This window comes from Vibrio sp. EA2, from assembly GCF_033042495.1.
Classification (GTDB): Bacteria; Pseudomonadota; Gammaproteobacteria; order Enterobacterales; family Vibrionaceae; genus Vibrio.
In genome coordinates this window covers 230,687-288,357 of record NZ_JAWLID010000002.1, presented here as the reverse complement: position 1 = coordinate 288,357, position 57,671 = coordinate 230,687, and the positions used below count along the sequence as shown (strand labels likewise).

Sequence of the window (57,671 nt, the reverse complement as noted above, 5' to 3'; positions counted from 1 at the left end):
ACAGCAGAAGAGATAGAACAAGGTTATGTGCTCGCCTGTTCATCAACCATTGAAGACGATCTTGAAGTGCAAATTGGTTAATTCTCCAAATACAAAAAAGCGCCAGATACCGGCGCTTTTAAGTCTCGATGATTACTTCTAGCTAAACAGCAACACTTTCAGTGCCGCTTCGCTGTCCACGTCCGTAAACTCTGGTGGGTTATCCAGACGCTCGCGAAACGTTAGTTGTGGCGCTTCCTCTTGCATGCTTTCTATCAAGAACTCACTGGTCACAGATGGTGAGTTCACACACGCCATAACTTGACCGCCTTCTGCCAACAAATCAGGCAATCGACGCAGAATCTTTTTGTAGTCTTTAGTCAGTGCAAAGCTGCCTTTCTGGAATGAAGGTGGATCGATAATGATCATATCGTACGGGCCAGATTTCTTAATTTTGCCCCAAGACTTAAAGATATCATGGCCCATAAAGCTGACTTGGTTTGTGTTGTGACCATTCAGCTTATGGTTCTCGCGCCCTTTAGCCAGCGACGCTTTCGCCATGTCTACGTTGACGACTTTATCTGCGCCACCCTCAACGGCGGCAACAGAAAAGCCACAAGTGTAGGCAAATAAGTTAAGCACGTTTTTATGCTTGGCATTTTCGCGTACCCAATCGCGGCCATAACGCATGTCCAAAAACAGACCAAAGTTTTGGTTGCGGCCAATATCCAACTGGTATTTCAGACCATTTTCTTCGACGACAGGACGCGCATCTAACTCACCAATCAGTACTTCAGAAGGTGCGCCATCGGCATAACGATGCTGAAGCACCATGGTACGACCTTGTTTATTCGCCCAAAGCTCTGATTCAGCTAACGCATCGAGACCACTTTTCAGTTCAGCGAGAAACACGTCGTCGACTTGTTTAAACAAATTGATGATTAACTGACCTTGTAACCAGTCACAAGTGATTTGCTCTAGACCTTCAAAGCGACGGCCACGACCGTGAAACAGTCGACGAATTTCATCCGGAGCTTGTGCCAGCTCGGTTTCTAGATGCTGAAAAAACAGCGGAAGTTGTGATGCTTGCATCGAGTTCTCTTTTTAATCTTTCAAACTTTTATTTGATGGTTGGCCAGTTTAGTTCCCAGGGAGAAAGCCAGCTATCCAGGCCTTGAGAGACAATTTCACTGTGCCATTTGCTGCCAAGGACTGCATAATCTCTCGGATCGCAAACAAAGCGATATCGCTCATCTTGATATTGGAAACAGAGCGAAAAGGCGTGCAGATAACCGCGATCCGCCTCGCTACCTGCATTGTAAATAGGGTCACCAACAATGCCTGAGCCAACCGATTTTAGCGCCACGCGGATTTGATGCGTTTTACCCGTGTGTGGCTTACACAAAAATAAACGCTCTCCCGGCTCTGCGGCAAGGGAGAAAAATTGAGTAATGGCTGGGTTATGCTTGCTATTTACCAGCTTCCATGACGAACGACGTGAGCGTTCCATATCGCCAATGACCAAACCCTGTTTCTTTTTCGGTTTTTTAGCGCCAATTGCCAGATAAAACTTTTCCACCTGGCGATCAGCAAAGGCTTGAGATAACACGCTGGCCGCTTTGGCATTGCGTCCGAGGAGCAAAATACCCGACGTCATTTTATCCAGTCGATGGACGAGATAAAGCTGCTCATCGCCACTCTGCTTGGCCACTTCTTGTAGCAGCATTGTGTCACCATCGTCTTTGTGAACAGAAACATTGGGATGCTTATTGATGATCAGAAAGTCTGGATGGGTATATAGAATATCGAACATAAAATCTGGCTCCGCGTTTGGAGCGAGAAGTATACCGATTCTGACTAATTAGGCGAGCGTAAACTGCCCCAATGTTTTCCAGTTATCATTGTTTTGCTTGCTTTGTTGCCTCTCTGAATGGATGACATCTCATTCAACAAGCCAACATGACTGGCATAAAAAACGGGAGCCAACTGGGGCTCCCGTTTTAAAGATAAGACGCTGCTGTTTATAGCTTCTTCGAGAAGATCGCCGCCAGGCCGATAATCACGATACCAAGTACCATGATTTCACCTTTGCCGCTGTCAAATCCTGACTTAATACCCATGAAAGCAACAATAGCAATCGCAACTGGAATTACGAATTTCACTAGGTTGTACCAAAGCCCGAATAATGGGAAAGCCACTTTACCGTCATTGGTGATCTCTCTTTCAAGCTCATCACGATTAAGTCGCCAACCTGCAAAGATACACAGCAACATACCGCCAACAGCCATAAAGATTTTGTCAGTCAGTAGGTCGAAGATATCAAACGCACCGGTACCAAATAGTGTTGGCCCCATTCCACCCAGTGACAAAGAAGCGAAGACACACAATATCGCCATTACTGAGCTCGCTGAAAGCACAGCGGTTGGACGCTTCATACCTTGCTCATCAATAAGGTAAGAAACCACAACTTCAAGTAGTGAAACTGACGAGGTTAATGCAGCCGCAGTTAGACCCACAAAGAACATGATCGCAAATAAGAAACCGATGAGGCCACCCATTTCAGCAAACAGTTGTGGAACAACAACGAACACCAAACCTGGCCCTGCAGCTGGCTCGATACCGAAAGCAAACATCGCTGGGAACATAGCAATACCCGCAAGGATCGCTACACCAGTATCCATAGCTGTGATCATACCTGTGGTTTGTACCACGTTTTCTTTCTTCTTCAGGTAAGAACCGTAAGTAATCATACAACCCATACCCAAGCTTAGTGAGAAGAACGCCTGACCAAGTGCGGCAAGTACGACACTGCTGTCAACCTCGGAGAAGTCTGGCATGAACAAGAACTCAACCCCTGCCATTGCGCCCGGTAGCATCAGACCTTTTATTGATACGACAATCAAAATAAGGAATAGCAGTGGCATCAGAACCTTACCCGCCTTCTCGATACCGCCAGAAATACCTTTCATAACAATGAAAATATTCATGAACAGGTAAATCGCCATCCATATCAGAGGCTGTAAAGGATCAGAAATGAATCCACCGAAGCTGTCACCAATAGCTTCAGGTGTACTCAACAGGCCCCCGCCCACTTTAAAGATGTACGCCAAAGCCCAGCCGCCAACAACAGGGTAAAAACCCATAATCAGCAAACCACTCAGTACGCCCATCACACCAGTAAACGTCCAGCGGCGATCGGTTGATTTAAATGCACCAACCGCAGAGCGGCCAGTTTTACGACCAACCGCGAATTCGGTCAGCATCACACTAAAACCAATAAAAATGACAAAGATAAGGTAAATAGCAACAAATGCGCCACCGCCACCCTCTCCTGCCGTGTAAGGGAATTTCCATATATTACCTAAGCCAACAGCGGAACCCGCTGCGGCCATAACGAAGCCTAATTTAGACCCCCACGTATCACGTGGTGCTGTATTAGTTGTAGCCACGTTTTTTCTCCAAAATTAAATGTGTTGTGTTTGCATAGAGATAGGCGTCGAAAATGTGTGTTTATATTAAGTTATACACTTATAAAATTATTGTTAGACGCTCTATTCCCTCAGTAAACCAGTTCCCCGCTAAAATTAAAAGTCTCAACAAGTATATTTATCGCACAATTGCCGCATCACGCATGTTATATGCTGCTTTTTTATTCACCGATTAAAGATTAACCTTGCGATTCAGGCATGAATAACAGATTCCCCTGTTATGAACTCAATCACTCATATAAAATCACTTTAATTCTTAACAAGAAAGCTATTTCCCCAACACACTTTTATGCCTAATATCCTAAGTGGGCGGAATAAATTGAGCGTATATGGATAAGTTTTATCATTTTCTTACTCTTGCTGGCATTGGACTGTATTGGTTACTCGTCGCTGGTGTCACCATCCGTGTGGTTTTGAAACGCCGGGCTGTAAGTGTTTCGTTAGCCTGGCTAATGATCATTTATATTCTTCCGTTTCTTGGTGTCGCGTGTTATTTCCTTTTCGGCGAACTTAATTTAGGCCGTAAGCGAGCTGAACGTGCAAAAGTGATGTTTGCCCCTTTTGCCGAATGGTTCAACCAGCTAAATGATTGTCACGCGCACATGCCAGAAACCATGGGCCGTCATATCTATCGCATTGATGAACTGTGTAATAACCGCCTCGGGTTACCAGCACTCAGCGGTAACACGCTCTCATTACAGCAAAAGCCTGACGAAATTTTGCACTCGATTATCGAAGATATCGAAAATGCACAAACCAGTATTCGAATGGTGTTCTACATTTGGCACCCAGGAGGTTTGGCCGATTCCGTCGCTTCAGCGCTAATTCGAGCCTCCAAACGCGGCGTAGACGTAAAACTCTTGCTTGACTCCGCTGGCAGTCCACGATTTTTCAGAAGCCCTTGGTACAGGATGATGAAGGATGCTGGTATAGAAGTGATACAAGCCCTGGAAGTAAAAATGTGGCGTATTTTCTTGCGTCGTTTAGATCTTCGCCAACACAGAAAAATCATCGTTATTGATGACGAGATCGCCTATACCGGTTCGATGAACCTAGTGGATCCGGCTTACTTTAAGCAAAGTAGTGGGGTTGGTCGTTGGGTTGACATTATGGTTCGGATCACCGGCCCAACGGTGAATGTATTGAGCGCGATTCACTGCTGGGACTGGGAAGTTGAAACCGGCGAACGCCAATTTCCCAAACGACCGGAATGCAATATCGATAGCCATCAGTACCGACACCCGATACAAGTCGTTCCGTCAGGTCCGGGGATGCCTGAATATCTCATTTATCAGGTCCTAACATTAGCCATTAATCAGGCGAATCGTTCTGTGAGAATTACCACTCCGTATTTTGTCCCGAATACGGACTTACTGGAAACATTGAAAATGACCGCGCAGCGAGGCATCAATGTCGAACTTATCATTCCTCACAAAAATGACTCGGTAATGGTTCAATGGGCTTCTCGTGCCTTTTACAGTGAACTCCTCACCGCAGGCGTGAAGATTTATGAGTTTTATGGTGGATTGCTGCATACAAAGTCTGTGGTGATTGATGAACAGTTTTGTTTGGTTGGAACCGTAAACATGGACATGCGCAGTTTATGGCTGAACTTCGAGGTGACGCTGGCCGTCGATGATGAAGACTTCACCCAAGAGATGTCATGCCTGCAAGACAGTTACATCAAACAGTCTTTTCAGCTTGAAAAAAAGGTTTGGGATAAGCGAAGCCTATTCTCTCGCTTCTTAGAACGTGTGTTTTATTTGTTTAACCCTCTGCTGTAACCCTCTCTCACTGGTAAAGAAACGTCAATCCCGCCCCGACTTCTTTGGCGCGGGATTGTTTTATCTAGCTCCCCCTGAACCAGACATAAATGCGATAAACGAAACTGGATCGGCTTGGTATTCTCTTAGGCTATTAGGTGTTCCAAGTCGTTATGGCCCGATAATAGAGTTTTCCCTTGCAAACAACCCGTAGTCCATGTTTTAAATAACCAAAATCGTTTAATTTAAACAGGGAACTTATATGTCAGAGGGTAAAAAGACCAAACTGATTACCGCGGGCCGTGATAAAAAGTGGACTAACGGTGTCGTTAATCCACCCGTTCAACGCGCTTCAACCATCGTATTTGATAGTGTTGCAGAGAAAAACCAGGCAACCATGAACCGCGCTAACAAAACGCTGTTCTATGGACGCCGTGGTACTAATACACACTTTGCTTTTCAGGACGCCATGGTTGAAATTGAAGGCGGTGCAGGATGTGCTCTCTACCCTTGTGGCACAGCAGCCATTTCAAACACAATTCTGTCTTTTGTCGAGACTGGCGACCACATTCTCATGGTCGACACTTGTTATGAACCGACTCGTGATTTCTGTAACGTCATCATGAAAAAAATGGGGATCGAGACAACGTACTATGATCCTATGATTGGCGAAGGTATCCGCGATTTAATTCAACCTAACACTAAAGTACTTTTCCTGGAATCTCCTGGTTCAGTAACCATGGAAGTGCAAGATGTTCCGACGCTGGCGCGTATTGCCCATGAACACGATATCATTGTGATTCTCGACAACACCTGGGGTGCAGGTGTTAACTTCTCTCCATTTGACCACGGGGTTGATATTTCGGTACAGGCAGCAACCAAATACATCGTCGGTCACTCAGACGTGATGTTGGGGACGGCTGTGGCTTCAGAGAAGTACTGGCCTCAACTGAGAGAACAAAGCTACTTAATGGGCCAGTGTGTTTCTCCTGATGATGTATACCTTGGCTTACGCGGACTGCGTACTTTAGATGTTCGTCTTCGCCAGCATGCAGAGAGCAGCTTGAAAGTCGCTAAATGGTTACAAACTCGACCTGAAGTCGATCGAGTACTTCATCCAGGATTGGAAACGTCGCCAGGCCACGAATTTTTCAAGCGCGATTTTACCGGCGGGAATGGTCTGTTCTCATTCGTACTCAAAACATCCTGCCCGAAAGCGACAACCGCTTTGCTCGATGGCATGAAACACTTCAGCATGGGCTACTCTTGGGGTGGCTATGAGAGCCTGATCCTTGCCAATGAGCCAAAGAGCTTTAACAGCTTGCGCACTGTCGCACACCCACATTTTGAAGGTACTTTGATCCGTATTCACATTGGATTGGAAGACGTCGATGACTTGATTGCTGATCTGGAAGCAGGGTTAGCTCGCTACAATGCCCTGGTTCTTGAGAACGAAGCTTCACTGTCGAAATAAATACCTTTAAAAGCCCTCTTCCTGAGGGCTTTTTAGTCGTCTGGTTTAGTTAGCCTTAGCCGTTTTACACGGACACCCGACAACATGATCATCCACCATACCGACGGCTTGCATAAACGCATAGCAAATGGTTTCCCCAACAAACTTAAAGCCTTTTTTCTTGAGAAACTTACTCATCGCTTTTGATTGCTCGGTAGCAGCTGGCACTTCACTCATATCCTGCCATTGATTGATCACGGGTTTATGGTCAACAAACTGCCACAAAGCATCTGACAAACTGCCATACTTATCAATCAGTTGTTTCGCCGCTTTTGCGTTGCTGAACACCGAATTAATTTTCCCACGATGCTTCACAACATCATAATGTTCAACAATATATTCTGTGCGTTCTTCACCATGCTGTACCAAAGTATCTAAGTCGTAATGTTCAAATGCTTCTCTGTAGCCTTCTCGCTTCTTCAGTATGGTTATCCAGCTTAGCCCCGCTTGTGCACCTTCAAGCGTGATAAATTCGAACAGTACTCTGTCGTCATAAACGGGGACTCCCCACTCTGCATCATGATACTCACGCTCCAGTGGGTGATTCATCGCCCAAGCGCAGCTTTTGTGTTCTGTCATTCTAAGTCCTTATAAAAAACGCCCCTAGCTTAATAGAGTCTGTTGACCGGGCCAGAGGCGTTAACGATTTGTGCTTATTTTATTTCGGTACGGCTACTTTATGGAAAAGACGGTACAACACGGGTACAACGATTAAGGTTAAGACAGTCGCAAAACCCAGACCAAACATAATAGTAACGGCCATCGGTTTGAAGAAAATATCCGGTAGTAACGGAATCAAACCAAGAATAGTCGTGATTGCCGCCATACATACCGGACGTACCCGACTCACCGCCGCGTCGACAACAGCAACGTAGGCTTCTTTACCTGACTTCATCTCAAGTTCGATTTGATCGAGTAGAACGATACCGTTCTTCAACACCATTCCTGACAAACTTAGGAACCCGAGCAGCGCCATAAAACCAAATGGGGTATTCAATGCTAATAAGCCCGTTGTGACACCAATCAACGCAAGTGGCACGGTCAGCCAGACTATCAGTGGCTCTTTGACCGAATTGAACAGGAATACCGTAATCAAAAACATAAACAGGTACCCCATTGGCATTGTCGTAAACAACGATTCCTGAGCATCACCAGATGACTCGTATTCTCCGCCCCACTCAATAGAGTATCCCGGCGGCATCTCTATCGCTTCAATTTGTGGTTGTAGACGCTTTTGCAATGTTGAAGCCGTTTCTTCGCCCAATATATCCGGATCAGCCATCACTGTGAGCATACGTTTACGGTTTTTACGGACGATGATTGGATCTTCCCAACGCATGTCATACCCCATCGTGACTTGTTGTAGTGGTATGAACTCACTTTTCGCCGGACTCCAAATTTTCATGCCTTCAATGTTACGAATATCGATCCGTTCATCTTCAGGCAATCGAGCCACAATTGGCATCAACGTCGTACCATCTCGATACAGACCAATAGTCCTACCCGAGAACGACATGGAGAGATACTCATCAACATCTGACTTAGTGATACCGTAGCGGCGAGCTTGACTCTCGTTAAACTGTGGCTCAAGAACCTGTGTACGTTCTCGCCAATCATGTCGAATATTGGTCGCGCTAGGATCCGCGTACATAATATCCATTACTTGAGCGGCAAGCGTACGAAGAACGGTTGGATCAGAGCCAATAAGTCGCGCTTCTATTTTAGCACCGCCGCCTGGACCTAATTCAATTTGTTTAAGTTTGTAGTTTATCTCTGGATAGTTAGCTTTTAAATGCGCTCTGAAACCCGCCATCAATGGCTCTAGCGCCTCATAATTATCCATACGAGTCGTTATCTCACCATAAGCGGCATAACTCTTCTCTGGCGCATAGGTCAGCATGAAACGCTGCAGGCCTTTACCAGCCGTTGTCGTGATATGCTCCACGTTATCTTGCTGAGCTAACCAGTGCTCGAGTTCATTCAATTTATCATTGGTTGCTCTAATATCCGTGCCTTCCGGAAGCCAGACATCCAGCTGAAAAATCGGCGTGGTTGAAGATGGGAAAAACGATTGTTTTACAAACGTAAAGCCATAAACACTGGCCACAAGCCCTGCAATCAATACGACAACGGTGAACCAGGCGCGGCGCATACAGAACTCGAGAAACTTCTTATAGGCAACAAAAACAATCCCATTATACGGGTCGTTATCCTCACCTTCCGCTTGTTTTATCTTCTGGCCTTTGAAGAAAATATCCGCAAAAAATGGTGTCAAAGAAATCGCAGTAAACCAACTCAGCATCAAAGAGATAAGCAGTACGGTAAACAAAGTACCACAATACTCACCCGTGGAATCCTGCGAGAGCCCAATCGGCGCAAAGGCGGTTACCGCAATGATGGTCGCCCCAAGCAAAGGCCACTTAGTCTGGGTAACAATATCGGTTGCCGCTTGTAAGCGTGTTCTGCCTTTTTGCGTACCAATCAATATCCCTTCTACAACGACGATGGCATTATCCACCAGCATCCCTAACGCGATGACCAGTGCCCCTAAAGAAATACGCTGTAGATCAATCGCCAGGTATTTCATAAAGATAAAGGTACCAAGCACGGTTAAAAGCAGGATCAAACCTATCAGCAAGCCAGAGCGAAGCCCCATGAAGAACAGCAATACGATGATCACTATCCCAACTGCTTGTGCGAGACTAATAACAAACCCACTGACCGATTTATCCACCTCTTTCGGCTGACTGTAAATTTCTGAAATTTCTATTCCGACGGGCTGCTGATACTTTAACTCGGCAAGTCGGCGATCAAACACTTTTCCCACTTCAACAACGTTGACGCCTTCTGCAAACGATACGCCAACATTCAACGCTAAACTGCCATTGAAGTTAATGATGTTGGTTGGAACCTCAATGTAGCCACGTTTAATCTCCGCCACATCTTTAAGGAAAATCAGTCCCTGAGCACCTACCTCAGTGATCAATAAATCACCTAGCTCATCAACATTCTGGAACTGGCCGGTAGGCTGGATTCGGATGTACTCATCGCCAATTCTGATCGCACCAGCGTCTGAGATAACGTTTTGAGTTGAAAGAAGACCGAATACCGTATCAGGAGACAGACCCAGGCTGCTCAATTTTTTCATCGAAATTTCGATAAAGACCTGCTCTTGCTGCTGACCAGAGACGGAGACTTTGCTTACCCCTTCCACAAGCTCTAGTTCTCGCCGCAGGTAATCAACGTAATCCAGAAGCTCTTTGTAGCTGTAGCCATCCCCGGTTACCGCAAGCAAAATACCGTAGACATCACCAAAGTCATCAATGACCTGAGGCTCATTCACACCTGGCGGTAGTGTGCCCTTCAAGTCATTAACTTTACGGCGTAATTCATCCCAAATTTGTGGTAAGTCGTCCGGGCCGTAATTGTTTTTCATTGTGACAGTAATTTGAGACAGCCCTCGGCTTGAAATCGAGTTCACCTCATCCACATACGTCAACTGCTGAATCGCTTTTTCAAGCGGGTACGTTACCTCTTCTTCCACTTGTTGAGGCGTAGCGCCGGGATACGAGGTCACCACCATGGCGTCTTTAATGGTAAAAGCGGGGTCTTCCAGACGTCCTAATCCAAAAAATGCAGTGATCCCGCCGATCAAAAAGATCAGTGAAACCATCCAGCTGATCACACGATTTTTAATAAAGTACGCTGCGATACCTGTTACGTCTTCATCCGTTTGAGGCACTCTGCTTTGCTCGCTCATAAACCTGCCTCCTGCTCAACCACTTCTACTTTCATGCCTTCTCTGAGCCTCGCGACACCTGCGACGACAACTTGGTCGTTTAGCTCCAGTCCATCCAATACCTGTATGGACGCCTTGGAGGCTTTGCCTGTGCGGATCTGTTTTCGAGAAACGGTATTATCGTCATTGAGTACCCAAACAAACTTGTTTTGCCGGTCAAGAGCATCACCATCAGCGTTAAAAATCGCTTCAATGGGTACATTGAGTCCCACATCCAAATCCAAACCAACCTTTTCATCCTTTGATGTGACTTCAACGGCCATTCCATCAAGGATGTACTCATCTTTTGGCATTGGCAGTGACAGTGTCACCGTAAAGGTGCCAGTGGCTGGGTCAGGTTCAGTGGTAAATTCTTTTACGGTTCCAGTGTATTCATTACCGCTCGGAACCCGCACTACTGCCTGAATAGAGGTGAGCCTTTCTTCTGTTGGTGGTTGTTTTACATACAAACGATCTGGCAATTGAATCAAGACTTCAAAACGGTCCAAGCTATGGATATTGACAACGTGTTGACCAACCTGAACGTTTTCAAACTGGTCAATATTCACTCTCGAAATGATGCCATCTACCGGCGCTTTTAAGGTTGTGAATGACAAACGCAACTGAGCCAACTTCAACTCTGCCAGCGCAATTTGGCGTTGGGCGGCAATCTCATCAAACTGTGACTTCGCCAGTAAGCCTTTATCAACGAGAGGTCTTGAGCGGCGGTATTGGCTGTCTACCACAGAAAAACGCGCCGTGGCATTGTCCACATCCAATTGATAATCGGTAGGGTCTAACGTAGCGATGATGTCATCTTTTTTCACCATATCGCCCTCTTTCACCCTAACACTGCTGACTTCGCCAGCGACTCTGAAACTGAGATGGGAGCGATCTGCCGCATTCGCTACGGCAGGAAAGTACAGGTTATCGTCGACCTTACTGCCTTCTAGTGACACCACTTTTACGCGAGGTGTTTCAAGCGCTTTTTCAGGACCTTTATCACCGCAACCAGAGAGGAAGAGAGGCGAGCATAAAATAGCTAAGGCTATCATTCTTGTCATATTACAGCCCTCTTTCCTTAACCCAGGCTCTCACTTTGATGCCGGGTTCTATTACATTGACGCCAGAAATTACAATCACATCACCATCATCCAGGCCTTGTTGAACCTGATTTTTCTCATCCAATGTAATCGCAGTTTTGGTCACGATACCTTGCTCATCGACACGCCAGACGTAGCTTTTCCCTGATTCTTCAAACAGAGCGGATTCCGGTATCGTCGTAGTACCCGAGTTGAGTGAAGTCACCAGTACGTTGCCGGACATTCCCGGTAAGATCCCTACCCCTTCCGGTCTTTCCATCACCATAGTGACTTTATAACTGCCCGTTTTAGGGTCGGCTTCGGTATCAATTTCCTGAAAAGTTAAATCAAAGGAGCGCTCAGGAAAAGCATCAAATTCCATCTTTGCAGAGACGTTTGCTCCCGGGGTATAACGATTGAGCAGGTGACTAGGAAGTTGGAATATCACCTTCATTAACTGATTGGTTTGGATATTCATCACGCCCTCTTTCGCGGCAACGTATTCATGGTTTTCTGCCGGTAGATAAGAAATCGTGCCATCGTAAGGAGCGAGCAGTTTGGTATAACTTAGATTCGCTTTCGCCTGATCCCACTCTGCCCTGGCGGAATTATGATTGGCTTTGGCTTGATCAAAATCCTGTTCTGATACGACCTGGCTGACTCGAAGCTTTTTATATCGTCGGTATTGCACGTCGGCGAGCGCAAAATTTGCCCTCGCTTGTTGCTCTAGAAGCGTATATTCATCAGGGTTCAATGTTGCCAACACATCACCTTTACTGACCAGCTGGCCCTCATGAACGTCAATCGTCTGAAGCAAACCGGGGACACGAAAAGCGAGTACGGCTTTATCGCCGGAGTCAGTCGTTGCAGGGAAATAACGATCAAACTGTGAATTACCAACAGAGACGGTAAAAAGTTTTGCGGGTCGAGATTCTGGTTCTGGTACGGGAGGAAGCTCTTTACCACAACCCGACAAAGCGGCCGTAATGGCGATCGGAATGAGCAACTTTTTCATCATATTCATCCTATGAATACAGAGACTACATTTAAGTTAGATGAACAATGATCAAGCTGCCATGTAAGGCGGAGATAATATTGATTTAAATGAGGAATTTGTGAGCAAAAAGCAGGCTTGTCGCCTGCTCTTTAAAATTAAATCCTGGTTGCATAATCCTCAGAGCTTGTTGAACTCTCTGTTGACTCTGAATGTATCGGAAGTGACATACGCTTCCATGTTACGAATTTTGCCATCAATACGGTCAAAATCCCGTTCAAGCACACTCAAGAATTGCTCCGGACTTTGGCCCTTCTGCCACGGTTTGCTCTTTAGAGTATGATCCTGCTGAGCCTTGATATTTTCTGAATAAGTCATTGGCTGTTTTTCCAACATGAACGCCAAAGCGATATAGGCGAGAAGCACCAAAAACGTACCGCCTAGCAAACCTGCGGAAATAACCAAGATACGAATCAACCAGACTTCCACACCAAAGTAGTTGGAAAACCCGGCACACACGCCGGCAAGTTTTCCATTTGCAGGGTCACGGTACAATTCTCGATTATTCATACTTTCGTCTCCATGTTGGTGACTCTGCATCTAGTATGCGTTCTAGTGTATCCACGCGAGACTGCATCGATTCTGCTTTTTCAGACAGTGCCTGAAGGCGCTCCAGATCCTGGCTCGACAGAGCACTATCCGTTTTGCGTTTACTGCGATAGTGTAAGAAGAGCCATAGAGGAGCGACAAAGATCAGAAAGACAATTGCTGGTCCTGCAAATAAAAATGTCGACATAAATGGCTCCTCTCTTATTTATCTTGTTTATCTTGTGATGACATCTGTTCTTTCAGTTTTTCCAACTCTTTTTCAATTTCATCCTGCGCTTGAAGTTCTGCAAACTCCTGCTCTAACGACTTTGACTGGCCAGTACTGGAATAAAGATCAGCTTCCGCTTCCAACTCGTCAACTTTACGAGAGTATTGCTCAAACTTAGCCATGGCTTCATTAGTACGGCTAGTGTGAAGATGTTTTTGAACATCACGACGATTAGATGCCGTTTGATTGCGGATCGCTAGCGCTTGCTGTTTTGCTCGTGTTTCAGCAATTTTGTTTTCCAGCTTTCCAATTTCACCGGTTAGCTTATCAATGGTCTCTTCAACCAAAGTTTGCTCAGTGTGAAGGCCTTTTATCACCTGCTCGAGCTTTTGTTTCTCGATCAGGGCTGCACGCGCTAAATCTTCACGCTCTTTCACTAAAGCAAGGCTGGCTTTTTGACCCCATTCACTAATCTGATCTTCCAGCGCTTCGACTTTACGAGCCAACTCTTTTTTGTCTGCTATTGCTTTTGCTGAGTTAGTACGAACTTCTACCAGCGTGTCTTCCATTTCTTGAATGATGAGACGGATCATTTTCTCAGGATCTTCCGCCTTATCCAGCAATGCACTGATGTTTGAGTTAACGATATCTGCAAAACGAGAAAAAATACCCATAACGGAACTCCTCTTTTTTCCTATTAAAACTCGACAAGGTGGTGATTCTCCTTGTGTCTCCCTAAATACATAACAAGTTACGTGCCAACTTATACTTTATTTTAAATTCAATAGGTTATGCACTGTGTTGTTGTTATACACCATTGTGCTATGATGTTTTTCACCAACTGTTGGTGAATTTCACCAATTCCATATTGATTTCACACCTAGGCAGCTAAGTAAGAAGGAATCTATGAAGCAAAACCTGATTGGTGAATCGCCCGCTTTTCTCGCTGTATTAGATAAAGTATCACAACTTGCGCCAATTGAGCGTCCGGTTCTCATCATTGGTGAGCGCGGTACCGGTAAAGAGCTTATTGCACAGCGTTTACATTATTTATCAAGACGTTGGGACAAGCCATTACTGTCATTAAATTGTGCCACATTGAGCGAAGGTTTGATTGACTCTGAATTGTTTGGCCATGAATCCGGTTCGTTCACTGGATCAAAAGGCAAACATAAAGGTCGCTTTGAGCGAGCGGAAGGCGGCACTCTCTTTCTGGATGAACTGGCTACGGCCCCACTGTTAGTGCAGGAAAAGTTGTTGCGTGTCATCGAATATGGCGAATATGAACGGGTTGGTGGGCACACCGCCCTGAATGCAGATGTCAGGCTAGTCTGCGCGACTAATGCTGACTTGCCTCAACTTGCCGAACAAGGTGAATTCCGCGCCGATCTGCTCGACCGGCTCGCGTTTGATGTCATCATGCTACCGCCGCTTCGGGAGCGCAAAGAGGATATCCTCTCTTTAGCAGAGTACTACGCCATCAAGATGTGCCGTGAACTTCAGCTTGAGTATTTCGTCGGCTTCACCGCAGAAGCGGAACGCTCGCTACTTGAATACCCTTGGCCCGGTAATATTCGCGAACTGAAAAACGTCATCGAGCGCGCGATCTATCAACATGGGCTGAATGCTGCCCCAATTGACCAGCTCATCTTCAATCCATTTGAAACCGTCTGGAACAACGACTTAGGTCCATCATCAGAACAAGACTGCGCAGAACCCGAAGACAGTGAACAGAAATCGTCAGTGCAATTTCCACTAGACTACAAACAGTGGCAAGAAGAACAAGATATTAACTTGCTCAACCGTGCCCTGGAAGAAGCGAAATTCAATCAGCGTCAGGCAGCTGAATTACTCGGGCTAAGTTACCATCAATTACGTGGAATGGTTCGAAAGTACGGGTTGGTTGGACAGAGCTAAATTACCCATTTGGCTCACATTCGATGACCTTAACCGAGTGAGGACCTAAACATCTGAGCCAATTTAGGTCTACAGTGATTATTAGACTGTCTATTTTTATCTAACACACTGCGAGCAAAAGATTTTGTATTTGGAGCAAGTTCACAAAGGTGTTAAATTAGCGGGATCATTTTCGCTTGTTAACTCCGGATGAGTAACTTCAAATGAAACAAGCAAGATCCAATGAACATTTCATATTATGAATGCTTTTATAAGATTATCGCTGAGCCTTATTGGGATTAGCTTACTCACCGCCTGTAGCGATGAGATCGAACACAACGATATTCGCCAAACAGGATTTGTGTTTTGTGGACAAGGTAAGCCATCAACATTCAACCCACAACTGGTTGATAGTGGTATTACCGCCGAAGCGCTAAGCCCTCAGTTGTATGACACACTGCTTACGCTCGATCCGACCTCTCATAAGCCGGTGGCCAATATTGCAGAAAGCTGGTCAGTGAATAAGGATGGAACCGAGTACACGTTTAAGCTCAAGCATGGCGTTCAGTTTCAGACAACAGCTTGGTTTACTCCGAGCCGTACACTGAACTCGCAAGACGTGGTGTTTAGCTTCAAACGAATCATTGATGATAATCACCCTTTTCATCAAGTGGGTGGCGGTTTGTATCCATGGTTTGCCGGTCTGGATTTCAAGAACTTACTGCAAGATGTGATTGCTGTCGATGATGACACCGTCATGTTTAAGCTTTCAAAACCGAACTTTTCTTTCCTGGCTAATATTTCTACCAGCCACGCCATATTGTTATCGGCTGAGTATGGACAACAGCTCGCGGCTAAAGATCATAAAGAGCAGATTGACCAATTCCCGGTAGGCACTGGCCCATTTCAGCTGAAAGAGTATCAAGTGAATGATTTAATTCGCTTACAGCGTCACCCTAATTACTGGAACTCTCCTGCGGAAATGGAGCAAGTGGTGTTTGATATTTCCCATCGTGGAACGGGAACACTCGCAAAGCTGCTGAGAAATCAATGTGATGTGTTGTCTTCACCGATTTCGAGCCAGATTCCAGTCATACAGGAAAATGAAAATCTGGAGTTGAAAGCGACACCAGCAAACAACGTCTCTTTTATCGCCATTAACACTGGTAATCCGGCGCTCACAGATCCTCGGGTTCGTCAGGCGCTGAACCTTGCGATTAATCGACAGAACATCCTCGACTCGGTCTACTACGGAACAGGGACTCAAGCCTACACCTTGCTCCCACCGAATTCATGGGCCTATCAGAAGGACAGCGTCAAAATACGCTACGATCGAAATTATGCGCTCGCCCTGCTTCGTGAGGCAGGCTATCAAGAGGGCTTAGCGCTGACCATGTGGGTGCCGTTAGAACCACGTGCGTTTAACCCAAGTCCTCGTAAGACTGCGGAGCTTATCCAAGCGAACTTTGCTGATATTGGCGTTGAGCTCACCTTGCTGACTGATGATCGTTTTGAGCGCGTCGATTTAGATAACCTGGATAACCTTGATCTACTCCTCACGGGGTGGATTGGTGATACAGGGGACCCTGATAACTTCTTCCGTCCTCTATTGTCGTGTGAGTCTGATCGAGTCGGTTTGAACGTTTCCATGTGGTGTAACGATGATTTCGACTTTTTACTCGATTTGGCGATAGAAACACAACAGCCAAGATATCGTTTGAATCTCTATCGTCAGGCACAAAACATATTAAATGAACAATTTCCCGTGATTCCACTCGCGCATGGTGTGCAATTCCGTGTTCACGACAAATCGCTGACAGGCTTCAAATCAAGCCCTTTCAATGCCCAACCATTTGATAGAGTTGAGAGAGTTCACTGATGTTTCTGTATACCATTCGACGCTTTAACCTGTTTTTCATCACATTGATGATCCTCACTTTAGTCGGCTTCTCTCTGCTGCGTCTCGACCCGATGTCACATTGGGCACAAGTTGAGTTTTGGTCGGGTTGGCATAACTATCTTGTTAACCTGTCACAACTTGATTTCGGCTACACCAAGAGTGGCAATGCCATTTTCGATGAGTTAGCCATTGTGTTTCCGGCCACGTTAGAACTGTGTTTTTTTGCCTTTCTTGTTTCGCTGTTAATTGGGATCCCATTAGGAACCGTGGCGGGTATGAAGCAAGGAAAAGGGTTAGATACCAGCATTTCGTTTTTAGCTATGTCGGGGTATTCTGCGCCAATCTTTTGGGTAGCACTGCTACTTATCATGGTCTTTTCTCTGGAATATCAATTTTTCCCAGTCGCTGGTCGCTATGACCTGTTGTATGAAATCGACCACGTCACTGGTTTTGCGATTATCGATGCCTTTATGGCTAAAGGCGAGTATCGTGCTCATGCGTTAGAAAGTGTCATTGAGCATATGGTATTGCCTTGTTTAGTATTGGCTCTTGCACCAACCACCCAAGTCATTGGTTTAATGCGCTCGTCTGTTGCTGATGTGATGAGCCAAAATTATATTCGAGCCGCTAGAATTAAAGGTCTTTCTAACCGAGAGATCATCACTCAGCATGTGCTACGCAATGCGATTCCCCCGATCATCCCTAAAGTCGGCGTTCAGCTATCTAGCATGATCACCCTTGCGATCATTACCGAGTCTGTTTTCAACTGGCCGGGCATTGGTCGCTGGCTGCTGGACGCACTGGCGAATCAAGACTATGCCTCAATCCAGGCAGGGGTAATGGTACTTGCGACACTAGTTCTGACCGCCAATATCCTTTCGGATTTGATTGGTGCCACGATTAACCCTCTGGTGAGAAAGGAATGGTATGCTAACAAATAACGTTTATCAGGAAGAACACATTCCCACTCAGTTTGAACGATTCTGGCGCAGTTATCGCGCGAATGGGCTGGCAATGTTTGGCTTGTGGTGCCTTGTCTTCATCGTATTGATCACCCTATTTGCCCAGTTAATCGCACCGTTTGATCCACAGGCCCAATCTGGTGAGTTACTCGTGCCACCATCTTGGTCGCCGTCTGGTACGGTTGATTACTTTTTGGGAACGGACGATTTGGGACGCGATATCCTGTCACGTCTGATCATCGGCTCTCAGTTAACGTTCGGTGCAGCGGTTGGTATTACCGTTGTTGCGGCTGTCGTCGGCTGCCTGATTGGCGTATTGGCAGGGATGACTAAAGGCTTGCTTTCCAGTACCTTGAACCACCTACTCGACACAGTAATGTCAATTCCTTCGCTGCTATTAGCGATCATTTTTGTGGCATTTCTTGGCTTCGGAGAGTTCAATATATTACTGGCGATTTGCCTAGCGCTCATTCCGCGATTTATTCGCTCAGTGTACATCGCTGTACACACCGAGGTTGAAAAAGACTATATCATGGCGGCACGTCTGGATGGCGCTAATGATTTCTACCTACTGTGGAGCTCGATACTGCCAAACGTACTTACCGTTATCGCCGCAGAGTTCACTCTGGCACTTTCTACTGCGATTTTAGATATTACCGCGCTGGGCTTTCTGGGTTTAGGAGCACAAGCGCCAAGCACTGAGTGGGGCGCAATTTTGGGGGATTCAGTCGAACTCATTTATATCGCACCGTGGACGGTTACTTTGCCTGGCCTCACTATCATGTTTACTGTCATTACCCTAAACTTAGTAGGTGAAGGGGTACGCCGATCGCTTAATGCGGGGATCGAATAATGCCGTTATTAGACATTCGTCATTTGACCATTGAAATTGAAACACCTCAAGGAATGGTGCGAGCTGTAGACAGAATGAGCCTAACGTTAAACGAAGGTGAAATTCGCGGCTTAGTGGGTGAATCCGGTTCAGGAAAAAGTCTTGTTGCAAAAGCCATCGTCGGCGTCAACAAGGATACCTGGCGAATCACTGCAGACCGGATGCGCTTAGGAAATATCGATCTCCTGCAACTTACTCCTAAAGAGCGGCGGAAAGTTATCGCACGGGATATTGCGATGATTTTTCAGGAGCCTTCGACCTGTCTGGACCCTTCAGAGGAAGTGGGTCGACAACTGATTGAATCGATTCCATCTCGATCATTTGATGGCAAGTGGTGGGAGCGATTTAAGTGGCGTAAAAAACAAGCCATTGCCCTGCTGCATAAAGTGGGCATCAAAGATCACAAACGGATAATGGGCAGCTATCCTTACGAGCTCACGGACGGTGAGTGTCAAAAAGTCATGATTGCCATGGCGATTGCAACCAAGCCTAAACTGTTGATTGCAGACGAACCAACCAACGACCTTGACCCAATCACTCAATCGCAGATCCTACGTCTGTTGAGCCGGATGAATCAGCTCAACAACACAACCATCTTACTTATTGGTCACGACTTAACCACCATCACTCAATGGGCAAACCGTATTACCGTGATGTACTGTGGTCAGTCGGTAGAATCTGCTGATACACGTAAAATCATTGCAGCACCGAAGCACCCTTATACGGATGCCCTGCTAAAAGCTATGCCTGATTTTAACGACTGGGTACCACATAAGCAGAAACTACAGTCTCTGCCAGGCTCAATTCCACCTTTGCAGCATTTGCCAATTGGTTGCCGATTAGGTCCTCGTTGTCCGTATGCGCAAAAGCAATGTGTTGAAATCCCGCACACGAGACGAATCAAGAACCATAAGTTTAACTGTCACTTTCCATTGAATACGGAGAAAAAGTCATGAGTGCGCTACTTGAAGTCGATAATCTATCGAAGCAGTTTGTAACGCGCTCAGGCTTTTTTAAACGTGAGACAAATGTCGCGGTAAAACCGGTCAGCTTTACCCTAGAGCCAGGACAAACCATAGGCTTCATTGGACAGAACGGCTCAGGAAAGTCGACACTGGCTCGAATGCTGGCTGGTGTCGTTGCGCCAAGCTCTGGCGAAATCCGCGTCAACGGCGAACGTTTGGAACACAAAGACTATGCGACGCGCTGTAAGCTGATTCGTATGATATTTCAGGATCCGAATACCTCTCTGAACCCGCGTATTCAAATTGGTCGCATATTAGAAGGCCCATTAAAACGAAACACCAACATGCCGCCAGACGCGCGCATGAAACGCGTTAAAGAGACCCTACGTCGTGTAGGACTGTTACCCGAACATGCCTACTTTTACCCACAGATGCTTGCTGCGGGCCAAAAGCAGCGTGTCTGTCTGGCCAGGGCCTTGATTCTTCAGCCGTCAATCATCGTGGCCGATGAAGCGTTAAACGGTCTCGATATGGCCATGCGCTCGCAGATTCTTAATTTGTTCTTGGAGCTGCAAGAAGAGATGGGCCTTTCGTTCGTTTATGTATCTCAGCACATCGGTATCGTCAAACACATCACAGATAAAGTGATGGTCATGCATGAAGGTGAAGTGGTTGAATGCGGTGATACCCAACAGGTTCTGACTCACCCTGAACATGTGATTACGCAGCGACTGGTTGAAAGCCACTTCTACAAAGCACCAAGCCACTGAACAGTGAAAATGGTTGGTAAAAAGGACAAAAAAGCCTGCATGAATTGCAGGCTTGATTAATTCTGGTGCTGGTAAATCGTCTTTGACTTAACTAGCGTCGACCTGCGATTTTACGCAGCTCGAAGTCAAACTCATCCGGAAACAGAACAACGCCCTCTTCGTTCTGGTTTGGGAATACCACAACCGAAAGCTCGTCATCTTCCAGTCCCACAGTCCAACGACTGTGCCACTTGTTAAGAGAGATGGCTTCTGGCTCGCAATTTTCCCACTCACCTGTCGCCCACTCCTGGGCAAACTCCTGATTAGGCCAGACAGGAACACAATCGTCATCTTCTGTATTAAGCATGACGCAACCGTGTTCATCTTTTAGAATCCATACTTTGCGATTCGCGACGATCTCTTTTACGCAGTACTTCAATCGTTGTTCTTCATTGTAACGATTGATGGTATCCATTTGCTCTTGGGTCAATGCCTCGGACATGTTGGTCTCCTGTTTCCCATAGAAAAATGCCCACCTAGTGGCGGGCATTTCAATTATAAACTGGTAATGTGAAAATTACGCTAATTCAGTTTGAAGCCAAGGCCAACCTTGCTTCTTACGGCTTAGAGTATTTTCCATCATTAGCATGCCGTTGTCCTCATGCTTAACCAGTTTCTCTGCCCACTCACCTTTGTATAGAAGACGAGTTTGAGCAGTAGTAATGTCGGTTAGCATTACAGCAGCGAACGCTAGGTTATCTTTCTCACAACGAGATTCTAGGTCTGCTTCTAGTGCTTCGATCATGCCGTCAACTTGCTCTAGAGTCGCAAGTTCAACCTGACCAACAACAACGTCACGGCCATTGAACGGGTAACCTTTCAGATCTTTTTCTACGAGTTCAGCTGCAGATAGACCTTCGATGTTTGTTTTCGCAATTAGAAGATCTTTGATGAAGGCATCAACATCTTGTACGTCTGCAATTGCAGCTAGCTCAGCAACCGCATCTTTATCTTTTTGAGTACAAGTTGGAGAAGCGAAGCCTACGGTGTCAGATAGGATTGCTGACATCATTAGCTTAGCGATTTGTGGAGTGATCGTGTGACCTTCAATCTTGAACATGTTAAATAGAACCGTGTTAGTACAACCAACCGGCCAGATCCATGCTTCCATAGGGTTCACCGTCATCACATCACCTAGACGGTGGTGGTCAACGATACCCGCGACTTCAGCTTCTGCGATGTCGTCTGGTGCTTGCGCCAAATCAGAGTAATCGACTAGCCAAACTGTCTCACCCGCAACTGAAGTACGTAGTTCTGGAAGTTCGGCACCCGCTACTTCAAGAATGTGCTGAGTTTCACGGTTGATTTCGCCCTGACGAATTGGCATTGCTTCAACACCACGCGCCTTAAGAAGTTCAGTTGCAACAAGTGCACTACAAATACTATCACTGTCTGGGTTCTTATGACCTACAACTAGAATCATGTGTCTTCCTATTCAAGTCAATTTGATACGCTTCCGAAGAGTGGCACCGTGTGCCATGGAAGCTGTTTGCTCACAAAGGCCCGTACTTTACCTGATTTGACAGAGTTTGACACCAAGAAAAGTGCATAACGCTATTGCGAATAAATCTCATTAAGATATAGTGATAATCATTCCCATTTGCATTTGAGTAAAGAATGAACGCGACGAGATTTTTGCATTCAGCGCAGCATCTGCTTCGGCCCACTCAGTTCCGCTTAGCGTATAAACGCCTGCTTATTCCTATCTTTATGCTCGCGTTGTTGATCAATGGCAACACTCGTGCAGTCGCAGTGACGACTCTGTCCGATTCTTTTTGGGCCGTTTCGTGTTATGTCTGCGCAACTCTGGTGATTTATCATTATCTCTCCCACTTGCTATCGAAGCCCAATCGCCTTACCGATCTCTACCGTCACTCTCAAACTCATCAGGTATTTTTCGCTGCGCTGCTTGGTGCCTTGCCCGGATGTGGCGGCGCAATTGTTGTGACGACGCAGTTTATCAGCGGCCGAGTTGGTTTTGGTGCCATCGTCGCGGTACTGACATCAACCATGGGGGACGCTGCTTTCTTGCTGCTCGCCGCTAAACCTGTGATTGGGATTGGCGTGGTAGTGACGGGTATCGTTGTCGGTACGATTTCCGGACTGGTTGTTAATATTTGCCATAAAGAAGATTTTTTGCGTCCCGTCCAAGTATTAAACCCAGGTGATCCAATTCCCCCTCAAAGACAAAGCGAGGGTTACAGCGAGCAAGAACAAAAGGCGATCAATTTACAAGGCACATTCTGGAAATGGCTGCTATTGCCGACCAGTATTATCGCACTGATGATGTCTTTCCAACTGGATATCAACAAGTTGCTTAACTTGACATCAAATACCATTGAATGGATTGGGGCGACTTTCTCGGTAATGACGATGTCACTTTGGGCAATGACCAAAGAGCTGGGCTGTTACCAATCGACGGTATCCGAAGATGCGAAAATCACCGACTCCCATCCGATTCAAAAAGCAGCGCAAGACACAAACTTCGTCAGCGCGTGGGTGATCATTGCCTTCCTCGCTTTTGAGTTTACGACGTACTTTTCGGGGCTGGATATAGCCGGTTCTCTCTCGGGTTGGGGGATCTGGATGCCATTGGCCGGGCTGGCAATTGGTACGCTTCCAGGATGTGGGCCTCAAATTTTGGTGACAAGTTTATACCTGTCAGGTGCCGCGCCTTTTTCAGCACAAATAGCCAATGCAATCTCAAACGACGGCGATGCCCTTTTCCCCGCGATTGCGATGGCGCCAAAAGCGGCATTCGTTGCCACTATTTATTCATCCATTCCTGCGTTTATCGTCGGTTATGGTTATTACTTTCTATTTGAGTTTTAACCGTGCAACATGTAAAAGAGCCTCACTTAAGGCTCTTTGCTGAGATCCAACCATTACACTACACGGTGACGATCGCCTTCGCATTGAGTCCTTTATCTAAACTGACTAAAAACATCTGACAAGCTTCTTGGTTAAGCTTTTCTCCCGTCCAGAAGTCATACCAATCTACGGGTTTATCCGAGGTTAGCGTAAACTCTGTTGCATCCTGATTCGAATAGTTAAACAAACAATGTAGATCATTGTTGTTGGTGAGCGGCAAATAGGCGTGATTTAAGCTCAATGCCGAGAAGAGTGCGGACTCCTGGCTACGACGTTGGCGCAACATAAGTTTCGACAACGTCTTGTTCGCAAATGGCGTCATCTCCGGCAATGGGTCGCCTGACAGCAACAAGCCGCCACAAGCCAGGAGAACAGTACGATGAAACTCGTAGTCTTCACGCGAAGCCGATTGGTTTGGTAACGAAGTGAACGTGGCACAGTCAGGATCAATTTGCCACAATTTTCGGTGTTGCCAGCTGCGGAAAAATGTTTCTTTTGCGATCTGTTCGAAGCGATGACTATGACGTTCAACGTCATCGGAAACACGCATCGCATCCACCAGCCCCAGTGAAGGCCACATTGGCGCATTGCAGCCCAGCAGCCATGCCTCACCTGCTCCTTTTGCTATCGCCTCCATGCCCATTCGGTACGCCTCAATCCCCGTCACGCCAGACTGGCTGCGTTTACCTTTAAGGGAACCCCAATAGTTGGCATCCAACTTAAACAATTCTACGCCCCACTCTTTGCGCATGACAGAAACCACATGGGTAAGGTGATCTTGAACTTCCGGAAGCGAGGTATCGAGAATATACCACGGCGTACAGCGCCAGCCTCCATAGGTAACATCTTCTGCTTTCATCAAACTGCCATCATGATGGCGCACAAACCAGTCAGGGTGTTGTTTGAACACTTCCGACTCTGGTTGAGCAATAAATGGCGCCATCCAAATCGCTGGCTTTTTCCCCTTAGAACGAATGTTCTGAATTAACTCTTTTACACCACCAGAAAATTTATCGGAAGGCGTCAGCCAGTCCCCCATGAACGCCTGATAGCCATCGTCAAGTAACACCCACTCCAGATCCGCCAGCTTATCGTTCATACACTCGACGTTTTGCAGAATGTTCGTTTCTGTCACTTCAGCGTAATAGGCGTACCACGAGCACCAACCTACAGGAGCACGTTGTGTGACACCGTTACGTACCGGATGATTGTCTGTAATCATCTTGCTGTATTGTTGGTAAAGTGCTGACAATGATGTTCCGCTCAGCACGGTAACAGACTCCAAAGCATTACTTTCCCAGTCGGTCACTTGTGTATGCTCGCCATCAATAGCCGCAGCCAGAGTCCACTGCTCTTCATGCAATCGCACATCAAAATAGCCAGCGAAGCGACGGCAACTGGTAAAGCCAAATAACGTATACCCATCAGAGTCTTCAACCACTAAGTAGTTGTAGTAACGCTTGGGTTCATCTTGAGAATAGATCCGATAACTCGGATTGTTATCAGCACAACGACCAACATCAATGGGCTGGCTGATGGTCCCCGAGGTTTGTGCGAGCATCTGAAAACCGTCTCCGATCACGCGAGCGCCATGTTCATATAAAAATGGGACTTCAAAGAGCACTTCGCGATCAGTAAAGGTCTTCTGGTGGATACCAGCAAAAGAAAAGTGTACTTGATTGCCAATGACATCGGCGCGCAGGTCGTTATCAACGACGGTAATTTCTATGCGATTAGCGAACTGAAAGGTTTGAGTCATATTAGATCTACTTAGTTATTATTATCTTTATACCCAAGAGACTTGGTTCAATATGAACCGTTTAGGTACGGTCACCATTATCCTACGGTTTAGAAGCGTAAATCGTTAGTTGCCTCACGAATACACCTTAGCTCTTAGTGAAACATAATTATTGAGATAACGCTCCCCAAAATTCAGCTAAAAAAATACCAGCCCGGAGGCTGGTATTGGATTTTGTACTTGTGCTTGTATTAAGCAACTTCGATTGGCCCACCGAATGATGTGACCGGCGGCACTTTACCTGTGAACTTCTCAAAGTCGACGATACAAGTGTTCGCAGAAGTAGCCTGTGCAAGCTCAGACGAGCCTATGTCTTGCGTTAGCGTATTAGGGTCACCATACGTACAGATAGCGCCTTCTTTCTCGTTCAGAGGGCCATACCAGGCACCTTCTTCGATACGAACAACGCCACGTGGGTAGCTGTCGGTAAGAACCGCACCCGCTAAAAGCTGACCACGTCCATTAAATACACGGACTAAGTCACCATCTTTAATGCCTTTCGCTTTTGCATCAACCGGGTTGATATAAACAGGCTCACGACCTTGCACCGCGTAAGTGGCGCGGAACTCTTCAGATTCACACATTTGTGAGTGCAAGCGCTTGTCTGGGTGACAAGACTGCAACCAGAATGGGTATTTATCTGAGCCCGGACCACCGTGTGAACGTTCTGATTTTTCGAACCACATTGGGTGCTCTTGGCAATGTTCGTAACCGTAACGACCGATCTTACGAGAGGTAATCTCGATAAAACCAGATGGCGTGCCCAGTGGATTAATCTCTGGGTCTTTACGGAAATCCGCGTGACGAACCCAAGGTTTGCCTTCACCAAAGTCCAGTACACTCTTCTCCCAGAATTCGTTGAACTCAGGCATTTCGAATTTACCTTCGTTGGCTTTCTTACAATCGTTGTACAGGCTTTCGATCCACTCCATCTCACTCATACCACGAGTGTACTCTTCACGGCGGCCAAAGCGCTGTGTCAGTTCGCTCATTATCTGGAAGTCGGGTTTAGATTGGAACAGCGGATCCACCAAGCGGTGCATCGCTACCAAACCACGGCTTGAGTATGAACCATAAACGTCGATATCGTTACGCTCCCACTGAGTACAAGCTGGCAATACGATATCAGAGAAGCGACAAGTTGCCGTCCACGCAAATTCAATGGTCACAACCGTTTGTAGCTTCTTGAACGCTTTCTTCATACGGTTGCGATCTTGGTGATGGTGCCATGGGTTACAACCCGAGATAACCATCATTTTGAAATCTGGCAGTTTAACTTTGCCGCCGTTGTAATTGATCTCTTTACCTGGCTCGAGAATAGCATCAATCCAACGCGCAACCGGAATGGTACGACTGTAGCCGTTGAAATCGTTATTGTCCCACTTCGGCTTCATACCTTGGTCCAGGTTACGCGGGAAGCCACCAGGGCCAGCGAAACCAGTTGAAGGAACACCGATACTTGAGTAGTGGTGGCCATAAGAGATTCCGCCGCCAGGCAGACCGATTTGACCAACCATCGCTGCGACAACGGCTGCTGCCCAGTATGGCTGCTCACCGTGCTCTTGACGCTGGATACACCACCCCATTAGGATCTGAGTACGACCATTAACCAGCATGCGGGCGAATTCGCGAATCTTGTCCGCTTTCACACCACAGATAGCTGCAGCCCACTCTGGAGTCTTTTCCGTCTTATCTTTGGTTTGACCCTGAACGTATTGAATGAACTCTTCAAAGCCTAAACAGTAAGTCTCAATGAACTTCTTATCGTATAGCTCTTCGTTGTACAGCACGTGTGCAACAGCCAGCATGAACGCCACGTCGGTCATCGGGTTGATGTACAGGTGATCATTCTCTAGGTAGCGCTGAGTTTTGTTCTTCACCGGGTCAACAGACAGAACGTTGATCTCACCTTTAGCGACTTTCTCTTTTAGCTGTTCTAGATACTTGAAAGATTCGTGCGTTTCACAGTTCCAGCCGACCTGAAGGTTTTTCACTGGATCGTTTGCCCACAGAACAATATTGTCTGAGTTCTCTAGGATTTCAGACCAAGACGTACCTTGTGCATAAACTTCTGTTGAACCGAGCACGTAAGGCATGATGGTTTGGCCCGCCCCCGTCGAGTAGTCGCCAACTTTTGTGATGAAGTTACCATGCATGCCTACCGCACGTTGCATGTGCGCCGTACAGTTGTTGAACGCACCCGTTTGGTTCCAGCCTGTTTGACCAGCGTGTAACGCCCAAGGACCGTATTCTTTCTGTACACGCTCTAACTCACGGTAGAACAGATCCAGCGCCTCGTCCCACGTTACACGTATAAAACGGTTGTTGCCGCGAGTATCTGCGCTGTACTTGTGCTTTTTGAGCCAATCCAGACGAACCATTGGGTAACGAACACGCGATGGGCTGTAAATGATGCCTTTGATGCCGTTCAGCATCTCTGTCGGGTTCTTATCAAGCTCTAGTGGTTTGATCTCCTGAACCTTACCCGCGTAGATATGAGCGCGAAATGCGCCCCAGTGCGAGCCCGTCACTTTCCAGGTACCAGTCGATTCCGCGGCTTTTGCTGAAGCTGACGCTAATAAGCTTGGACCGATAACTGACGCGGCACTTGTCGTTGCTACGCCTTTAAGAAAACTTCTTCGTGTAATAGCCATTTAAAATTCTCCAATCCGACGCTTATTAGTGATGGCCTTCAGCATAATCTGAAGAGTGCTTCTGTAGATATTTCAAGATCAGCGCTTCGCTGTCCGTATCCAGGTTGACGAATGCAAGCATGCCGTCAAACATACCTGGCCAGGTGTTTGCGTCGAAATGCGCTTCAGCAGGTTGTGTGTGACAAACAGAACAGTTGGTTTTGTAGGCTTCACGCGATTTTTCCCAGACAGGATTAATGTCATTCAATGCAGACTCTTTCTTAAGCCAGGCTTTCGCTGTCACTTTTTCCCATGGAAGACCGGTTAGTTCATCGACGCGCTTCTCACCTGTTGTCACTACATTACTGTCGGTAGAGGCTTCTTTTAGCAGAGATGCTGTCGCAATGTTCTTACCGAAATCTTCTTGGATTACGCGACCAAAGCCTTTCGCTTTACGCCAGCCATCAATTTCGATTTCAACAAAATCGCCTTTTTCTTCGAGCACTTTTACGGTCGATGCCGGGTTGAGCAGGCCGGCTTCTTTAGTGCCCTGCTCGTCAAAATAAATTGGCAGATGACGAATGCTGACTAGCTGCTGGCCTGCTGCGTAATCAGTGTTTGACGTCATTTGCTCCAGATCGCCCACAATACCGCCGATACTATCCATACCCGCAGGTAAGTTGTGCGCAATGCCTTTGTGGCAATCGACACAGCTTTGATCTTTCTCTGCGGCTTGTTTCATTTGAATACGCGCGGTCGGAGACATCTGGTCGAAGTCCATCGAGTCGTAGTTATGGCAGTTTTTACACTCCAGAGATTTGTTCGCAGAAAAGCGGTCCCATTCGTGTTTGGCTAACTCAATACGGCGCTCTTCAAACACCCCTTCTTCATCGTAGTTACCAAATACTTGTGCAAACACTTCTTTAGAAGCCTGCATCTTACGAGCAATTTTATCTGTCCAGTTATGTGGAACGTGACAGTCAGGACAAGTCGCACGCACACCTGAATGGTTTTTCCAGTGAACCGTGTCTTGCAGTTCTACATAAACGTTGTCGCGCATGGTGTGACAGCTGATACAGAACTCTTCCGTGTTGGTCGCTTCTAACGCTGTGTTGAAGCCCCCCCAGAAAATAACGCCTGCGATAAAGCCACCCATAGTTAGCACACCAAGGCTGATATGTACGGCAGGGCGTCTCATCGTACGCCACAGTTTAATGATTAATGATTTCATTCTTTGCTCTCTTAAAATCTTTTCAACAGTGTGGTTATGAGCTCAACGGCTTACATACCGTGCGCACCAGGAGGCCCAAAGAAGAACACCTGCAACATCCATACGATAAATCCGTAACCGCCAACGAAAGCCACACTTAAAATTGGAAAGAGAACAACCGCAATGAATAAAAATGATTTCCACTCAAGGGAGCGTTTTTCACCGCACTCAATATTATTAACATCTCTCATACATTTGCCTACTCTGTATTTGGTGTTATTGAAAAGCCCAGAAAACCAAGCTTAAGTTTTTTACAATTTATAACCGAAAATGTTAATCCATATTGTTTGTGAGGTTCAATCAAATAACGTCCACCAACCCTTGTTATTCAACACTTTTTTGAGTTAAAACGGAGATGTGTTGGATTGATATTATTTATTAAAAATCATGAACAGATGTGAAAAAATAAGTCTTTTGAATTAATGTTAAAACCAAAACAAATATTAAACATAAATAACATTTTCACGTTAAACATTGCGGGACAAATTCGTTTTCATCTCGAAGAAAAACCAAATAATGTAAACAAATTGATAAGAAATAATTTATAAAAGAGGCTATCACTCGCATTTAAATTCATTCAAAAAATATGAGTTAAAATAGAGTGGAGAAAGTAGAAATTTAGGAGAATTAATGGACAGCGTCGTCGATATAAGCTGGATAAAACTGGCAATCTTTAGTTTGATTTTACTCATCCCTCTTGCAATTAACTATCGCTACAAATTGGGTATCGCGAAAGACACTACCATCAGTGTCCTTCGTATGACTGTGCAGCTGATCCTGATAGGCGTTTACTTAGAGTACCTCTTCCACCTCAATAGCTTACTGGTCAACGTATTATGGTTAGCCGTTATGCTTGTAGTTGGCGCAAGTACGATTGCGGGTAAAGCTCACTTGCCCAAAAAGCCGTTAATGCTCCCTCTGCTCACCGGGCTAATTAGTGGCCTGGTTCCGCTGCTTCTTGCCATGACGGTAGGTTTAGTTCGACCGACGCCTCTCTATAACGCACAGTACATGATCCCGCTGGCAGGTATGTTGTTAGGCAATAGTTTAAGCAGCAACATTATCGCCCTACAAAATCTTTTTACCGCCTTTGAAGAACGTAAGACAGAATACGAAGCGGCTATTTCACTTGGTGCCTCCCCAAAATACGCGTCATTTCCCTTTGTTCAAGAGGCGCTAAGAAAGTCCATGGCACCAACATTAGCCTCAATGACGGCAACGGGTCTCGTGACACTCCCAGGGATGATGACAGGTCAGATTTTGGGCGGCGCAAGCCCGATGGTAGCGATTAAGTATCAGTTGGTGATCATGTTGGCGATTTTCGTCATGCTAAGCGTATCGGTGGCAATCACGTTAGAAATGACACTGAGCAGCGTGCAAACCAAAGAAGGCCGAGTCAAAGTAAAAATCGAGCAAAAAAGTCCTACAAAATAAGCTCGACGCACTCGCATATAAACGTTTAATTTTATAATATTTTCTGTAGTCAGATAGATACACACGGTGTTTAAGACAGGTTATCCACAGAAAATGTGGATAAGCAATGAAAACACATACGCAATAAGAAACATAACAAGTTGTCTGGAAAAAGGTTTTTCCTACATACAACGGTCATAAATTGATCACTTGGCTGAAATACTCTAGTTTTACAGTGCAGGGAGTCGCAAAAAAGGAGCAACTAACATGGATGTATTAATGGTCTCTGAAAGGTACGATGAATTATTGTCTGACACGCCACTTGAGTGGCTAGTTCAGGAACCAACCGAAATGACTTCCCACTGGGTACCGACCGAGTTTGGGATTAACGAAGAGTTGGTATAACGAACAAAAGAAAGGCGAGCTATTTGAGCTCGCCTTTTGCTATCCTGCACTTCATCTTTCTAAAGTAGATGATAAGTACCGACTATTTCAGGTGCTTGTCTTCATCACGCAGGTAAATCATCCAATACCACATTCCGACAAAGACACCGCCACCGATAATATTGCCTAACGTTACTGGGATAAGGTTATTGAAGATAAAGCCTGTCATGTTCAGATCGACATAATTCGCAATATCCGCTCCAGTCATCTGCCAAAAAGCTTCAGGGGCAAAATATTTAATACCAATGGCCATTGGAACTTGGAACATGTTCGCAATACAGTGCTCAAAGCCTGCCGATACAAACATTGCCACTGGCAGAATCATTACTGCGATCTTGTCAGTGAGTGTGCGCCCACTGAAAGTCATCCAAACAGCAATACACACTAAAACGTTACACATAATGCCTAAGGCAACGGCTGAGAAGAAATCGTGGTGTAACTTGTGCTGGGAAATTGCCATCGCATTAAGACCAACCTGTCCGCCGTCAAACATATATTGTTTGCTCATTAACATACAGGCTACCAACATAACGGCACCGGTCATGTTGCCAAAGTAAACCACAAACCAGTTTTTAACTAATGCCTTCCAGGAGATTTTGCCACTCGCACGTGCCACCAGCGTCAATACAGAGCTAGTGAAAAGTTCTCCGCCCGTAACCACTACGAGGATCAAACCCAGGCTGAATGCCAGCCCACCAATTAAACGAGTGATGCCCCAAGGTAAGTCCCCTGCGCCTGTTGTCACAGTGGTATAGAAAATGAAGGCAATACCAATGTGAAGTCCAGCGGAAATCGCGAGTAAGAAAGATTTAGCAGGTGCTTTAGTCGCTTTACCTACACCAACTTCGGCAGCGCGTTCAGCAGCTTGCGGCGGTAATAAAGAGTCAAACTGATTGAAATTCATGGTGGCGTAACATTTAGAAACAATTAAGGAGGCGGCGATAATCGCTCGATTTTCACACTTTTTCAAGGGGTATTTGGGACGTTAACTAAAAATATTGTTTATGGGACATCTATCGTTGGATTTAAGCCAATCAAATGACAAATTTTTGCTGTCATTGATATGTGACAAATATATTTTCTTTCGAGCAAAAATCCCACGTTATATCAGCCTGATAGCAATACAGTTAACACTTCTCGCGGTTTTGTGTTGCTCTAGTTGGTTTTTGAGACTAGCTTGGATAAAAAAGCGCAAAGGAATTATTTATGAAATATTCAGCGGAACACATGGCCGAATTGAATCTACTGCTTCAGTTCGATTTAAGCAGCGCAGCAACGGGCATAAAAGTTCACAAAGATGCGTCCGAAGACACCCAAACGGCCATTGCTCGCCTGTATGAGAAAAAACTCTGCACACAGCCTGATGGTGGCTATTTAACAGACGAAGGTATTGAGGTCGCAGAACACGCAGAAAAAATCTTACGAGTACTAGCCGCAAGCTAACCACCCACTGTAAAAATGCCACTTATTTTAGGTGGCATTCACATATCCCCCCAATAGGTTTACACTTATTCCTGACACACTGAAGTTTGACCATTCCAATCAATCACATATATCGATAAGTAGGCAAGACGCCAGATAGGCGTACCCTCTCCTTTCTTCAGTGAACAATAAAATGCGCATAATCCTGTTTAACAACTTTAATTAAGTCGGGAAGATAAATATGGCAAACACATTGATTGTAGGTGCAGGCTGGTTAGGCACACCACTCGCCCAAGCTTTAGTCAACGACGGGCAGACTGTTGTTGTGACACGCCGCAGCCAGGAAAGGCTGGATGAATTACCATCGATACTCATCAACGCCGAGATCCTCGATCTCAATCAACCACACGCGGAAATAAAATTGCCAGAGCTTATCCAACGATATCAAATCAAGCACATCGTCGGTGCGTTTCCCCCTGGATTCAGAAAAGGTGGTGGTCAAGAGTATGCTCAGCAATGGGCAACCTTAGTTGAAACCGCGAAGCAGCAAGAGATTGAAAAGTTGGTGATGATCAGTTCCACCACGGTCTACCCTAATTTACCCTCTGACATGAATGAAGATTCCGCCTCGCTCAAACTGGCACAAAACCATCCTCATTTTTCTGAAAACGCGCAGATCATGTTGCAGGCGGAGCAGTCTGTCATCGACTCGGGTATCGACTACGCTATTTTACGCTGTAGCGGCTTGATTGGCCCGGACAGAAACCCAGCTCGCTTTGCTGCGCGACTCAAACAAGTTAGCCGCAAAGCACCTGCAAACATGCTTCATCAAAAAGATGCGGTTGCCGCTGCAAAATTTGCACTGGAACACATTGATAATGAAATTGTTAACGTGACAACACCTAATACCGTCAGTAAAGCCGAGTTCTATCAGGCTGCAATCACTAAGAGTGGCGCGGAGCTTTCTCTTCCTCCAGTGACAGAAGATGCCGACAAGCGCATTATCGCAGATAAGCTCGTTTCGCTCGGTTATCAATTTCAATTTAACTCAACGCTGGATGCACTATGAAGCTTTATCAACATATCGAAACGCTCTGGGATTACATGCAACTCAAGCATCAGCTACAACCAGCGGATTGCTTATTAGTCATGTGCAGTAATGACCTTCGTGTCGCAGAACATGCCGCAAAGCTTTATCAGCAGAAACTTGCACCACTCATTGTGTTCTCTGGCGGTAAAGGGCGATTTACAGATGGTTTGTTTGACAAAAGTGAAGCTGAAACTTTCGCAGAAATAGCGCAAGCAGCAGGTGTCCCTGACGATGCAATATTGTTAGAAACCCAATCAACAAATAGCGGTGAAAACGTACGCTTTACTCACCAGTTACTCGAAAACCGCGGTATTTTGTGTGACTCGGTGATTTTGGTACAAAAGCCATTTATGGAGCGTCGAGCTATCGCAACTTTCGAGAAACAATGGCAATCGCCCTATTCTCAACTTCAAGTGAGCTCCACGGCACATCCGTTCTTCGAATACATTAATGAAGACATGCCACTAATGATGGTATTGGAAGCACTAATGGAAGACTACTCTCGCGTCAAAACCTACCCTGAAAAAGGCTTTCAGACTGAGCAAGTCATTCCGGAAAACGTCGAGTCGTCTTATCAGGCATTGCTAGAACGTTTCGGTTTTAATTTCGCATAATTGACTAACGACAAATCACAAAAAAGCCACCGATTCTGGTGGCTTTTTTGTATACGTTTAGCGAACCAGGACTATTTACCTAACGCTTCTTTGTAATGCTGACGACAAACCGAAACGTATCGTTCATTACCGCCAATCGCAACTTGGTCACCTTCTTTAATGGCAACACCATTTTCATCGGTACGAATGACCATATTCGCTTTACGTCCACAGTGACAAATCGTCTTGAGTTCAACCAGTTTATCTGCCCATGACAACAGGTACTTACTGCCTTCAAAAAGCTCGCCAAGAAAATCGGTTCGAAGACCGTAGCAAAGGACGGGAATATGCAGTTTATCCACCACTTCTGTCAGTTGATATACCTGCTCTCTGGTTAAGAACTGGCACTCATCGACCAGAATACAATGACGCTTCTCAACCTCGTTTAAAGCCGTAATCTCTTGATATAAATTGCTATCCTGGCAGAAAAGATGAGCATCTGACTGCAAACCAATTCGTGAGCTTACTTTGCCTACACCATAGCGGTCATCAAGTGCTGCCGTGAATATCACTGGCGTCATGCCGCGCTCTTGGTAGTTAAAAGAAGATTGAAGAAGAGTCGTTGATTTACCTGCATTCATCGCAGAGTAGTAGAAATACATCTGAGCCACAGAGCATTACCTGAAGTTAAAATTATAGAAGTAGAAAATAAAAGGGCTGAATTATCAGCCCTTTAGAAATGAAGATTCAGTTACTTACGGCGCCAAATTGTGCCTTCTGGGCTATCTTCCAGCACGATGCCCATTTCGGTTAGCTTATCGCGCGCCATGTCTGCGTTTGCCCAATCTTTAGCGGCACGAGAGTCGTTACGCAGTTTGATTAATGCCTCAATTTCTGCCACTTCGTCATCATTACCAGCATCGCCTTTCAGGAAAGCTTCAGGATCTTGGTAAAGAATACCGATCACGTCTGCAAGCTCACGCATTAGTGCGCCAAGTTCGCTCGCTTTCTCAAGACTTTCTGTCTTCAGGCGGTTTACTTCACGCGCCATATCAAACAGTACTGAGTAAGCTTCCGGCGTGTTGAAATCGTCATTCATCGCGTTAGTAAAACGAGAAACGTACTCTTCACCACCCGCTGGCGCTGCTTTCAAATCAAGTCCACGCAGAGACGTGTACAGGCGCTCAAGTGACGCTCGTGCTTGGTTTAAGTTTTCTTCACTGTAGTTTAGCTGGCTACGGTAATGACCAGACATCAGGAAGTAACGTACGGTCTCGGCATCGTAGTGACCGAGTACATCACGAATGGTAAAGAAGTTACCCAAAGACTTAGACATCTTCTCGCGGTCAACCATAACCATGCCACTGTGCATCCAAGTGTTTACGTACTTGGTATCGTGTGCACAGCAAGATTGTGCGATCTCATTCTCGTGATGTGGGAACTGCAGATCCGAACCACCACCGTGGATATCGAAGTGATCACCAAGAATTGACGAGTTCATTGCAGAACATTCAATGTGCCAACCTGGACGACCTGGCCCCCATGGCGACTCCCAAGTCGGTTCACCCGGCTTAGACATTTTCCAAAGTACAAAGTCCAACGGACTACGTTTCGCTGTTTCGACATCAACACGTGCACCAGCCTGAAGCTGATCCAAATCTTGCTTTGAAAGCTTGCCATATTCGTCAAACTTACCGACTTCAAACATGACATCGCCATTTTCAGCAACGTAGGCGAAGCCACGCTCAATCAGTTTTTGAACCAGTTCAATGATTTCAGGGATAAACTGTGTTGCACGAGGCTCAATATCTGGACGCTTCATATTTAGCGCATCGAAATCAGCGTGCATTTCACCAATAAGACGCTCAGTCAATGAATCACAAGATTCACCGTTTTCTGCTGCGCGTTTAATGATCTTATCGTCGATATCGGTGATATTACGCACAAACGTTAGATCGTAACCCAGGTAACGTAGGTAGCGAGAAACAACGTCAAAAGACACAAACGTACGACCATGGCCGATATGACAGAGATCGTAGATGGTAACTCCACAGACATACATGCCAACTTTGCCGGCTGTAATTGGTTTGAATTCCTCTTTCTGTCTTGTGAGTGTGTTATATATCTTTAACATGATCTCTATCTATGATTGTGAATGAATACAAGAAGGCCGAGTATAACAACTCCGACCTTATTAGGTAATAGGAATTAACCGATAAAACGATAATCGGCTAAACTTCAAGCACAAAACGATTAATTTCTTCTTCCTGAGTTTTTAAAGCGTTATAACTTAAGCTAGAATCTCGGGCTCAATACAACACAGTAAAGGACAGTAGCATGATCACCCTTCACACAAATTTTGGTGACATCAAGATTCAACTAAACGAAGAGAAAGCGCCAGAAACAAGCGCAAACTTCCTACAGTACTGCCGCGATGGCTTTTACGACAACACGCTATTCCACCGTGTTATCGATGGTTTCATGGTTCAAGGTGGCGGCATGGAATCAGGTCTACGTGAAAAAGCAACACGTGCACCGATCAAAAATGAAGCAAACAACGGCCTTAGCAACAAAGTGGGTACGCTTGCTATGGCTCGTACTATGGAGCCGCACTCTGCAAGCTCTCAGTTCTTCATCAACGTAAACAACAACACATTCCTGGACTTCCGTAGCGAAAGCCTAGACGGTTGGGGTTACTGTGTATTCGGTGAAGTTGTAGAAGGTATGGACGTCGTTAACCAAATTAAAGGCGTTAGTACTGGTTCTTACGGCATGCACCAAGACGTACCACTAGAAGACGTGGTAATCACTGGTACAACAATCGAAGAGTAATTCTTACGAATTATTCCCACCACTTAATTGAATGGGGAGGCATCGCCTCCCCTTATTTCTATGACAACATTATTTATATCAGACCTGCACCTTACGCCGTCACGCCCTGACATTACCGAGTGTTTTGTAACGTTTATGCGCACAGAGGCTCCAAAAGCCGACGCTTTATACGTATTAGGCGATCTTTTCGAGTTTTGGGTCGGTGACGACGACAAAACGCCTTTTGCAAACCAAATTCGGACCGAATTTAAAGCGCTCACCGACAGTGGCGTTCCCGTCTTCTTTATTCAAGGCAACCGTGACTTCCTGCTAGGAGAACGTTTTTGTCAACAAACGGGGATTACCCTTCTTGATGATGTTTGTACCATCGACCTCTATGGCAAAAAAGCGGTTATCTTACATGGCGATACGCTATGTACAGACGATGTGGACTACCAGAAATTTCGCAAAACCGTTCACCAACCTTGGCTGCAATGGGTATTCAACCATATTCCTTGGTTTATAAAGAAAAAAATTGTCGCCAAAGTTCAAACTGATATTCGAGATGACAAAAGTAGCAAATCTTTAGACATTATGGATGTCAACCAAGATGAAGTAGAGAAAGTGATGTCTCAACATTGCGTCAACCTGATGATTCATGGTCATACCCATCGTCCAGACACGCATAATTTTGACGTCAATGGCGTTAAAAAAACACGCATAGTTTTAGGGGATTGGTATACGCAAGGCTCAGTTTTACAAGTAAATTCTGACCATTTCCTGCTACAGACAAGGCCTTTCAACAGATAATTAACTCAAATCATGTCCAGAGCTTACAATATTCGGACATAAGCCATGGATATTTTGTAAAAAGTCGTTATCATCATATCACTCAGTTAAGCAGAATGAAGTACCTAATTGAAGTATTCTTACGTAGCTCGCCAACCAATTCTAGATAGAGAAAAGCGAACCATTGGTTATGAACTTCTCTTTCGCGACGGCCCCAAAAATACCTTCCCTGAAGTAGAACCCGAGCTGGCTACTAGTCGATTGCTGTCTGATCATTTTCTATCGACGCATTACAATACATTAGGTAACAAGCTGGGGTTTGTTAACTTCCCCCAGCAGAGTCTGATTAATTTAGTTCCGACTTTATTTCCTAAGGACTCATTAGTCATTGAGGTTCTGGAAGATTGTGAGCCAACTGAAGAACTGCTTGAAGCGATTAAACATTTGCATGAATGTGGATACAAAATCGCGCTGGATGATTTCGTACCAACCAGAGCCTGGAAGCAATTTCTTCCTTACGTCTCGATCATCAAGTTTGACATTCGCCTGGTGCCGATAGAAAAAGCGGCGATTTACATTCAATCTCTTGATCACTACAACATCGACTTTCTTGCAGAGAAAGTAGAAACCTACGAAGAATTTAAGCTGACTCTAGAAGCCGGATTCAATTACTTTCAGGGCTACTTCTTCAGCAAACCGGAGATGATCAAGAAAAAGCAACTGAAACCGTCATTTTTGGCTGTTATTCAATTGTGTAAAGAGATTGCGGATAAGCCCATCGACTTTGACGAAGTTGAACGTCTTTTTACTATTGATATTACGCTTTCATACAAGTTACTGACTTACGTCAATTCTGGTTATACGCTCACCACAAAAATTAAATCATTCAGACAGGCTCTGATTTATTTGGGTGAAGAACGCTTGAGACGGTTCATCTCTCTCGTTGCTATCGCTTCAGTTCAGGATGACAAACCTGATTCTCTCTATACGCTCGCCATCCAACGTGCTCGAATGTGTGAGTTATTGCTGAGCCTAATGAAGACGAAATACGATCCTGGGCAAGCCTTTTTGACCGGGATGTTTTCACTGCTTGACTCGCTGCTCGATCAACCCTTGAGCGATGTGATACACCATATTCCTATCGACGACGATATCAAACTAGCGCTAACCAGTCACAAAGGTATTTTGGGCTACTTACTGTCTATGACTATCGCCTATGAACAAGCAAACTGGGAGCAAGTTGAGAAATATTGCGCGGCGCTAAAGCTCACTGAGGAGCAGCTTGTCGACGCATTTAACCAGTCCACTGTCTGGGCTCAGGAACTGCTTTCTCAACAGTCTTAGGTGTGATCTGTTCAGCTAAAAGTAGTTCGAGTGTATAATCCTTCTCGTCTTACCTCACCAACGTGAGGCTGTCTAATTAAATAGAGATTTCTTTTTATGACTTCTTCTTGCCCGTGCGGCTCCAATCTCAGTTACCAGCAATGTTGTGAAATTGCTCATAGCAACCACGCCAACGTAGAAACACCCGAGCAGTTAATGCGTTCACGCTACAGTGCTCATGTTTTAGGGTTAGTGGATTATGTAATCGCGACTTATCATCCAAGCTGTGATGCTGAAGCTCAGAGAGAAGGCATTGCGCAGTCTATCGATAGTGACTGGTGCCAGCTTGAAGTCATAAAAGCGGAAGCAGGCAGTAACGAAAATGAAGGGTTTGTTGAGTTCAACGCCTACTTTAATGACGATGGTAAACGCTATTGTCTGAGTGAACGTTCGCGCTTTGTCAAAGAAAATGGCCTTTGGTACTACATTGACGGCACTTTCCCACAAGACGAACAAGAACCAGATCCTCGTCTGAGCCAGCCAGTAAGCAGCCTAAAAGTCGGCCGTAATGACCCATGCATTTGTGGTAGCGGTAAAAAATTTAAAAAGTGTTGTGGGTAGGGATAAGATCCTAGGTTCTAGGTTCTAGGTTCTAGGTTCTAGGTTCTAGGTTCTAGGGCCTAGGAAAAGATTACGGATTGTTTTTCAACCACCTAAAACCTTCTTTTTAAACCGTCATTCCGAGGAGCCTTAGCGACATCAGGAATCTACTAACAGTAGGTACGTAAACCAAAGCAAGCACCTTTAATAAAAGCAAACTCGGATAGTAGATCCTGAATCACGCTCCTTCGTCGCTGTCCAGGATGACCTAATTGGGCGGCAAATTTCCGTATTCCGTAAGCGAAGCGCTCTGTATTCCCAAAACAACAAACACAAAACTTGTTGTTTTCCAATCAATTCATAGCGAGAAAACCTAGGACCTAGTCCCCTAGATCCTAGACCCTTTTTTTTACTTATGACGTTCTTTAAGCTTATTCACTACGTCGTTCATCGACAAGCCTTGGTCTTGCAGTAGAACCAGCAAGTGATAAATCAGATCTGCCGATTCGCATACTAGTTCCGCCTTGTCACCCGACGTTGCCGCAAGCGCGACTTCAACGCCTTCTTCGCCCACTTTCTGCGAAATACGCTTGGTGCCACGGGCATAAAGGCTGGCTGTGTAAGAGGACTCTGGGTCGCCGTCCTTGCGGGCAGCCAATAGCTGCTCAAGTTGATGAAGCCACACCATTTGCGACTCTTCTTGCGCATCCCCATCCCAGCACGTTGTGGTGCCAGTGTGGCAAGTTGGACCAATCGGGTTCACCTTAACCAGCAAAGTATCGTTGTCACAATCAAGTGAGATGTTCACCAGTTGTAGAACGTTGCCCGAGGTTTCCCCTTTCGTCCACAAACGCTCTTTGGTACGAGAGAAAAACGTCACCTGACCTGTTTCACCCGTTTTTACCAGTGCGTCCTGGTTCATGTAACCCATCATCAGTACTTGGCTGGACTGGAAGTCCTGAACAATAGCAGGTACCAGACCATCCACCTTCTCCCAGTTGATTCGCTCTTGTAGCGAACTTACTTCGGCGGCTGCAAAACTCATACTCGTACCTCTATACCTTGTTGTTTTAAATACTGTTTCAACTCGCCAATATTGATGACTTGTTTGTGGAATACTGACGCTGCTAATGCGCCGTCAACATTCGCTTTTTGGTAAGCTTCTGCAAAGTGTTCCATCGCACCAGCACCACCTGAAGCAATCAGAGGCACTTTACACACTTCACGTACCATGTTGAGCTGCTCAATGTCGTAGCCATTGCGGACGCCATCTTGGTTCATCATATTCAGTACGATTTCACCCGCACCGCGCTTTTGCACTTCCTGAACCCAGTCACGCGTTTCCCATTGTGTTGCTTTGGTACGCTCTTCATCACCGGTAAACTGGAACACCTGATATTTTCCTGTGTCCTTGTCGTAGTATGAGTCGATGCCGACAACAATGCATTGAACACCAAACTTATCAGCCAGATCAGTAATCAACTGTGGATCCGCTAGAGCCGGAGAGTTAATGGAAACCTTATCGGCACCAAACTCCAAAATGCGCGCGGCATCTTCTGCCGACTTAATGCCGCCAGCAACACAGAAAGGAATATCGATAACTTCGGCTACGCGCTTCACCCAGCTTTTATCAACCACACGTCCATCGCTCGATGCCGTAATATCGTAAAATACCAGTTCGTCCGCGCCTTCTTCTGCGTAGCGCTGTGCAAGAGGAACGATGTCACCGATGATTTCATGGTTGCGGAATTGAACCCCTTTGACCACCTGACCATCACGCACATCAAGACATGGGATTATTCGCTTTGCCAACATGTGAATGCCTCCTCTGCTGTGAACTTACCATCAAGCAACGCGCGGCCAACAATGACACCGGCCACTCCGCTGCCTTTCAACGCTTCTATATCCGCCAGTGAGCCGATACCACCTGACGATTGAAATTGAACTTGTGGGTACTGCTTGCAAAGATCCACGTACAGATCAACGTTTGACCCTTCTAGCGTGCCGTCACGAGAGATATCTGTACACAGAACATGCTTGAGCCCTACTGTTAGGTAGTCATCGATAAGCGCTTCTATCGTGACACCAGAGTCTTCCTGCCAACCAGAAATCGCCACTTTACGAGTGCCATCCTGGTCGATGTTGATATCTAAAGCCAGAACGATCTTCTCTGCGCCGTATTTTTCCATCCAGCCTTTTACTAACTCTGGCTGTTTAACGGCTGTAGAGCCTACTACGACACGCTGAGCGCCTGCTTCTAGCAGATCCACAACGTCCTGTTCAACGCGAACACCACCACCAATCTGGATGTTTGCTGGTGTGCTTGCCAGTAATTTTGCAATCAGATCGAGCTGTCGTGCAGACGTATCTTTTGCACCTGTTAAGTCGACCAAGTGCAACCAATTTGCACCAGCCTGATGGTACAAGTTGAACTGCTCTGCTGGATCCACTTTGTATTCGGTTACTTGTCCGTAATCACCTTGGTAAAGGCGAACCACCTGTCCTTCGATTAAGTCAAGAGCTGGAATAATCACACTAAATTCCTTTTTATAATTCTAAGAAGTTTTGAATAAGCTTCGCGCCCGCTTTTGAAGAACGCTCTGGGTGGAATTGCACACCATAGTAATTGCCGCTCTGTACCGCAGCGGTGAACGGATTGCCGTAATTACACTCAGCGATAGTGTAATCACCAACTGGCATTGCAAAGCTGTGGACAAAGTAGAAGTACTCACCCTCTTCGATGTCTTTAAATAATGGGTTACCCGGTTTAGCTGATACGGTATTCCAACCCATGTGAGGCAGTGGTAAATCACCGGTTTGAAGCAACTTTACTTCGCCCTCACAAAGACCAAGACATTCAACTAATTCATCGGCTTTTTGGCCTTTCTCTTGAGAAACCTTGCCGAGTAGTTGCATGCCCAGACAAATCCCAAGAAGCGGCTTCTCGACCTTTTTAACCAGCTCGATGAGATCTCGCTCTTCCAGGTTTTTCATCGCTTCACTTGCGGTACCGACACCTGGCAAGAAAAGTTTATCCGCCGACAAGACAACTTGAGGGTCTTTTGAAACGGTTACTGTGTAGCCAAGGCGCTCGATGGCGAATCTCACCGAAGAAACGTTGGCACAGCCAGTATCAATAATCACAACTTTCTGTTCTGTCACTGTACTCATCTCCTATCAATACTCTAAGGAATGTCCTTAAAGAACGCCTTTACTACTTGGCAGCTCGTTACCTTCTACTTTGATCGCCTGACGCAACGTTCGGCCAAAGGCTTTAAACAAGCTTTCAATGATGTGGTGATCATTGTCGCCAGCAGAAGACAGGTGCAGAGTACATGCTAATGTATCCGTTAAAGAGCGGAAGAAGTGCACAACCATCTCGGTAGATAGGTCTCCGACTTGCTCGCGGCCAAACTTCGCATCGAATTTCAAGTATGGGCGACCCGATAAATCTAACGCACATTGTGCAAGGCACTCATCCATCGGTAAGCTAAAACCAAAACGGCCAATACCGCGTTTATCACCCAGGGCTTCTTTCAGTGCCTGACCAAGTGCCAGTGCCGTATCTTCTACGGTGTGGTGATCATCAATGTGAAGATCGCCTTCTACCTTACATACAAGCTGGAAACCGCCGTGGGTTGCGATTTGATCAAGCATGTGATCAAAGAATCCCATGCCTGTTGAGATTTGATTACCACCTTGTTCATCAAGGTTAACGGCTACTTTGATATCCGTTTCTTTGGTGGTACGAATAACTTCAGCAACACGAGCTTTCACCGTCAGATCTTTTAGGATTTGCTTCCAACCCATGGTCTCTGGGTTATATTGAATACCGCGAATCGCCATGTTTTCCGCAAGTTGAAGGTCTGTCGCGCGGTCGCCAATCACAACCGAATTCTGGAAGTCCACTTTGCCGCCCTGAAGGTATTCTTTCACCATGCCGAGCTTAGGCTTACGGCAAGAGCAATTATCTTCGTCAAAGTGTGGACAGATCAGAACGTCATCAAACTTTACGCCTTGAGATTCGAAAATCTCCATCATCATGTTGTGAGGCGCATCAAAGTCTTCTTGCGGGTAGCTGTCTGTACCCAAACCATCCTGGTTGGTCACCATCACTAAACGGTAACCTGCATCCTGTAACGCAAGCAGGCTTGGGATCACGTATGGTTCTAACTGCAACTTATCGAGGCGGTCTACTTGGAAATCAATCGGCGGCTCAACGATCAGTGTGCCATCACGGTCAATAAAAAGGATTTTTTGTTGTTTGCTCACTAGAACATCCTTATTGCTAATCTTGGTTGGCTCCCACTCTATTGTGAGAGCAAAATAACTTTATGACTTTACAGCTTTACGAATAGTAGTTTCTGATAAATCCAAGTGTTTTTTCGCACTCTTCACGATTGCCGACACTGATGCGCACACAGTTTTCAATCGGTGAATTACGTAAAATAATGCCGGTATCCCATGCAGCTTTAAACAGGGCATCACCATCTGGGAATTTCACCAGCAAATAGTTCCCCCACCCTTCGTATACTTCGAGGCCCGGTATCATAGACAAGCCAACTTGCAGGTAAGCACGGTTGGCGTTTAAGTCCAGAACCTGAAACTTAGCGCGAGCCAAACCGGCTTCCGATAATGCTTGCAATGCAATATCTGCAACTGGAACAGGTACCGGATAAGGGGCGATAACTTTAAGAAGTACATTAATCAGCTCTTCATTTGCAAGCGTAAATCCACAGCGCAGACCAGCAAGCGCAAAGGCTTTGGATAAGGTACGAAGAATCGCTAAGTTCGGGTATTGTTCCAGCAAATCGACGGTTGAGGCTTCTGGACAGAAATCGATGTACGCTTCATCCATCACCACGATTGCACGATCTTTGGTCATCTCAAGCAGCGAGACGATGTCTTCGCGCTTAACCAAGTTACCGGTTGGGTTATTCGGAGAGCAAACAAATACCAGCTTCACGTTATCGAGATTCGCTTCAATGCCTGCTAAATCCAGTTGCCAATCAGAAGTCAGTGGAACGGTCTTACGCTCGACACCAATCGTTTCTGCACTGATTGAGTACATACCGTAAGTTGGTGGACAGTAAAGAATGGCATCTTCGCCAGGCTCACAAAAAGCACGAACGAGCAGCTCAATACCTTCATCAGCACCACGAGACGTCAGTGTCTGCTCTGGTTTTACGCCAGCATAAGCCGCGTATGCCGCAATCAGTTCTTTTGGCTGACACTCGCTGTATCGGTTAAGACGAGCAAAATCGGTTTTGTATTCATTATCAAATGGTGATTCGTTTGCATTCAGCCAAACATCACCCGTACCGCCAATACGGCGAGCGGATAAGTAAGGAGTTAATTCCTGGACTTGTTTACGCGCTAGCTTTTCCATCTCAATATTTCCTTCTTACTTCGCTGCCAGTTTTTCTACACGAATCGTTACCGCACGCTTGTGTGCATCCAGGCCTTCCGCTTCCGCCATAGTGACAACCGTAGGAGCCAGGTTTTTCAAGCCTTCCGCAGAGAGCTCTTGAACCGTCATGCGCTTCGAGAAATCTGCTAAGCCAAGGCTAGAGTAAGTACGAGTGTATCCGTAAGTCGGAAGCACGTGGTTCGTACCAGAGGCATAGTCACCAGCAGACTCAGGCGACCAATCCCCCAAGAAAATAGAGCCCGCGTTATCAAGCAATGGCAACAACTCACGTGGATTTTTGGTTTGCACGATTAAGTGCTCAGGGCCGTAGTAGTTAGAGATCGAAACCGCTTGAGTCAGGGACTCAGAAATAATGATTAAACTTGATGCTAGCGCTTTTTGAGCAATGTCCGCACGCGACAGTTGTTTCAATTGACGTTGTACTGCGTCTGTTACCTGATCAGCGATGATCTCTGACGGAGTGACAAGTACGACTTGAGAATCAGGTCCGTGCTCTGCCTGGCTAAGCAGGTCAGCGGCGATAAAGTCAGCGTCCGCCGTTTCATCTGCTAAAACCAAAACTTCAGATGGTCCGGCCGGCATATCGATCGCCGCACCACGGAAATCATTACTTACCTGGCGTTTTGCTTCTGTCACGTAGGCGTTACCCGGACCAAAGATTTTATCAACCTTCGACACGGTCTCAGTTCCGTAGGCCATCGCAGCTACAGCCTGACCACCACCAACGTTGTAAACTTCATCAATACCACAAAGTTTCGCCACGTAGAGGATTTCATCCGCAATTGGCGGAGGAGAACACAATACGACTTTACGACATCCGGCAATTTTAGCCGGAACACCAAGCATCAAAACAGTCGATGGCAATGGTGCACTACCACCAGGGATGTACAGACCCACCTTTTGAATTGGACGAGTCACTTGCTCACACATTACGCCTGGTTGAGTCTCAACTTTAATTGGCTGAGGCTTCTGCGCTTTGTGGAACTTAGCAATATTTTCGTAAGCTTGATTCAGTGCGCTTTTCATCTTCTCAGACAGACGATCAGCAGCAGCATCAATTTCATTCGCAGACACACGAATTGAATCTGGCTTTACTCGGTCAAACTTTTCCGTGAGTTCAACAAGTGCAGCATCACCTTCACTACGCACTTTCGCGATAACCTCTGCAACCGCAGCGGTAATATTTGCGCCTTCTGTGATAGCTGGGCGCTCTAAAATTGAATCTTGTTGATTTTCACTCAGTGATTGCCAAACAACTGTTCTCATGACCCTTACTCCATCATTTTTTCAATTGGTAGTACGAGAATTGAACTCGCACCCAGCTCTTTTAACTGCTCCATGGTTTCCCAGAACAGATTCTCAGAGCTCACCAAGTGAACCGCCATTTTTTGTTTGTCTGCTGATAATGGTAATACAGTTGGGTCTTCGGCACCCGGTAGTAGCGCTTTAATTTGTTCCAGCTTCTCTGCTGGCGCGTGTAGCATGATGTATTTTGACTCTTTTGCTTGCTGAACACCCTGCATGCGAGTAAGTAGCTTATTGATCAGTGCCGTCTTATCCGCATCAAATTCACCCATGCGTTGAATAAGCGTCGCTTTCGATTTAAAGATAACTTCGGCTTCTTTAAGACCGTTTGCTTCTAGTGTTGCACCTGTTGAAACTAAGTCGGCAATGGCATCAGCCAGGCCAGCACGTGGCGCGACTTCTACAGAACCTGTCAACATACAAGCTGAGAACGGTACACCCGCTTCATCCATGTATGCTTTAAGCAGGTGTGGGTAGGTTGTTGCGATGCGTTTACCTGCTAAATCTTGAGGGCCATTGTATTGTTCATCCTTATCGATGGCGATAGATAGACGACAACCACCAAAATCAAGACGACGAAGCTGAACAAATTCGCACGGCTCACCTTGCACTTTACGGTCTAGACGCACTTCTTCAAGTTCGTTTTCACCAATGAAACCTAAGTCAACAACACCATCCATAACCAGACCTGGAATATCGTCATCACGTACGAGTAGCAAATCAATTGGCATATTTTCTGAATGAACCACTAAACGCTCACCCATTAGGTTAAACTTCACGCCGCACTGTTTAAGTAGAGCTTGACTCTCTTTGCTAAGACGACCTTTTTTCTGAATTGCGATTCTTAAGCGTTGTGATTGCATTGCTATGTCCCTGTACAAGATATTGAAAACTAACTATTTTTTAAACCAAAAACGAAAAAACCCTCGGAAGAATGTTATCTCCCGAGGGTTTTAAATCTGAATTTCTTTGATTTTAACCTCCGGGAGTTTCCTGTCTCCCGGGTATGCGCACATCTCCCGAAAGACTAGATTGGGTGATGATGGTGATGAATGTTCATTACAAAATTGCGCATACTTATTTACGACTCTGGTTCGTTGCTCTGTTGGTAAACACACTAACTAAGGATTCTGATTTTTTCAACACTAAATTTTACCTTTTCTAACATTATTTTCTATATCATTGTTTTTATTTGATTTTTATTTACCTAGGCTGTACTAAAAAACAGTGAAAAAAGACGCTATTCAACCGGTGTCCTAGCAAATTACGTTGAATTTATTAATTTTTCTATAAACAGCCAGTTAGCATTTTCCACCACTAGCAATTAACACTTTTCTCAATAAAAAGACAATAACTCGTCTTCAAGCAACTAATTAAAAACTATTATTTTATTGGGGCAAAAATAGTGATTTATGATGAAACTGCATAACAATAGTGCTAACAAAGTTGTGGATTTCAGCGATGCCGATTTATATCCATTAATCGGTAATAGCGCATGTATCCAAGAACTTCGTAATGCAATTAAAAAATACGCTCGATGCGATGCAGAAGTGCTCATTCAGGGAGAAACTGGTGTGGGCAAGGGCTTGTGCGCCCGTCTGATTCATCAGTTGTCGAGAAGACGAGAATGGCCATTTATTGAGGTAAACTGTGGTGCGATTCCGAGCGGCCTTATTGCCTCAGAACTTTTTGGTCATGAAAAAGGCGCGTTTACAGGTGCTATTGCTGATCGTATCGGTTTTATTCAGAAGGCTCATAAAGGCACTTTATTCTTAGATGAGATTGGAGACATGCCTCCCGATCTTCAAATTCACTTATTACATTTTTTAGAAAGTAAACAGATACATAAAGTCGGTGCTGATAAGTTTATCGATGTGGATTGTCGTGTGATTGCTGCCAGCCATGTAGATTTGAAAAGTGAAGTCGTTCAGGGTGAGTTCCGAGAGGATTTATTCTACAGACTCAATATATTGCCGCTGACTATCCCTCCTCTAAGAAAAAGAGGTCGCGACATTGTTATGCTTTCAGAGCATTTTCTAAATAGCTTATCCGGCGGACAAGTAAACAATATGTCTGCCGAAGTCGAAGAGATGCTCCTCAAGCATCGCTGGCCAGGTAACGTACGCGAACTCCGCAATGTAATCCAGCGGGCGATTGTCATGTGTGAAGACAACACTTTGTTAGTGGATGATTTAGGACTCGATTGTAATGAACGACAGCTCCTTCCATCAGCCGATCAAATTGATCTCGATTATTTACTTCAAGCCATCGAAGAGAATAAACACAACATGAGTGCGGCCGCACGCGATCTTGGTATATCCAGAACGACACTCTATCGTCTAATTAAAAAATACAATTTGAGTGTTTAAGACTGTACAGCTGTAACGTGACACTGTGTAACAGCAAACCCTCCTATTATCATCCACTTATAATTTTTAGCTTAAACACTCAACTTTTGGTCTTTATAAATCAATAAGTTAAAACAGGCATGCTCTTTGCTCCCTACTCCTTAGTCATTAAACACGATGACACAGGAGCAGAAAATGACTATCAACAAGCTATCATCCAAGATATGGACAACCTCTCTTGCGATGTCTTCACTAGCTATGATGTTTACAGCACCAGCGTTAGCTAGACTAGATGGCGCGATTTTTACGACAACTCCAGACGGCGGTATCGTTAATGAGAATGTCCGCTACGAATCTAAAGAAGAAGTCTTTTTAGATGGCGGCCCAGGGCCAAATGCACCTGGACACGCTGCGGCGTTGCCTGCAGGAGAGTACTATTTCCAGGTCACCGATCCATCAGGCAAGTGTTTGTTATCCAGTGTTCCAGACAGCGCAGGAAGCAATGGTGGTACTTGTGAAGGAGAAAGCAAACGTAAAGGTCCTAAGACAAGCGCAAACAGTTTTGAAGCCGAGCCACTTGCATGTCGTCGTTTTTACTTTGATGGCAATGGCGGTGTGTCCTTTGTCAACGACTCGTACACCAAGATCCAAGAAGTAAAAATTCGCGGTAAAATCGAAACCCAAGTCATAGAGATAGATTGTAAGCACCAGCTTGGAAGTGATTATGTAGGTGTAGACCCGTCAGAGATGCCTGATGGACAAACAATCCAACTGTTCCCGTTTGCAAATACACCCAACCCAGGTGGCGTTTATAAAGCATGGGTATCTACTGCAAAAAGTGTAGTAGAAGCTTGTGAAGGCACTGACATTTACGTTGATGAAACTGGTGAAAACTGTAATGGCTTCTTTGGTTTTATTCCACGTAACTCTAAAACCGATAACTTCAAAGCTAATTTGGGCCAGCCTACAGTGGATTATCAAATCGGCTTACGAGCTTTCCATGATAGAAACTTGAACTGTACCTATGACCCTAGCAACGGAGATGAACTGATTTCTAACTGGGACTTCGGTGTTACCGAGCCAGACCCACTAGAAGAGCTACGAGGCATTTATCGTACCATTTCTGAGCCCGACACTGGTGATCAGATTCCCGTCACTTTCAGTGTTACTGAAAGAGCCAACTTATTTTGGCTAGTTGACCAGTTAATGTGGTTTGCAAGTGATGAAGCTTCTGCTTTGAATAAACCATTCTCTCACTTCACAACATTTGCTGATTTAAGGGATTACGGCAAGCTACACGAACTTGCATACTCACATAAAGAGTTTGTATCACCTCTTGCTTGCTACCTTGACCCTAACAACCTTTCGGACGAGCTAGTAAAACGTGACGCGCTTGAATTAGCCGATGATGGTATTGATGAAGATAATGATGGTATTTATGACGATGATAAAGGGTTTGTTCCAACAAGCTTTGTTAATGTACCTGGTATAGAGGTAGACGAACCAATTCTTGTGGTTGGATTTGGTAGTACAGGTTTTGCCACTATAGAAGTATGTAAGTCAAAAGACTTAAATATGGATGGAGCACATGATGAAGGCGAACCTTATGTCGAAAACTGGCCTATGATTTTACATATTCCTGAGAGTGTGCCTCTACCTGACAATATTACAGGAGAACTACTTGACTCTCTTCGCGAAGTTATCGAGCCTAAATTAAAAGCTGCAGGGATCATGGAAGAAGACGATTTCTTACATGAAGTTATCGATCGAACTGTCACTAAGAACACAAAAGCCGATGGCTGTGTGTCCTTCTTCGCTATGCTACCGAATGTCAAACCTGACAGCTATGGAACACTTGCACCGTATGTAGTGAAGGAAAAAACAGAGGGAATGCACTCTGACTGGAAAGTGACTTCTGAAACAACTTTCGTTGAATTCTTAGTAGAATCGGTACTAAGTTACGATAGTAATGGGTTACCTCTTATTGAGGGTGTTGTTACCCAGCGTTCTGACAATCTAAGTTCAGATTCGCCTTTTGTATTCCACAATATGTGTACACCTCCTCCAGTTGACTTTGATACGAAGGGTTACTGGCACAACCCAAATGGTATCTTAGAAATAACCCCAAGTGATATTTCATATGTTAACGGATTAGTTCCTTACCATACGCCATCTGACTACTCCGGTTTAGAACCATTTAATGATGTTGGAGAAGTCTCGGAGTTCTTGGTTGGTAGTAATAGTGATGCTGACGCTTATTTCCATCGTGAGCAATTAGCTCAACAATTGTTGGCCTTCATACTGAATGTACGACATCGCCTTGATGGGGACTATGCTGCTCAGCTAATGTTCGAAGGGAACTGGCAATCAGTTCAGTACATTATTGATACCGCAGTATCTGCATGGACAAATGCTCCTATTGATCCGCAAAGAGCAGTAAACGTGCAAGAAATCCTAAACGACTACAACAATAATGATGAGCTAGAAGTTATCCCGTATGACTATGGCTGTCCAGAACCATTCCCTGAATAATAATTAACCCCAAAAAACGCGATTGCCCCCCTCACCTAAATCGCGTTTCAAAAAAAAGCTCCGCTATTACTAGCGGAGCTTCCTCTTTTACAAATCAATCAAAACTCATTAAACGTTTTGATAAGACGCCATCTTAGATTTAGACAACCAAGACAATACTCCACATACAACCACAAAAGTCATTGCTGCGGCAGCAAACGAGATAGCGATAGACGCCGTCATGCCCAAAGTGATGAAGCCAACACAAGACACAAGTGCCACAGAAAGCGCGTAAGGCAACTGTGTAGACACGTGGTCAATATGATTACAACGAGCACCTGTTGACGACAGAATCGTCGTGTCTGAGATTGGAGAACAGTGGTCACCAAATACCGCACCAGCAAGTACTGCGCTCAACATAGGCAGCATAAGCGCGAGATCCGTTGCACCTGCCATATCACCCGCGATTGGCAACATGATACCGAATGTACCCCAAGATGTACCTGTTGAGAATGCCATCAAACCAGAGAGTAGGAACAGAATCACTGGCAGCCAGTGCGGGTCAATATTGCCTTGTGCCAACGTTGACAGGTAAGAACCTGTTTTCATGTCACCGATAACAGAACCGATCGTCCAGGCAAATACCAGAATCAGAATCGCGCCGAACATTGATTTCGCGCCAATCCAAAGCGTACGGATGATCTCAACCATTGGAATACCCTGCTTGAGCACAGTAAATAAACCAACTGCCAAGCCAAGCAAGCTACCGTAAATCAGAGACATACCTACATCGGTATTCTCAAATGCGCCCAATAGTGCGAACGCTTTACCATCCGCAGCCAACGCTTGACCACCGGTGTACATCATCGCCGCAATAGTCGCCACAATCAGCGTTACAATTGGCAGAACTAAGTCTGATACCTGGCCTTTCTCGCTCTCGCGAATATCAAGTTCTTCGTTAATTTCATGAGCTTCAGGCGCATCATTCTCTTTATCTTTATCAAAGCCACGACCTTGAGACGCCGAGATTTCATGATCACGCATCTTACCGACATCCAGACCGAACCACGCAACCGCAAACACCATCAGTAAGGCGAATACCGCATAGAAGTTCATAGGAATCAAACGAACGTATGCTCCCAGAGCCGAGTACTCAGTAATACCATGCGACACTAAGATGCCACCAATAATGGTAATAATATAAGCACCCCAGCTAGATGCAGGCATAATCACACACATCGGAGCCGCAGTTGAATCCAGAATGTAGGCCAGCTTAGCGCGAGAAACATAGAAGCGATCAGTAACAGGGCGAGAAATCGCGCCAACCGCTAGGCTGTTAAAGTAATCGTCGACAAAGATGAATACCCCTAAAAAGGCAGCGAGAAGTTTAGAACCACGCTTACTTTTAACACGAGATTGTGCCCACTCAGCAAATGCTCGAGTGCCACCGGATAGTGTCAATAACGCCGTTGTCATTCCCAATAAGATTAGGAAGCCAACAATACTCATATTCCAGGTGTTAAGGCCACCGTCTTCAACAAAGACAGAAGAGACTTGAGTACCAACATAGCTAGCGGTATCACCAAGTGACCAACTATTTAGTAGCACCGAACCAAGTACGACACCCACACCGAGAGAAATTAATACACGTCGAGTCAAGATCGCCAATGTCAAAGCGACAAGCGGCGGCAATAATGAAACGGGAGAACTAGAAAAATCTATTAAATTCATGATCTTCAAAAACCAAAGTTTGGCTAGAGATCTACTGCAGACAAGTTACGTTTCTCTTAAAACGTACTCATGTTGAACTTAGCGACAGGGAAGCGAACACTCCACCCAACCCTACAGTAGCGCTCCATAGTTTAATGTAAATATACTATGGCAGTGTTGTTCCTTTCGGATACAACCCCAACAAGCAATTTTGATGGATTACTTGCTTCGGCAATCTTCGCCTTCCACTATTATTCATTGGTATCACCCCAATAATAGCTACTCATCGCGACTGCGCCTCTACGGCAATAAGAAACAATTGTCCACCAATCTTACAAATTGGCAACAATTTATCTGCAATATTGCATCAGGTGGCGCTATTGTACTTATGATGAGAGCCAATGCAACACATCAAACTAAATTAAAACGATAAAACTCAGTTAAACCAACTTGTAGTGTTAACCCACTCCGATGTTACCCAAATCATTATTGTGCAACTGACATCACTTAAATTACGCTTTCTATGAAACCTTATTACTACACCCTATTACCATGATTTCTGTAATACTGATAAATAAGGTAAATATGATGCGAATACACAGCTGAGGTTTCTTTATGAAGGTGTGAAAAAATCTAAGCGCTTAATAAAAGTCATTAGCCAACTTCTGTCATTAGAATTATGCGATCAAACTTGAATTTCCATCTTATAAGTTTTAATTCTCAATAATAATATTAGTTTCTCTAAAAAAAGTTCCCAAAATTAAACGAAATCATGATTTAGTATTTGCACATAAGTAAAAGATAAAGTTAAATATAAGGACTTACTATTTATTTGTAGCATGGCATTATTTGATCGTAGCGATAAACGGTGCCAAACACATTAACCTATTAATAGGAATCGTTATGTCTGAGCTGACTAAAACACTTCTCAATATCCGTAGCCTTCGTGCGTTTTCTCGTGAGCTGACTCTTGAACAATTGGAAGAAGCTCTAGATAAATTGTCTACTGTTGTAGCGGAACGTAAAGAAGCGGAAGAAGCAGAACGCGCAGCACAAGCTGAGCAGGAAGCTAAATTAGCTGAAATCGCAGAAAAAATTGCTCAAGACGGAATTGACGTTGAAGCTCTTATTAATGCGCTATCAGGTGAAACTAAGACTAAAACAAAAGCTAAGCGTGCTCCTCGCCCTGCAAAATACAAGTACACGGACAATAATGGCCAGGAAAAAACATGGACAGGCCAAGGTCGTACACCTTCTGCAATCCAAGAGCAGCTTGATGCAGGCAAATCACTGGATGATTTCCTAATCTAATTTCTGGATATATAAAAGGCTCCTCCGGGAGCCTTTTTTGTATCTATTAGACAAATAAAAATGGCACATATCATTATGTGCCATTTCTACATTTGTAAATGAACTGTTAACTTTGACTAAATTAACGTTCCCAATATGCTTCTTCTAAACTATCTTCTCGTTCTGGCAAGCCGCGAGAAAGACGCGGAGAATGCTGAACAAGAACTTCATAACTCGCACGGTTTGCGTATTTACAAACTTGTGAAAAAGAAGAGTAAGTTAAATACTCATTCGTGTGCTTACTTGAATTAGGCACATTTTCTTTATGGTATTTATTTGCCGCCATATCGTGCAAAATCGCAGACAAAGCCGCATCACCTGCACCATTGGTATTTTTAATTTTTTCCGGGCCACCCATATATGGTGCAATATGAGAATACACTTTAACCGGTGTTTCACACGCTTCTTTTTGTGCAGGTCGGCTAAATTCATAGCGGTTAAACTCTGCAATGGATCCTGGCAGCAATGGTAACGTCGTTTCGCGCTTAGCACTATCTTCTGTATAACCCGCCATAAATAAACCAACAGGTCCAGCAGTACACAATACCAAGTCAGCCCAATCCAACGTCTTGTCTGATGCCGCTAAAGGATCAGATTCACCAGTCAGTGCTTCGGCTTCATCTTCATTCATTGCGACAACAGAAACATGGTCACGAATGAACGCTTGCCAATATTGAGGATCGTCCTGGATTACAAATTTAGTTCCCAATGTCAGCACAACCGGCACATCATACTTTTTCGCGTACTCGATCGCCTTCATGGTTGCTTCCGGCATTGGGTCGCCCTCTTTGCAACGCACCAGGTAAGACGTCAATAAAAGCGCAGACGCATTTTTGAAGATTTTCTCTGGGATGCTATCGGGATGAAGTTGGTTCATCTGACCTTCGCTGATAGCAAAAGTACGTTCACCGTCTTCTGTAATCAGAGCAAAACAACGCCCTATTGAGCCATTAACACCTTGAAGGTAGTTCAGATCCATTCGGCTGGATGTATTACACAAATAACGGTAGCCGTAGCTGCCAATTTTAATATCCTGGCTCATCACCCCCAACAAGGTAGAACGATCATCAGCAAGAACCGAGTAATTATGCAGCGTATTGCCAATCGTACCACCAGCGTATTCGTTGGTGATGAGATTCTCTTGTTTTAAATGCTGATAAAGCGCTTCTGCTGTTGCATCATCAATCACTAAAGAGTGACCTTTACTCAAACCGTATTTTTCAATCACATCAGTCGTCACTTTGGCTTCAATATCGACCAGTGTTTGATCAATACCGATGATGTGAGTACGCGTCATCTTCTTGCTTTCTTGTGCTTGACTGACTAATGGGTCGCGAGCATGAACAGGAAAATAATGCTTGGATTTGCGTTGTCCAGGAAATTTCATATTGTTAGTCTGAGTAAGGGATGGAAAGGAAAACGGATTCTATACCGCGAATAATACGGCGGCAATAAAAGCGATTATAGCAAACGTTTGCCCCTCTATTTTTTATTTACGGCGACTTATTCACCTTCCATAAAGCTTAAATCTGGCAGTTGATCCAGGTGCTCGCTATAGCGATTCAGATTAAATTCACCTTCGTTTTTCATCACATCAAATACTTCAATCGACATCGCGCAAGCCATCATTGCCACTGCGTCTTCACGGGGCGTCCCCGTCATCATTAATCGCATCAGTGTTTCTTTGGCTTTAATCGGATTGCCATCTTCTAGCTGGTTTTCAACAATCTCAATTAACTCAGCTTCTTGCATAAATTGGTTTTCTTCCGTCATCTTGATATTACCTCTTGGATTTTTGGCAACTATGCCATATATATCCTCTCTATACTTATGAAATTACTATTTGGTGGTGCTGTTGACGAAAAAGACAGCAAAATCGAAGTGTGATTTCGATCTCGGAACTGTCACCGGTCACTGGATTCTGGTAGAATCTGCGTCCCGTTTATTTAAGTGGTGTTTAGTAATGTCTGACAATAGCCAAAAGAAAGTCATCGTCGGTATGTCCGGCGGCGTTGATTCCTCTGTTTCTGCGTATCTTCTAAAGCAACAAGGCTACCAAGTAGAAGGCCTGTTCATGAAGAACTGGGAAGAAGATGACAACGAAGAATATTGCACAGCAGCAGAAGATTTAGCCGACGCTCAGGCAGTATGTGACAAGCTTGGCATCCACCTACACACCATTAACTTTGCTGCAGAGTACTGGGATAACGTATTTGAGTACTTCCTTGCCGAGTACAAAGCCGGTCGCACGCCAAACCCAGACATTCTTTGTAACAAAGAAATTAAGTTTAAAGCGTTCCTTGAATTTGCTGACGAAGTTCTGGATGCAGATTACATTGCAATGGGCCACTACGTACGCCGTTCTTTCCCAGAAAGCTCTTTACCTGGTGAAAAACAGGAGAAGCCACAAATGTTACGTGGCTTGGATAGCAACAAAGACCAAAGCTACTTCCTATACACATTAAGCCACGAACAAGTTGCGCGCAGCCTGTTCCCGGTTGGTGATCTGGAAAAACCTGAAGTACGCCGTATCGCGGAAGAACAAGGTCTAATTACAGCGAAGAAGAAAGACTCGACTGGTATCTGCTTTATCGGAGAGCGCAAGTTTACTGACTTCTTAGGCCGTTACCTGCCAGCTCAACCAGGCAACATCGAAACGCCAGAAGGTGAAGTCATTGGCCAGCACCAAGGTTTGATGTACCACACGCTAGGTCAACGCAAAGGTCTGCATATTGGCGGCCGTAAAGGCGGTGGTGGTAATGAAGACCCATGGTTTGTTGGAGAGAAAGATCTTGAACGTAACGTACTGATTGCGGTTCAGGGTAAAGACCATCCGATGCTAAAATCAGAAGGTCTACTTGCGTCACAACTGCATTGGGTAGATCGTGAGCCAATTCGCGATGTTATGAAGTGCACGGTAAAAACTCGTTACCGTCAGCAAGATATTCCTTGTACAATCATCCCTATCGATGATGAGAACATTAAAGTGATCTTTGATGAGCCACAAATTGCAGTGACTCCGGGTCAATCCGCTGTATTCTATAAAGAAGACGTTTGTCTGGGTGGCGGTATCATCGAACAACGCATTAAATATTCTCAAGCTTAGGAGTTGTTACGTGGC

The 57,671-nt window shown here is 45.3% G+C and carries 54 protein-coding genes, 1 riboswitch and 1 other annotated feature (2 of these 56 running past the window's edge); of the genes, 24 read left to right on the top strand and 30 right to left on the bottom strand.

Annotated elements, in window-relative coordinates; translation table 11 throughout:
• Window positions 1-81, top strand: the 3' portion of a protein-coding gene (locus RXX31_RS05650; RefSeq protein WP_317588119.1) for a hybrid-cluster NAD(P)-dependent oxidoreductase. The gene continues 990 nt to the left of window position 1, outside the view; the window shows 81 of its 1,071 coding nt (coding positions 991-1,071); its start codon lies beyond the left edge, outside the window; its stop codon occupies window positions 79-81.
• A 57-nt stretch (window positions 82-138) separates the two neighbouring features.
• On the opposite strand, the gene RXX31_RS05645 is transcribed toward RXX31_RS05650, so the two are convergent.
• The 3 genes from RXX31_RS05645 to RXX31_RS05635 form a co-directional block, all read right to left on the bottom strand.
• The gene (locus tag RXX31_RS05645; protein ID WP_317588118.1) at window positions 139-1,071 is read right to left on the bottom strand and encodes a class I SAM-dependent methyltransferase; all 933 of its coding nucleotides are present in this window, start codon (window positions 1,069-1,071) and stop codon (window positions 139-141) included.
• Between the two features lie 28 nt (window positions 1,072-1,099).
• Complete coding sequence (locus RXX31_RS05640; RefSeq protein WP_317588117.1) at window positions 1,100-1,792, bottom strand: TIGR01621 family pseudouridine synthase; 693 nt, start codon at window positions 1,790-1,792, stop codon at window positions 1,100-1,102.
• 208 nt (window positions 1,793-2,000) lie between these two features.
• Window positions 2,001-3,371 (bottom strand): sodium-dependent transporter, encoded by a 1,371-nt coding sequence (locus tag RXX31_RS05635; RefSeq protein WP_317588597.1) that lies wholly within the window; start codon window positions 3,369-3,371, stop codon window positions 2,001-2,003.
• A 425-nt stretch (window positions 3,372-3,796) separates the two neighbouring features.
• Between RXX31_RS05635 and cls the strand changes: the two genes are divergently transcribed.
• Both cls and RXX31_RS05625 read left to right on the top strand, forming a co-directional pair.
• On the top strand, window positions 3,797-5,251 hold the full coding sequence (gene cls / locus RXX31_RS05630; RefSeq protein ID WP_317588116.1) for a cardiolipin synthase: 1,455 nt from the start codon (window positions 3,797-3,799) through the stop codon (window positions 5,249-5,251).
• A 241-nt stretch (window positions 5,252-5,492) separates the two neighbouring features.
• Window positions 5,493-6,704 (top strand): cystathionine beta-lyase, encoded by a 1,212-nt coding sequence (locus tag RXX31_RS05625; RefSeq protein WP_317588115.1) that lies wholly within the window; start codon window positions 5,493-5,495, stop codon window positions 6,702-6,704.
• Between the two features lie 45 nt (window positions 6,705-6,749).
• On the opposite strand, the gene RXX31_RS05620 is transcribed toward RXX31_RS05625, so the two are convergent.
• The 7 genes from RXX31_RS05620 to pspA all read right to left on the bottom strand — a co-directional run bounded on the left by RXX31_RS05620 (window position 6,750) and on the right by pspA (window position 14,088).
• Entirely contained in the window at window positions 6,750-7,322 is a 573-nt protein-coding gene (locus RXX31_RS05620; RefSeq protein ID WP_317588114.1) for a DNA-3-methyladenine glycosylase I, read from the bottom strand.
• A 79-nt stretch (window positions 7,323-7,401) separates the two neighbouring features.
• Window positions 7,402-10,503 (bottom strand): efflux RND transporter permease subunit VmeI, encoded by a 3,102-nt coding sequence (gene vmeI / locus RXX31_RS05615; protein ID WP_317588113.1) that lies wholly within the window; start codon window positions 10,501-10,503, stop codon window positions 7,402-7,404.
• A complete protein-coding gene (locus RXX31_RS05610; protein ID WP_317588112.1) occupies window positions 10,500-11,585 on the bottom strand; it encodes an efflux RND transporter periplasmic adaptor subunit in 1,086 nt (361 codons plus the stop codon). Before RXX31_RS05610 ends, vmeI begins: the two co-directional genes overlap by 4 nt.
• Before the next feature lies 1 nt (window position 11,586).
• Window positions 11,587-12,618 (bottom strand): efflux RND transporter periplasmic adaptor subunit, encoded by a 1,032-nt coding sequence (locus RXX31_RS05605; RefSeq protein ID WP_317588111.1) that lies wholly within the window; start codon window positions 12,616-12,618, stop codon window positions 11,587-11,589.
• A gap of 159 nt (window positions 12,619-12,777) precedes the next feature.
• Window positions 12,778-13,167: an envelope stress response membrane protein PspC gene (gene pspC / locus RXX31_RS05600; protein WP_317588110.1), complete on the bottom strand. Its 390-nt coding sequence runs from the start codon at window positions 13,165-13,167 to the stop codon at window positions 12,778-12,780.
• Complete coding sequence (gene pspB / locus RXX31_RS05595) at window positions 13,160-13,393, bottom strand: envelope stress response membrane protein PspB (RefSeq protein ID WP_317588109.1); 234 nt, start codon at window positions 13,391-13,393, stop codon at window positions 13,160-13,162. The genes pspC and pspB overlap by 8 nt, the downstream gene beginning before the upstream one ends.
• A 14-nt stretch (window positions 13,394-13,407) precedes the next feature.
• Window positions 13,408-14,088, bottom strand: coding sequence for a phage shock protein PspA (pspA, locus tag RXX31_RS05590; protein ID WP_317588108.1), 681 nt, complete (start codon window positions 14,086-14,088; stop codon window positions 13,408-13,410).
• A gap of 232 nt (window positions 14,089-14,320) precedes the next feature.
• Between pspA and pspF the strand changes: the two genes are divergently transcribed.
• The 6 genes from pspF to RXX31_RS05560 all read left to right on the top strand — a co-directional run bounded on the left by pspF (window position 14,321) and on the right by RXX31_RS05560 (window position 20,799).
• Complete coding sequence (gene pspF, locus RXX31_RS05585; protein ID WP_317588107.1) at window positions 14,321-15,331, top strand: phage shock protein operon transcriptional activator; 1,011 nt, start codon at window positions 14,321-14,323, stop codon at window positions 15,329-15,331.
• Between the two features lie 238 nt (window positions 15,332-15,569).
• Entirely contained in the window at window positions 15,570-17,189 is a 1,620-nt protein-coding gene (locus RXX31_RS05580; protein ID WP_317588106.1) for an ABC transporter substrate-binding protein, read from the top strand.
• Window positions 17,189-18,151, top strand: a complete 963-nt coding sequence (locus tag RXX31_RS05575; RefSeq protein WP_317588105.1) for an ABC transporter permease — start codon at window positions 17,189-17,191, stop codon at window positions 18,149-18,151. The genes RXX31_RS05580 and RXX31_RS05575 overlap by 1 nt, the downstream gene beginning before the upstream one ends.
• On the top strand, window positions 18,138-19,025 hold the full coding sequence (locus tag RXX31_RS05570) for an ABC transporter permease subunit (RefSeq protein WP_317588104.1): 888 nt from the start codon (window positions 18,138-18,140) through the stop codon (window positions 19,023-19,025). The genes RXX31_RS05575 and RXX31_RS05570 overlap by 14 nt, the downstream gene beginning before the upstream one ends.
• Window positions 19,025-20,020 carry an oligopeptide/dipeptide ABC transporter ATP-binding protein gene (locus RXX31_RS05565; RefSeq protein ID WP_264901999.1) on the top strand — a complete coding sequence of 332 codons (996 nt, stop codon included), beginning with the start codon at window positions 19,025-19,027 and terminating at the stop codon, window positions 20,018-20,020. Before RXX31_RS05570 ends, RXX31_RS05565 begins: the two co-directional genes overlap by 1 nt.
• Window positions 20,017-20,799 (top strand): ATP-binding cassette domain-containing protein, encoded by a 783-nt coding sequence (locus tag RXX31_RS05560; RefSeq protein ID WP_317588103.1) that lies wholly within the window; start codon window positions 20,017-20,019, stop codon window positions 20,797-20,799. The genes RXX31_RS05565 and RXX31_RS05560 overlap by 4 nt, the downstream gene beginning before the upstream one ends.
• 91 nt (window positions 20,800-20,890) lie before the next feature.
• Here RXX31_RS05560 and RXX31_RS05555 read toward each other — a convergent pair whose 3' ends face one another.
• The gene (locus tag RXX31_RS05555) at window positions 20,891-21,280 is read right to left on the bottom strand and encodes a DUF2750 domain-containing protein (RefSeq protein ID WP_317588102.1); all 390 of its coding nucleotides are present in this window, start codon (window positions 21,278-21,280) and stop codon (window positions 20,891-20,893) included.
• Window positions 21,281-21,355: 75 nt separating this feature from the next.
• The gene (locus RXX31_RS05550) at window positions 21,356-22,261 is read right to left on the bottom strand and encodes a manganese-dependent inorganic pyrophosphatase (RefSeq protein ID WP_317588101.1); all 906 of its coding nucleotides are present in this window, start codon (window positions 22,259-22,261) and stop codon (window positions 21,356-21,358) included.
• Between the two features lie 194 nt (window positions 22,262-22,455).
• Here RXX31_RS05550 and RXX31_RS05545 point away from each other — a divergent pair, with 194 nt between their 5' ends.
• Complete coding sequence (locus tag RXX31_RS05545; protein WP_317588100.1) at window positions 22,456-23,670, top strand: putative manganese transporter; 1,215 nt, start codon at window positions 22,456-22,458, stop codon at window positions 23,668-23,670.
• A gap of 58 nt (window positions 23,671-23,728) precedes the next feature.
• Here RXX31_RS05545 and RXX31_RS05540 read toward each other — a convergent pair whose 3' ends face one another.
• The 4 genes from RXX31_RS05540 to torE all read right to left on the bottom strand — a co-directional run bounded on the left by RXX31_RS05540 (window position 23,729) and on the right by torE (window position 29,601).
• Window positions 23,729-25,468 (bottom strand): glycoside hydrolase family 36 protein, encoded by a 1,740-nt coding sequence (locus tag RXX31_RS05540; RefSeq protein WP_317588099.1) that lies wholly within the window; start codon window positions 25,466-25,468, stop codon window positions 23,729-23,731.
• Window positions 25,469-25,698: 230 nt separating this feature from the next.
• On the bottom strand, window positions 25,699-28,161 hold the full coding sequence (torA, locus tag RXX31_RS05535) for a trimethylamine-N-oxide reductase TorA (protein ID WP_317588098.1): 2,463 nt from the start codon (window positions 28,159-28,161) through the stop codon (window positions 25,699-25,701).
• Between the two features lie 25 nt (window positions 28,162-28,186).
• Window positions 28,187-29,371: a pentaheme c-type cytochrome TorC gene (gene torC, locus RXX31_RS05530; RefSeq protein WP_317588097.1), complete on the bottom strand. Its 1,185-nt coding sequence runs from the start codon at window positions 29,369-29,371 to the stop codon at window positions 28,187-28,189.
• Between the two features lie 50 nt (window positions 29,372-29,421).
• Window positions 29,422-29,601 carry a trimethylamine N-oxide reductase system protein TorE gene (torE, locus tag RXX31_RS05525; RefSeq protein ID WP_317588096.1) on the bottom strand — a complete coding sequence of 60 codons (180 nt, stop codon included), beginning with the start codon at window positions 29,599-29,601 and terminating at the stop codon, window positions 29,422-29,424.
• A gap of 439 nt (window positions 29,602-30,040) precedes the next feature.
• Here torE and RXX31_RS05520 point away from each other — a divergent pair, with 439 nt between their 5' ends.
• Window positions 30,041-30,844 carry an ABC transporter permease gene (locus RXX31_RS05520; protein WP_317588095.1) on the top strand — a complete coding sequence of 268 codons (804 nt, stop codon included), beginning with the start codon at window positions 30,041-30,043 and terminating at the stop codon, window positions 30,842-30,844.
• Window positions 30,845-31,090: 246 nt separating this feature from the next.
• Window positions 31,091-31,228, top strand: a complete 138-nt coding sequence (locus RXX31_RS05515) for a hypothetical protein (RefSeq protein ID WP_317588094.1) — start codon at window positions 31,091-31,093, stop codon at window positions 31,226-31,228.
• 82 nt (window positions 31,229-31,310) lie between these two features.
• Here the strand turns inward: RXX31_RS05515 and focA are convergent, their stop codons facing one another.
• Entirely contained in the window at window positions 31,311-32,171 is an 861-nt protein-coding gene (gene focA, locus RXX31_RS05510; protein WP_317588093.1) for a formate transporter FocA, read from the bottom strand.
• Between the two features lie 302 nt (window positions 32,172-32,473).
• On the opposite strand from focA, the gene RXX31_RS05505 reads away from it, so the two are divergent.
• From RXX31_RS05505 to RXX31_RS05495, 3 genes are all read left to right on the top strand, one after another.
• The gene (locus RXX31_RS05505) at window positions 32,474-32,710 is read left to right on the top strand and encodes a TIGR02647 family protein (RefSeq protein WP_317588092.1); all 237 of its coding nucleotides are present in this window, start codon (window positions 32,474-32,476) and stop codon (window positions 32,708-32,710) included.
• A gap of 220 nt (window positions 32,711-32,930) precedes the next feature.
• Entirely contained in the window at window positions 32,931-33,758 is an 828-nt protein-coding gene (locus RXX31_RS05500) for an NAD-dependent epimerase/dehydratase family protein (protein ID WP_317588091.1), read from the top strand.
• On the top strand, window positions 33,755-34,393 hold the full coding sequence (locus RXX31_RS05495) for a YdcF family protein (protein ID WP_317588090.1): 639 nt from the start codon (window positions 33,755-33,757) through the stop codon (window positions 34,391-34,393). The genes RXX31_RS05500 and RXX31_RS05495 overlap by 4 nt, the downstream gene beginning before the upstream one ends.
• Before the next feature lie 71 nt (window positions 34,394-34,464).
• Here the strand turns inward: RXX31_RS05495 and RXX31_RS05490 are convergent, their stop codons facing one another.
• Together RXX31_RS05490 and cysS are read right to left on the bottom strand one after the other, a co-directional pair.
• Window positions 34,465-35,043, bottom strand: a complete 579-nt coding sequence (locus tag RXX31_RS05490) for a thymidine kinase (RefSeq protein WP_317588089.1) — start codon at window positions 35,041-35,043, stop codon at window positions 34,465-34,467.
• 80 nt (window positions 35,044-35,123) lie between these two features.
• Entirely contained in the window at window positions 35,124-36,506 is a 1,383-nt protein-coding gene (cysS, locus tag RXX31_RS05485; protein ID WP_317588088.1) for a cysteine--tRNA ligase, read from the bottom strand.
• Between the two features lie 203 nt (window positions 36,507-36,709).
• Between cysS and RXX31_RS05480 the strand changes: the two genes are divergently transcribed.
• The 4 genes from RXX31_RS05480 (at window position 36,710) to RXX31_RS05465 (ending at window position 39,916) form a co-directional block, all read left to right on the top strand.
• Complete coding sequence (locus tag RXX31_RS05480; RefSeq protein WP_020332956.1) at window positions 36,710-37,204, top strand: peptidylprolyl isomerase; 495 nt, start codon at window positions 36,710-36,712, stop codon at window positions 37,202-37,204.
• A 60-nt stretch (window positions 37,205-37,264) separates the two neighbouring features.
• Window positions 37,265-37,993 carry a UDP-2,3-diacylglucosamine diphosphatase gene (lpxH, locus tag RXX31_RS05475; protein ID WP_317588087.1) on the top strand — a complete coding sequence of 243 codons (729 nt, stop codon included), beginning with the start codon at window positions 37,265-37,267 and terminating at the stop codon, window positions 37,991-37,993.
• Window positions 37,994-38,101: 108 nt separating this feature from the next.
• Window positions 38,102-39,316 carry an EAL and HDOD domain-containing protein gene (locus RXX31_RS05470; RefSeq protein WP_317588086.1) on the top strand — a complete coding sequence of 405 codons (1,215 nt, stop codon included), beginning with the start codon at window positions 38,102-38,104 and terminating at the stop codon, window positions 39,314-39,316.
• A gap of 96 nt (window positions 39,317-39,412) precedes the next feature.
• Window positions 39,413-39,916, top strand: coding sequence for a YchJ family protein (locus tag RXX31_RS05465; protein ID WP_317588085.1), 504 nt, complete (start codon window positions 39,413-39,415; stop codon window positions 39,914-39,916).
• A gap of 388 nt (window positions 39,917-40,304) precedes the next feature.
• Here RXX31_RS05465 and hisIE read toward each other — a convergent pair whose 3' ends face one another.
• The 8 genes from hisIE to hisG all read right to left on the bottom strand — a co-directional run bounded on the left by hisIE (window position 40,305) and on the right by hisG (window position 47,494).
• Window positions 40,305-40,940, bottom strand: a complete 636-nt coding sequence (gene hisIE / locus RXX31_RS05460; RefSeq protein ID WP_317588084.1) for a bifunctional phosphoribosyl-AMP cyclohydrolase/phosphoribosyl-ATP diphosphatase HisIE — start codon at window positions 40,938-40,940, stop codon at window positions 40,305-40,307.
• Window positions 40,937-41,710 (bottom strand): imidazole glycerol phosphate synthase subunit HisF, encoded by a 774-nt coding sequence (gene hisF, locus RXX31_RS05455; protein ID WP_317588083.1) that lies wholly within the window; start codon window positions 41,708-41,710, stop codon window positions 40,937-40,939. Before hisF ends, hisIE begins: the two co-directional genes overlap by 4 nt.
• Window positions 41,692-42,429 (bottom strand): 1-(5-phosphoribosyl)-5-[(5-phosphoribosylamino)methylideneamino]imidazole-4-carboxamide isomerase, encoded by a 738-nt coding sequence (hisA, locus tag RXX31_RS05450; protein ID WP_118118170.1) that lies wholly within the window; start codon window positions 42,427-42,429, stop codon window positions 41,692-41,694. The genes hisF and hisA overlap by 19 nt, the downstream gene beginning before the upstream one ends.
• A gap of 13 nt (window positions 42,430-42,442) precedes the next feature.
• Window positions 42,443-43,057, bottom strand: coding sequence for an imidazole glycerol phosphate synthase subunit HisH (hisH, locus tag RXX31_RS05445; RefSeq protein ID WP_317588082.1), 615 nt, complete (start codon window positions 43,055-43,057; stop codon window positions 42,443-42,445).
• A 36-nt stretch (window positions 43,058-43,093) separates the two neighbouring features.
• Window positions 43,094-44,167: a bifunctional histidinol-phosphatase/imidazoleglycerol-phosphate dehydratase HisB gene (gene hisB / locus RXX31_RS05440; protein WP_317588081.1), complete on the bottom strand. Its 1,074-nt coding sequence runs from the start codon at window positions 44,165-44,167 to the stop codon at window positions 43,094-43,096.
• 76 nt (window positions 44,168-44,243) lie between these two features.
• Window positions 44,244-45,284 (bottom strand): histidinol-phosphate transaminase, encoded by a 1,041-nt coding sequence (hisC, locus tag RXX31_RS05435; protein WP_317588080.1) that lies wholly within the window; start codon window positions 45,282-45,284, stop codon window positions 44,244-44,246.
• A gap of 15 nt (window positions 45,285-45,299) precedes the next feature.
• Window positions 45,300-46,592 (bottom strand): histidinol dehydrogenase, encoded by a 1,293-nt coding sequence (gene hisD / locus RXX31_RS05430; protein ID WP_317588079.1) that lies wholly within the window; start codon window positions 46,590-46,592, stop codon window positions 45,300-45,302.
• A gap of 5 nt (window positions 46,593-46,597) precedes the next feature.
• Entirely contained in the window at window positions 46,598-47,494 is an 897-nt protein-coding gene (gene hisG / locus RXX31_RS05425) for an ATP phosphoribosyltransferase (protein WP_317588078.1), read from the bottom strand.
• Window positions 47,495-47,545: 51 nt separating this feature from the next.
• Window positions 47,546-47,683 (bottom strand) — a sequence feature (His leader region).
• Window positions 47,684-48,046: 363 nt separating this feature from the next.
• Between hisG and RXX31_RS05420 the strand changes: the two genes are divergently transcribed.
• Both RXX31_RS05420 and RXX31_RS05415 read left to right on the top strand, forming a co-directional pair.
• The gene (locus RXX31_RS05420) at window positions 48,047-49,000 is read left to right on the top strand and encodes a sigma-54 dependent transcriptional regulator (RefSeq protein ID WP_317588077.1); all 954 of its coding nucleotides are present in this window, start codon (window positions 48,047-48,049) and stop codon (window positions 48,998-49,000) included.
• Window positions 49,001-49,174: 174 nt separating this feature from the next.
• Complete coding sequence (locus tag RXX31_RS05415) at window positions 49,175-51,511, top strand: hypothetical protein (protein ID WP_317588076.1); 2,337 nt, start codon at window positions 49,175-49,177, stop codon at window positions 51,509-51,511.
• 108 nt (window positions 51,512-51,619) lie between these two features.
• Here RXX31_RS05415 and tet(35) read toward each other — a convergent pair whose 3' ends face one another.
• A complete protein-coding gene (tet(35), locus tag RXX31_RS05410) occupies window positions 51,620-53,221 on the bottom strand; it encodes a tetracycline efflux Na+/H+ antiporter family transporter Tet(35) (protein WP_317588075.1) in 1,602 nt (533 codons plus the stop codon).
• Window positions 53,222-53,330: 109 nt separating this feature from the next.
• Window positions 53,331-53,511: riboswitch (Lysine riboswitch) on the bottom strand.
• Window positions 53,512-54,103: 592 nt separating this feature from the next.
• Between tet(35) and RXX31_RS05405 the strand changes: the two genes are divergently transcribed.
• Complete coding sequence (locus RXX31_RS05405) at window positions 54,104-54,511, top strand: H-NS family nucleoid-associated regulatory protein (RefSeq protein WP_317588074.1); 408 nt, start codon at window positions 54,104-54,106, stop codon at window positions 54,509-54,511.
• Between the two features lie 121 nt (window positions 54,512-54,632).
• On the opposite strand, the gene RXX31_RS05400 is transcribed toward RXX31_RS05405, so the two are convergent.
• The gene (locus RXX31_RS05400) at window positions 54,633-55,937 is read right to left on the bottom strand and encodes an inosine/guanosine kinase (RefSeq protein WP_317588073.1); all 1,305 of its coding nucleotides are present in this window, start codon (window positions 55,935-55,937) and stop codon (window positions 54,633-54,635) included.
• Between the two features lie 116 nt (window positions 55,938-56,053).
• The gene (locus RXX31_RS05395) at window positions 56,054-56,323 is read right to left on the bottom strand and encodes a hypothetical protein (protein ID WP_317588072.1); all 270 of its coding nucleotides are present in this window, start codon (window positions 56,321-56,323) and stop codon (window positions 56,054-56,056) included.
• Window positions 56,324-56,513: 190 nt separating this feature from the next.
• Here RXX31_RS05395 and mnmA point away from each other — a divergent pair, with 190 nt between their 5' ends.
• Together mnmA and hflD are read left to right on the top strand one after the other, a co-directional pair.
• Window positions 56,514-57,656: a tRNA 2-thiouridine(34) synthase MnmA gene (gene mnmA, locus RXX31_RS05390; protein ID WP_317588071.1), complete on the top strand. Its 1,143-nt coding sequence runs from the start codon at window positions 56,514-56,516 to the stop codon at window positions 57,654-57,656.
• Window positions 57,657-57,666: 10 nt separating this feature from the next.
• On the top strand, window positions 57,667-57,671 hold the 5' portion of the coding sequence (gene hflD / locus RXX31_RS05385; RefSeq protein ID WP_014231478.1) for a high frequency lysogenization protein HflD. The gene runs 613 nt beyond the window's last position; 5 of the gene's 618 nt are visible here — the first part of the coding sequence; it begins with the start codon at window positions 57,667-57,669; its stop codon lies beyond the right edge, outside the window.

Coding starts and splice junctions, on each gene's coding strand:
- RXX31_RS05645 (WP_317588118.1), bottom strand. CDS start 1,071: ATGCAAGCATCACAACTTCCGCTGTTTTTTCAGCATCTAGAAACCGAG.
- RXX31_RS05640 (WP_317588117.1), bottom strand. CDS start 1,792: ATGTTCGATATTCTATATACCCATCCAGACTTTCTGATCATCAATAAG.
- RXX31_RS05635 (WP_317588597.1), bottom strand. CDS start 3,371: ATGGCCGCAGCGGGTTCCGCTGTTGGCTTAGGTAATATATGGAAATTC.
- cls (WP_317588116.1), top strand. CDS start 3,797: ATGGATAAGTTTTATCATTTTCTTACTCTTGCTGGCATTGGACTGTAT.
- RXX31_RS05625 (WP_317588115.1), top strand. CDS start 5,493: ATGTCAGAGGGTAAAAAGACCAAACTGATTACCGCGGGCCGTGATAAA.
- RXX31_RS05620 (WP_317588114.1), bottom strand. CDS start 7,322: ATGACAGAACACAAAAGCTGCGCTTGGGCGATGAATCACCCACTGGAG.
- vmeI (WP_317588113.1), bottom strand. CDS start 10,503: ATGAGCGAGCAAAGCAGAGTGCCTCAAACGGATGAAGACGTAACAGGT.
- RXX31_RS05610 (WP_317588112.1), bottom strand. CDS start 11,585: ATGACAAGAATGATAGCCTTAGCTATTTTATGCTCGCCTCTCTTCCTC.
- RXX31_RS05605 (WP_317588111.1), bottom strand. CDS start 12,618: ATGAAAAAGTTGCTCATTCCGATCGCCATTACGGCCGCTTTGTCGGGT.
- pspC (WP_317588110.1), bottom strand. CDS start 13,167: ATGAATAATCGAGAATTGTACCGTGACCCTGCAAATGGAAAACTTGCC.
- pspB (WP_317588109.1), bottom strand. CDS start 13,393: ATGTCGACATTTTTATTTGCAGGACCAGCAATTGTCTTTCTGATCTTT.
- pspA (WP_317588108.1), bottom strand. CDS start 14,088: ATGGGTATTTTTTCTCGTTTTGCAGATATCGTTAACTCAAACATCAGT.
- pspF (WP_317588107.1), top strand. CDS start 14,321: ATGAAGCAAAACCTGATTGGTGAATCGCCCGCTTTTCTCGCTGTATTA.
- RXX31_RS05580 (WP_317588106.1), top strand. CDS start 15,570: ATGAATGCTTTTATAAGATTATCGCTGAGCCTTATTGGGATTAGCTTA.
- RXX31_RS05575 (WP_317588105.1), top strand. CDS start 17,189: ATGTTTCTGTATACCATTCGACGCTTTAACCTGTTTTTCATCACATTG.
- RXX31_RS05570 (WP_317588104.1), top strand. CDS start 18,138: ATGCTAACAAATAACGTTTATCAGGAAGAACACATTCCCACTCAGTTT.
- RXX31_RS05565 (WP_264901999.1), top strand. CDS start 19,025: ATGCCGTTATTAGACATTCGTCATTTGACCATTGAAATTGAAACACCT.
- RXX31_RS05560 (WP_317588103.1), top strand. CDS start 20,017: ATGAGTGCGCTACTTGAAGTCGATAATCTATCGAAGCAGTTTGTAACG.
- RXX31_RS05555 (WP_317588102.1), bottom strand. CDS start 21,280: ATGTCCGAGGCATTGACCCAAGAGCAAATGGATACCATCAATCGTTAC.
- RXX31_RS05550 (WP_317588101.1), bottom strand. CDS start 22,261: ATGATTCTAGTTGTAGGTCATAAGAACCCAGACAGTGATAGTATTTGT.
- RXX31_RS05545 (WP_317588100.1), top strand. CDS start 22,456: ATGAACGCGACGAGATTTTTGCATTCAGCGCAGCATCTGCTTCGGCCC.
- RXX31_RS05540 (WP_317588099.1), bottom strand. CDS start 25,468: ATGACTCAAACCTTTCAGTTCGCTAATCGCATAGAAATTACCGTCGTT.
- torA (WP_317588098.1), bottom strand. CDS start 28,161: ATGGCTATTACACGAAGAAGTTTTCTTAAAGGCGTAGCAACGACAAGT.
- torC (WP_317588097.1), bottom strand. CDS start 29,371: ATGAAATCATTAATCATTAAACTGTGGCGTACGATGAGACGCCCTGCC.
- torE (WP_317588096.1), bottom strand. CDS start 29,601: ATGAGAGATGTTAATAATATTGAGTGCGGTGAAAAACGCTCCCTTGAG.
- RXX31_RS05520 (WP_317588095.1), top strand. CDS start 30,041: ATGGACAGCGTCGTCGATATAAGCTGGATAAAACTGGCAATCTTTAGT.
- RXX31_RS05515 (WP_317588094.1), top strand. CDS start 31,091: ATGGATGTATTAATGGTCTCTGAAAGGTACGATGAATTATTGTCTGAC.
- focA (WP_317588093.1), bottom strand. CDS start 32,171: ATGAATTTCAATCAGTTTGACTCTTTATTACCGCCGCAAGCTGCTGAA.
- RXX31_RS05505 (WP_317588092.1), top strand. CDS start 32,474: ATGAAATATTCAGCGGAACACATGGCCGAATTGAATCTACTGCTTCAG.
- RXX31_RS05500 (WP_317588091.1), top strand. CDS start 32,931: ATGGCAAACACATTGATTGTAGGTGCAGGCTGGTTAGGCACACCACTC.
- RXX31_RS05495 (WP_317588090.1), top strand. CDS start 33,755: ATGAAGCTTTATCAACATATCGAAACGCTCTGGGATTACATGCAACTC.
- cysS (WP_317588088.1), bottom strand. CDS start 36,506: ATGTTAAAGATATATAACACACTCACAAGACAGAAAGAGGAATTCAAA.
- RXX31_RS05480 (WP_020332956.1), top strand. CDS start 36,710: ATGATCACCCTTCACACAAATTTTGGTGACATCAAGATTCAACTAAAC.
- lpxH (WP_317588087.1), top strand. CDS start 37,265: ATGACAACATTATTTATATCAGACCTGCACCTTACGCCGTCACGCCCT.
- RXX31_RS05465 (WP_317588085.1), top strand. CDS start 39,413: ATGACTTCTTCTTGCCCGTGCGGCTCCAATCTCAGTTACCAGCAATGT.
- hisIE (WP_317588084.1), bottom strand. CDS start 40,940: ATGAGTTTTGCAGCCGCCGAAGTAAGTTCGCTACAAGAGCGAATCAAC.
- hisF (WP_317588083.1), bottom strand. CDS start 41,710: ATGTTGGCAAAGCGAATAATCCCATGTCTTGATGTGCGTGATGGTCAG.
- hisC (WP_317588080.1), bottom strand. CDS start 45,284: ATGGAAAAGCTAGCGCGTAAACAAGTCCAGGAATTAACTCCTTACTTA.
- hisD (WP_317588079.1), bottom strand. CDS start 46,592: ATGAGAACAGTTGTTTGGCAATCACTGAGTGAAAATCAACAAGATTCA.
- hisG (WP_317588078.1), bottom strand. CDS start 47,494: ATGCAATCACAACGCTTAAGAATCGCAATTCAGAAAAAAGGTCGTCTT.
- RXX31_RS05420 (WP_317588077.1), top strand. CDS start 48,047: ATGAAACTGCATAACAATAGTGCTAACAAAGTTGTGGATTTCAGCGAT.
- RXX31_RS05415 (WP_317588076.1), top strand. CDS start 49,175: ATGACTATCAACAAGCTATCATCCAAGATATGGACAACCTCTCTTGCG.
- RXX31_RS05405 (WP_317588074.1), top strand. CDS start 54,104: ATGTCTGAGCTGACTAAAACACTTCTCAATATCCGTAGCCTTCGTGCG.
- RXX31_RS05400 (WP_317588073.1), bottom strand. CDS start 55,937: ATGAAATTTCCTGGACAACGCAAATCCAAGCATTATTTTCCTGTTCAT.
- RXX31_RS05395 (WP_317588072.1), bottom strand. CDS start 56,323: ATGACGGAAGAAAACCAATTTATGCAAGAAGCTGAGTTAATTGAGATT.
- mnmA (WP_317588071.1), top strand. CDS start 56,514: ATGTCTGACAATAGCCAAAAGAAAGTCATCGTCGGTATGTCCGGCGGC.